This is a genomic window from Enterococcus sp. SB12, from assembly GCF_030910025.2.
GTDB lineage: Bacteria > Bacillota > Bacilli > Lactobacillales > Enterococcaceae > Enterococcus_B > Enterococcus_B faecium.
Window position 1 is genome coordinate 1,298,724 of the sequence record NZ_CP175675.1, and the last position, 57,671, is coordinate 1,356,394.

The following is a 57,671-nucleotide window of genomic DNA, read 5'->3' on the forward strand; positions in this document are numbered from 1 at the left end:
GGCATCCACTGCTTCTTTCCATGGGATTCCGCTGATGAAGGCAAGAGGGGCAAAGATGTAACCTAGGATCTCTTGGAAAGTGATGCCGAATATCCCGTGGAAGATAGCATTGATCATGGCAATCAAAGCAACAAAACCGATAAGCATAGCAGCAACCGTGATCGCCACATGGAAACCATCAAGAATGTATTCTCCCAACATTTGGAAAAATGTCTGTTCTTTGTTTTCTTCAATGATCAGCTCATCTTCTTTTTCTTCTAATACATAGGGATTTACAATTGAAGCCAGAATATAACCGCCAAATAAGTTCAAAACAAGGGCAGTGATCACATATTTAGAATCGATCAGTGCCATATAAGATCCGACGATCGACATAGAAACTGTAGACATAGCCGATACACTCATGGTGAACAAACGTTTCTCAGATAGGAAGGGTAATTCCTTTTTTATGGAAATAAAAACTTCCGATTGTCCTAAAATAGCAGAAGCTACTCCATTATAAGATTCCAATTTGCCCATCCCGTTGATTTTACTTAATCCTAGACCAACAGCTTTCATAAATAATGGAAGAATCTTGATATAGCGTAAAATCCCGATAATAGCAGAAATAAATACGATTGGCATCAATACGGAAAGAAAGAAAGGTGCACTTCCTTTATTTGCTACACCGGCAAAAACAAAGTCAACACCTTGCCCAGCAAAAGCAAGAAGATGATCAAACATTTTTGCCAATACAGAAACAACCGCTGTACCAAAAGTTGTACGTAATAATACGAAACCAAGAACAAGCTGTAAAACGAACATCACAATTAGTGGTTTCAATTTGATTGCTTTTTTGTTACTGCTGATCAAAAAAGCAAGCCCTAATGTGACAAATAAACCAATAATACCTAATAAATAACCCAAATAATCACTCCTATTCTAAATTCCGTTTTATTTTACCTGTTTTGCAAATAAAATACTAATCTTTAGTGAAATTTTCATTACTTTTTTAGAGTGAAACGCATTCATTTTCCATTAGAAAATAAAGCGAACAAAATAAAAGGTTCAAAAAGTGTAACGTCTTAGTAAAGTCTATAAAAAACGAAACTATTGATTAAGCTAATAGTTTCGTTTTCAACATTTATAAGTAAACTTTTTCTATTGGTAATATAGATTTTCGGAAGGGTAGACAGGTGCGCAGGTAATATCGATTCCTAGTTTTTTCAATGTTTGTTCATCATTTTTATTGACCATCACAGTAGAGTGGGCTTGTGCTCCCTCAAGTTCAGCTAGTTTATCATAAGCAACTTGAGCGATTGGATTCGTTACTGCACTGATTGATAAAGCGATCAAGACTTCATTGATGCTTAGTGCATCCAAAGAGGAATGAAGTGTCTTTGATTTCAATCCTTGTATTGTTTCAAGAACTAATGGTGACAATAAAGGAATGTCATCTGCGATATGGGCTAAATGTTTTACTGCATTTAAGATAACTGCCGCTGACGCATCCATCAATGAACTTGTACGCCCGGTAATGATGACTTCATCTGGTAATTCGATTGCAATCACAGCAGAAGGATATTTTGTAGGACTTTGCGCTTGAATCTTATCTGCATAGTCATGGGCAGGGACTACCACGTTTCGGTCTTCAGGACGTAAACCGACTTCTTCCATAATCAGTTTGATTCGATTAACTGCTTCTTCATCGATCAATCCTTTTTTGAAGTCGCATTCTGTTTGGAAATAACGACGGATGATTTCTTGTTTAGAGGCTTCTTGGACAACGGTATCATCCACGATCCCAAATCCTACACGATTCACACCCATGTCAGTAGGAGATTGATAAACAGATTCTTTACCAGTAATTTTTTCAATAATACGTTTGATTACAGGAAATGTCTCAACATCCCGATTATAGTTCACAGCTACTTTATTGTAGGCATCAAAGTGGAAGGAATCGATCATATTGACATCTTTTAGATCGACTGTGGCTGCTTCATAAGCAATGTTCAGCGGATGTTTCAACGGAACATTCCATACTGGGAAAGTTTCGAACTTGGAGTAACCAGCTGCATGTCCTTTTTGGCTTTCATGATACAGTTGGTTCAAGCAAGTAGCGAGCTTTCCACTTCCTGGGCCAGGAGCTGTCACTACAACGATTGGTTTAGTTGTTTCAATATACTCATTTTTTCCAAAACCATCTTCTGAGACGATTTTTTCTACGTTGACTGGATAGTCTTCGATTTCTGAGTGTTTATAGACCTTGATGTTTCGTCTTTCTAGTTTATTGATAAAGACTTTCGTGGCAGGCTGTCCACTATAGCGAGTGATAACGACACTGTTGATTAATAAGCCATAACCACGTAATTCATCGATTAACCGCAAGATATCCATATCATAAGTAATCCCATAATCACCACGGATCTTATTACGTTCAATATCTCCAGCATAGACGCAAATCAGTATTTCAGCTTGATCTTTCAATTTTTGCAGCAATTTGATTTTCGCATCTTCTTCAAATCCTGGAAGTACACGTTTCGCATGCTTGTCGTCAACTAGCTTCCCACCAAATTCTAAATATAATTTGTCATAGTGGTTCACTCGTTCCAAAATATACGCTGACTGCTCTTCAATATATTTTTCTGAATCAAAACCAATTTTTTTCACTAGGTTCCCTCCTTAAGTACTAAAGCATTTTTTCATTTTTTTGAGGATTCGTCAACTGGAAGAGCGAAATTCCTCAAAAAACAAAGAAAATGGTTTAAACCAACTTGTCTAGATAGTTATTCATTGGTATGATAGTTTTTGATAAGGAAGGTGCTACATGAAAAAAAGACAGAAAAAGAAAAACGCATATAAACACTATATCCGTTCGATTTTTACCGGTTATGAAAGAATGCTTGAAGATCCCGAATTGGAACAATTGACGTTTACTTATCTAAACGAAGAAACGCAGCTAACTCGTGATGAGCATCAGCGCATTCATTTCACAACAAGAGATCTGCCTAGTAAATAAAAAATAAGATAAAGGTCATTGGATTCGATTCTGTCCTATCAGATGGAAAGACTAGTTGATCGAAAAACAGGCTGTACCAAATTTTGGTGCAGCCTGTTTTATGGAGCATTGCCCGCTCTTTTTTATAACAATTTTTTACAGAAAATGGTACTATTGAAGTATTAATAAGTGAAAAACAGATGAGTAAGAGGAGGCAAGTAGTATGAAAGAGCCAGATACAAATGCAAATTATGAGCCAGACGAACTAGAGGAGACGAACGCGGATCAGGATACAGGACAAGAATCGTCTTCTTTTTACGATATCAAAGAAAAAGCAAGCATGAATCTTTCCCAATTATTAGAAGACTTACAGGCTTTTGAAAAAGCTGTCCGCGAAGAAGATATCCCTGAGATCTACCGTTTATACAATGGCCGATTGAATGAAGAATTAAAAAGAAGCTCAAATGAAAATCACGAGATCGATCAATTACTGATGCGTAAGATCCATGATCGTTTTTTACAGGAATTTCCTTTTATGGAACAAGTAGAAAGCATCTCGCCAACGATGAGCTATTACAAAATCGGCACTTATTACCATGATCGGCCCACGGTCGGTATTGATGCAAGTCTGCCAGAAATTTTTGTTTTGCCTAAGATCGATGAAGAGTGGGAGAAATATTCTCAACCGGAGTCAACGGACTATGACAAAAAAATCAATGAGCTAGACGCAAAGGTGATCACTGCTCAGACAGAAATTGAACGTTTAGATGAACAAATAAAAGAAATCAATCGACAAATGACTGATTTGAACGACAATAAAGGATTCTTGAATCGTAAAAAAATCGAGGAAGAAATTCAAGAATTAGAGAAGAAGAAGCAAGTACTATCTAATGAAAAATTAGGCTGGCTTCCTTATATTGAGACGCCTGAAACAATTCAGCAGCAAAAAGAAGCATTGCAGCAAGAAGCAAGAGCGGACCAGCTTCGTGCAGCCATCGTAGAAAAAGAACAAAGGCAAATCAGACGCTATTTCGGTAGCAAAGAGGGATTCGGTCAAGCAATCCATGAATTCTTGATGAATTATCTTGGCAATGAGAATCCTAATAATCAATCTAATGAAGGAGGTTCCGAGTATGAATGAACACGATGAAGCAGAATGGACAAAAAATGAAGAACAAACAGAAGATCATGAAGAAACGAACACTTCATTGGAAGAACAAACAAGTAATCCTCTGGATGACACAGAAGAAATCCCTATGCTAGAGGAAACAAAAATACACGAAAAAGAAAAAGTAACTCCGACGAATACGAATACTGCAGAAAACACCCATGCTTACGAAATAACTGAAAATCCCGGGTATTTAGAAGGAAAAGAGCAAGATCATCAAGATATCGTCAGTTTGATTGAAACAGCGGAAGCAGAATTAGCGGATTTACGTATGAGAAAAGATTTGATCGAATCAGATTTTCCACAATTATTAGAATCATATGATCGTTTTATATTGAATGAAGAACCAATCTCCACGATCGGAAAGACAAGCCTGATCGAATACTTCACGTATGAATTACTGAAACCGTTGAATGATATTGGTCTGGAACGGTCAAATTCAGCTTATGACACATGGAAAACAAGACATTTTTCGATCAATTATACGTTGAATGGACAAAACGAATTAGTCTTTTCCTTTGTATTACCGACCATCGATCAACGATACCAAGTGGAATCGATGAGTCTCCTAAACGTATCACCAGAGACAATGGAAATCAATGTCCAAGATGACCGGGTGCTTTCTTTGATCCGACACTGGTCAGTGGATCGAGTATTCTCTGCAGGGCAGATCACGATATTCAATCACAAATTGAATCAATTATTAGCCCATGCAAGAACACTTGGTTTTACCGTTAATCAGACATTACTAGACAATACGAAGCCACTTCGTTTGAATCTTCAGAGCGAATTTGAATTGACGAATGAAGTATTGGATGATATTTTTATCGTGGCAATGAAAAATCCATCCTACGATATGGAAAAGATCAACGAAACTACTTATCAAGTACGATTAGATAAAGGACAGTCTTTAACGATAACAACAAACGAAAAAGATCAAACAGTCTTGTCGATCTCATCTGGAGACTACCCACGATCTGTCATTGATTTCTTTATCAATTACGAATTCTTGGTCCCGTTAATGGTTAGAAAGTCCTGATTGGATAAGTTGGATTACCAGATGTCATTCAGATAATTCTGTTCCAAAGGACTTGCGGCAGTTATCCAGAATAATTGTCGCAAGTCTTTTCTGTATGTACTAAATGGACGTGAATAACTTGCTGATGAAGGAGGGATTTCATTAGGAATGTCCACAAATAAAATAGCACAGCTTAGCTTATTGTCTGCTGCTTGTGTAGCAGGTAGGATCGCTTTTCAATTTATTCCGAATTTCCAGCCAATGACTGCTATTTTTTTATTTATAGTACTTTACTTAAGCTTAAAAGATGCGTTAATTGTCATGAGTCTTTCTATTGCGATCAGCAGTTTTTATTTTGGTGTTGGACCATGGGTCATCGGCCAATGGATCAGCTATACTGTTGTTCTGAGTTTGTTTTCAATCGTTTGCTTGAGAAAAACAGTGCAAAGGAATCTATGGTTAAAGGGAGTCTGTTTTTTTCTGGCGGGCATGGTTTACGGAATAGGTATGACCGTTTTTGATACGCTGTTATATCGTTTACCTCAACCTTGGATCTATTACCTTCAAGGGGTGTCGTTTGATTTGATGCACAGTATAAGCAATGTTGTGTTCTTTCTTGTTTTTCTGCCAGTCGTCAAACGTTTTTACAATCATTCAGGAGGAAAAAATGAAAAAAATAATTTATAGTTTGCTTGCAATGAGTGTCAGTATACTCATTTTGACAAGTTGCAGTACAACCTATACACAATTGGCTTCCAACCAAAAGGAGGAAGTAAAAACATCGCAAAAAGCAACAATCACGTTACAAGAAAATGGTCAAAACTTTTCGGAAAAAGAAGTGGTCTTCAAAAAAGGCGATGATTTACTGAGTATTTTGAAACGAAATTTTGAAGTCGAAGAAGATAACGGCTTCATCACTTCGCTTGAAGGGCACTCACAGGATGAGAAAAATCAACTCTATTGGATGTTTACTGTGGACGGGAAAAGTGCTACTACTGGTGCCAAAGAGATCAAATTGAATGATGGACAATCGGTCATTTTCAATTTGTCTAAACTATAAGTTTCATGAAAAACTGTTAAAGGGCGAATATTGCCATAATTCAGTGAGTTCAGTTGATGAAAGAAGGAAAATAACATGGAAAATTTTAAAAAAAGCGGAATGTTTTCCGTAATTGCTGCTCTAGGGGCTAATATTCTAGTTGCTATCAGCAAATTTGTCGGCTATGCAATCAGTGGCAGTGCCGCCATGCTAAACGAAAGCATCCACAGTATCGTTGATTGCAGCAATCAGATTTTGCTGTTATTCGGTGATAAACAAGCCAATAAAGGACAGAGCGAGTTGCATCAATTTGGTGAAGGACGAGCAAAATACTTTTTCAGTACAATCGTCGCAATGATGCTTTTCTTCGGCGGTGGGGCACTTGGGGTGATGGAAGCTTTTGAAAAATTGACGCATCCATCCCATGAAGTGGGTAATCCGATCATTGTTATAGCAATACTGTTATTTGGTTTGGTAATCGAAGGTAGTTCGTTACGCGTGGCAATGAAAGAAATCAAAGAATTGAATACTGAAAAACTTTCCACGATGCGCTTTTTGCGCGAAAGTCGACACAGTGAAATACTGATTATTTTTACGGAAGACTTGTGTGCTGTAATCGGTTTGGTCTTGGCTTTAGCAGGAACAATATTGACTTATGCAACCGGGATTGCTGCATTTGATGCGATCAGCGGATTGCTGATCGGTTTCTTGCTGATGGGAGCCGCCATTTTCCTAGCAAAAGAATTTTATAGTCTGATCATCGGTGAAAGCGTGACAGCAAGCGATTTGTCAAAAATCAAGTTAGCCTTTGAACGACCTGAAATCAGTCGGCTAATTGATATCAAAACAGTTCATTTAAGTCCAACGGAGATTTTAGTTGCAGCAAAAGCAGATATCGTTGGTAACAAAGAGAATGAAGCTTACTCGGTCATCAACGATATTGAAAAAAATATGCGTCAGTCTCTTCCTGACAAGAAGATGTATATATACATTGAAACAGATAAATATGACCCAAATTATTCTCGTAAATAAAACGTTTATTCATGAATTGAAGCAAAAATGAGAAAAATATAATCTTGTTTTTAAATAAAACGGCTACAATTTAGCGAATTTATGTTACAATAAGTCCGCTGTTTATTTGTTGTAATTAAAGGAGAAATTTTAATGAACAAAAAGAAAAGTGCGCCATGGCTTCAAGCTTTGCATGCAGTGATGCCACTTTGTATAAGCTATATACCAGTAGGATTAGCTTGCGGAGTATTGTTGCAAAAAGTTGGATTTGATCCTCTCTTATCAGGACTGTTATCGATTCTGGTCTTTTCCGGTGGCGCGCAGTTTTTAGTTGCATCTATGCTTACGACGCAAGCATCATTTGCAACGACATTATTGATGGTTTTCTTTTTAGAATTACGCTATACATTATTAGGAGCAAGTCTTGCCGGTTTTATGAAAAAAGAAAAGCGGACGTTTTTGGCTGTCTTTTCTCAATCACTGAATGATGAAAACTATGCGGTGAACTACTTAAAGTTTTCAACTGACCCTTCCTGGAATAAAAGAAAGGCTTTATATGTCAATTGGTTCTCAATGACTGCATGGGCCGGTAGCAATATGATCGGTAATTTTTTCGGCTCGGTGATTCGAGTAGATGCTGACCTTGTCCATTTTGCTTTGACGGCCATGTTCATTTTCATGTTTATCATGCAGATGAAAAGCGCACTACTGATCTTTACAGGTTTATTCTCAGGCGTATTAGGGGTCGTATTCATGGTATTATTCCAAAATACTTTCGGATTGATTGCAGCAACAGTCATTGCTTCATTTGCCGGATTTATGCTGGAGAAGGCATTCAAAAAAGAAAAAGCTAAGAAACTAAGAGACCGCGGTAAAGATGTCAATGAGCCGCTCTTCAACTTCCCGGAACAGGAGGCCAATCACCATGACTAAATTATATTTGCTACTTTTAGTTGCTTGTCTGTTCATCGTGGCATATATCCCGCGCTTGTTCCCGATGCTTTATTTTACTCATCGAAAAGTGCCATCCTGGTTCAGTGACTGGATGAAATATGTACCGGTGGCATTATTTGCGGCGTTAGCTTTTAAAGATGTTTTCATTACTCATGAACATCTGGATATTGCTTGGAATATCAAAATAGCTGCAATGATTCTAGTAGCAGGCGTGGCTTACAAAACACGTTCGATGGCGTTGTCAGTTTTGACAGGACTTGCGTCTGTCTTTTTGCTGTCTATGCTTTAAACTGTTTTATTTTATTAAAAACAGAGATTGCGACATAAGTTGTTCAAACTGATCTATCCGAACTGCATTTGCAACAGTCAATTCTGGATGCAAGTTTATTCGTAGGGATAAAAAAGATTAGTGTTGGCTTATGATGCAAGCCCTTTTTTATTTTAGGAATTAGAGAGGGATTTGTCCTTCTATGATTTTTTGCTATAATAGGGAAGATGTTTATTTTATGAAAGAATAGTTGAGGGAATTTAAATGAATAAAAAATTGATGCAAGGAACATTTTGGCTAACCTTTGCTAATCTTCTATGTAAAGTTTTAGGGGTAGTCTATTTGATTCCCTGGCTAAGTATGATGGGGAACAATCAAGATGGTATGCTTGCTACGACATTGTATAATGTTGGCTATCTTCCTTATGGATTGTTCCTGATGCTTGGTACAGTCGGATTTCCAAATGCGATTGCAAAAAAAGTAGCTGTAGCCACAAAAGAAGGAGATAACGCTGCTTGTCGGCTGATTTTTAGAAGTACGATCAATATCATGTTTGTCATCGGTATCGCCTCTGCTGCACTGATGTATTTATTTGCTCCTTTACTAGCCGGAATCAGTCCGATTGCTAACGTTAATAATGGGATACTAGCTATCAGAAGTTTATGCCCATCTTTGATTGCTATCCCAATTCTTAGTGCAATGAGAGGATATTTCCAAGGAAAAAATGATCTGCGGCCTTATGGAACTTCTTTGATTATCGAACAGGCTGTGCGAGTGATCGTTATCTTGGCTGGTACTTATTACTTGCGCGTATTGACTGACGGAACCATATTAGAAGCTGTATTGATCAGTACAGTCGCTTCTTTCTTCGGTGGGTTAGCTGCGATTATCCATATGTATATCGTCGGACGCAGAAAAGACTTCTTCGAACTTAAAGATTTTTTGATTTCCAGCCGTTATTTCGAAAGAGAAAACCGATCTGCCTCTGTCTCTATCATTCGGGAAACACTACCGTTTATTTTTGTCGGCTCAGTCATTACTATCGTTCAAATGATCGACCAAGTAACGATGAAACCACTGCTTCACTTTTTCCGTCCAGAGATCGCAGATCAGCAACTGGAATTCTTATTCAGCCGTGCTTCTGTCAATCCAAATAAATTGACATTGATCCTGATCTCCATGGTAGGAACAGTAGCTATAAGCAGCTTGCCAATATTAAGCACGATGAAGAAAAAAGATCGGATACAAATCGAAAAAACAGCAGGAGATAGTTTTTCGATTGCGTTATTGATTCTTCTTCCTTCATTGACTGGAATGTCTTTATTAGCTGGACCACTATACACATTGTTTTTTGGCTATGATCCTGAAAGTGTCGGATATTTCCAAATGGCTTTGCTAGCTTCTTTGTTTTTCTCTTTATTCACGATCCAATCTACGATGCTTCAATCTTTGAATCACCATCGTTTTGCGATCCGATTAACTGTAGAAGCAATTATCCTGAAAGTCATCTTCGAAGTAATCGGATTAGGATTAGTTGGAGGATACGGGATGAGCTTATCAAATGGCTTAGCATTCGGTATTGTCTTTGTTCGCGGCTATCACTTTATGTGCAAAGAATACCGAATAGCACCTTTAGCAAAGATCAGCAATTTTTTCTTAAAAACTTTCCGCTCCACCCTGATTATGCTTGCAGTATGTTTTGCCGTTTTCTTTTTGCTGAATCAGCGATTGTCAATGGAATCAAAAAGCTATGCAATGATTTATTGTGTGGCTGTAGGAAGTATTGGCGGCTTAGTATTTTTATTTTCTCAATTCGGAAAAAATGGGTTTCGAATGTTGAAAAATGTTAAACATCATAGCAGAAGCAAAGAATAGGTTAACTAATCGTTTTTTGGGCTCTTTGTCAAATGATGTTGGTAAAGAGAAATCTTAGAATAATTGGAGATCAAGTGGATCAGTTCCTCTTGATCTTTTTTAGTTGAAAATCAATGCGTTGCCATGACGAATCATGATGCGCAATTTGAAATTATAAAAGCTACGAAAGCCATATGCATTTCGTTTTAACACTTTGATATGGTTGTTCAGACATTCAAGTGGGCCATTTGAATAACTTTGTTGTAAAGCATTTTTGATTTGTGGCAGAAATTTCTGGAACGTTCTCAAGGTCGTCTGATAGCCTTCGGGAAGCATGATATTATTGGTAAGTAGTTCTTCAAACGATACGTAGTCTCGTTCCTTTACAGCGTAAAGAAAGTCTTGATATAACTGATAGCCTACACGCAAAGCAGGGCTCCCTTTCAGTAAGCGATCCACAATATCGGTCTCTGTTAAATGAGCTTTGAAGCCAGGTCGCCAAAGGCGTCGAGTATAATCAAGCTTGCGTTCATCTTTTTGAAGAAGTTTCCAGTATCTTTTAATTGCTTACCTAATTGATAGTGTTTTTGTTCTTTGCTTTTTAATAGTTGGTTCGTTTCTTTGATTCGATGATTGCGAAAGGTACGACCAATATGTTGGACGATGTGAAACCGGTCAATAATCAGCTGTGCTTTTGGAAACAGCTTTTTAACGAGCGATACATAAGGAGCGTACATATCAATCACGATCCATTCGACCGCTTCACGAATTTCTCGTGAAAAATGACTAAAATAACGTTTTAAAAAGGCAGTTGTCGGTTCTCGACAATGTCCAATAAGCGCTGTGTTTGTCCATCCATCATGATGAAACTCATAGCACCTGAAACACCCCGAACTGATTTGAATTCATCAAAACAAAGTACCTTAGGTAACGGTGTCCGAAAAGGATTCAACGGACGATAAAATCGCTTCATAATACGGTAAACAGAAGAGACCGATAGATTTTTCTGAGCGGCGATCTCTGTCATTGAGGTATTTTTTTCAGACGAGTCACGACAGACCAGCGGACTTTCTCACTGATGAAACAATGTTTTTTCGCAACAGAAGTATCTGCGACAAAGGTCCGCTGACAAGCTTTGCATTTGAAGCGTTGCTTTTTCAATTCGAGGTAGGTACGGTATTCAGAAACATCGTTCATTAACAACCGGACGGTTGTTGTACCCCAACGCACAATATCTGAAGCAATCTGGTGTTTACAGTGGATGCATTCTTGGGCTGTATAAATCAAGTTTCCACGATAAATATGACAGATTTGCCCTTTGTATTTTTCTTTTGTGAGACAATTTTCGTTAAAAGTAACTGATAAGTCTAGAATATCTAATGTTTCTTTGATAAGGTGAGTGTAAGACATCTTGATTCCTCCTTTTGGGTTGGTTCGCCAAATTAATTCTAAAGGATTTCAAGGTGTCTTTTCTATATGTTTTGGAAAATAAAAAAGATGCTGGTGTCATCCACCAACATCAAAAAGTATAGAGCCTTTTTTTGCTGTCACTTGAAAAACGGCAACTCGTATGATTACGCTTGTCGTTTTTCTATTTTCCAATTTTAGTTTCATATCTAATCTTACTTATGATATAGTTATAAGGTCTGGAAAAATTCTTTGAAACGAGGAAATTAAACACATGAAACTTGCAGTAGTTACAGATAGTTCGGCATATCTGCCGGAACGTATCAAGAACCATCCCGACTTATTCGTTATTCCAATCCCTTTGATTATGGATGGGAAAATTTATAACGAAGGAATCGATATCGAAGCGGATGAATATTATGGACTTTTAAAAAACAGTAAAGATTTTCCTACTACTTCACAACCTGTCGTAGGGGAAGTTTTGGGTTTATATGAGGAATTGAAAGAGAAAGGGTATGACACGATTTTAAGTATCCATCTTTCTTCAGGGATTTCTGGCTTTGTCAACACATTATTTGCGATGAAAGATGACATCAGCGGAGTAACGGTCATTCCTTATGACTCTAAGATCACTAGTATGCCGATGGGACACATGGTAGAAGCTGCCTTAGACTTAAATGATGAAGGTCAGTCCCTTGATGAAATACTTGCACATGTCGATCGAATCCGAGATAATACCTACGCTTATCTGATTGTAGATGATTTGAACAATTTAGTACGAGGAGGACGTTTGACAAATGGTGCAGCGCTGATTGGCAGCTTATTAAAAATCAAACCGATCCTGACATTTTCTGAAGGGAAAATTGTTTTATTCGAAAAAATCCGTTCAAGTAAAAAAGCATTTGCTCGAGCTGAAGAAATTATTGGTAGAAGAAATAACGAAATACAACCGCCAGTCAAACTTTACGTTATACATGCAAATAATTTAGAAGTAGCGATTGCGGAGAAAGAGAAATTGCAGAAAAAATATCCAAATGCAGAAATCGAAATTGGTCATTTCGGACCAGTCATTGGTACACATTTAGGTGAAAAAGCCATCGGCATTGCCATTTCAGCGCAATAATTCCTTTTATTCAAAAAACATACCAAAAATATTCCAACATCATCTTGGACTTTCTACATGTTACTAATGAGCGTGTAAAAGAACGAGATGGTGTTTTTATTTCTATCAACGAAGCTCTTTTTCTTTGCAATCCACACTTCAATCCTCTATAATGTCGCATATAGTTTAGTAAATGAGTAAACTACTAATTTACTTATTTACTAAAAATAAAAGGATGAGGAGTTAAAATAATGGAAATACCAACAAATTTAAAACATAAACCAGTAATCGTTGTAGAAGACTATGATAAAGTTGATGGAAGAAATGCATTAAATACGGACGCAAAAGGGCTTTCTCTGGGCCTTGCTCAGTGGAATGATCGTGGAAAAGTCGATATCTCAGGCAAGGTATGGCGACATACTGGAGAAAAATGGTCACGACAGTCGGAAGAATTACCAATCACACGTATTTTAGATTTAGCGATCTTAGCTGCGCAAGGAAGTTTATACTTCCAAGATGCTTATCGCTATGAAAAATTTTATGATCCAGAAAATCCAGTCGTAGACATCATTGGATTGCAAGGGAACCGAATGACGGTAGAAGTAGATACCAAAAATCCAAAGATCGATGAAGACATCATTTTGTATTACGATACACTACAAAAAGACGGAGAACTGATTGGGGAACGATTCCGTATTTTAAAACGTCTTTTAGATGAGCTAGGATATTAATAGACAGAGATGATCAAAAGGGGAAGAGAAGCATGGAGAATTTCTCACTAACAGAAAACCGAACCTTTTCACGGCTAGAAAAGCAAATGATCTGGAAGAAACCGAAAAGCCATCGGACAAGTGCAGAAGAATGGCGGATCGCCTCCGAAATTAAAGGGAATTGGCAAGATCCTGAAATGAAAATCAGTAACGTACTTTTGGAAGGAGATGCCGGGTCGGGGAAGACACAATTAGCCAAAGCACTATCTGCTGATCTGCAACTTCCCTATACAAAAGTGACCTGTTTTGCAGATATGGACAAATCAGATGTTTTCGGAGCCTTATTACCTGTAGTAGATTCTAATAAGGAACAAGACCAAGAATTACTAGAAGCTATTTACCAAACAGATACACTTGAAGCTGTACTGACACTGATCCAGAACCATTACGGCATTGATCCTTTTTCTGCTAAAGAAAAATTAGCAGAGCTAGTTCAAAGGATCGAAGCTGATTATCCAGATGCAATCCATTACAGCTATTATCCTTCTGAAATCGTTCGAGCGATTGAAAAAGGATATTTATTAGAGATTCAAGAGCCGACTGTCATCCGAGATGCCTCTGTTCTTGTGGCACTTAACTCAGCGCTTGAACCAAATGGGATGTTGAATTTACCGACAGGAATCATTCGTCGCCATCCAGATTGCGTCATTGTGATCACTACAAATCGAAATTACCAAGGAAATCGTCCATTAAATGAATCTTTAAGAGATCGGATGCAACATGCGGAAAAAATGGATCTTCCTGCCTTAGAAGTCATGGCAGAACGTGCGATGGCGAAAACCATGATCCAAAAACAAGAACTTCTCTTAAAGATGGCAGAGATTATCCGTTTGTTGGATGAAACTGCAAAAGCTAACGCCATCAAAGGTGTAGCAGGAATGCGTTCTTATTTTTATTGGGCAAATACCTATAAGCAAGGACAAGATTTACTCCAGTCGATTTATCCAAAAGTTTTGTATAAATTATCCACTGATCCAGATGAATTGGCAATTCTTGAACAAGCTTTGTCTGACAGTGGATTGCTACTGGAACTTCAGGACATATTGAGAAAAGAAAAATGGGGTCATCCTCAATCTGAGCATACAAAAGGAAGAACCATTAGCGCCGAAGAAGCAAATGAACGAAACATCACTGAAAATGCTGAAGAAATTCTGCGCTTAGATGAAAAGAAATCGTTGTCTGCTGAAGAACCAAATGAGGGAGAAGAGAAACAAGAAGAAACAATAGAAAAAAACGAGTTTCCTCCTCAAATGCAAAAAGAACGCAGTAGCGATATCGAAGGAAAAAATCAAAAAGAACAACAAACAGGAGATGATTCTCAAGAAATGTCTGCTTCTGACATGGAAGCACATGATAAGGAAATCAAGAAGCAACTGAATAAAGAAGCGCGACAAATCATGAAGGAAACGATTCATGAAAAAGAAGGTCTCATCGTTCACCGACCATCTTTCCAAGGAAAAACGCCGGAAGTACGTGAGCTACACATGCAAGTAATGCCAATAGTAGAATCACTTAGCCGACAAATTTTAGAGTTACTGGATAATGAACAAACAGAGACGTACCAAAAAGGAAAATACGAAGGTCAGCGGTTCAATGCAAGCAAAGTAGCATATGGTGATTTGAGGAATTTTGACAAAAAGAACCCGCCACATGAGCAACCTTCTTTAGCGGTAGCTGTACGGATCGATGAATCTGGGTCAATGATACGGGATGATCGGATCGAAGCGGCAAAAAAAGCAGCGATTGCCATTGCCGAATTTTCTAAGAAAGTCGATATCCCATTGTTGATTTACGGAGATACAGCAGACCGTTCGTCAAGAGAAAAGACTTCTTTGTTTTCTTATAAAGAATTTGAAGACGGATTTCAATGGTTAAATGAAAAATTAGTCACTATGAAACCAAGGCAAAACAATCGTGATGGTGCGGCACTTCGTTTAGCAGCAGAAAAATTAAACAGACAATCCGCAACAACCAAACTGTTGCTTAATATTAGTGACGGTCAGCCAAAAGCGTTGCCGGATTATACAGGCAAAAAAGCAAAAGAAGATATCCAGTCTGTTTTGAAAGAATATGAGCGTCAAGGAATCCTATTTGTCTCCGCAGCTATTGGCCAAGACAAAGAAGAAATCAAGTCGATCTACGGTGAAAGTCGTTTTGTAGATATTACTGACTTGAATGAATTTCCCAAGCAAATGATTCAACTGATTGTCCGCTATCTATGATAAAATAAAGCTCAACGAACGCACTTAGCAGATTCATTGAGCTTTTCGTTTCTAGTTACCGGTAACAAGGATACTTCTAAAATAGAATCGGTTATAATCAAGAGGGACCGTTAAAGGAGTGAAACGATATGATACAAGAACAAAAATGGTGGAAAGAAGCAGTAGGCTATCAAATCTATCCTGCTAGTTTCAAAGATAGCAACGGCAATGGTCAAGGAGACATCAATGGGATCCGTGAAAAACTTAATTATTTGAAAGATCTTGGTATCGGCTTTATCTGGATCAATCCGATCTATCAATCTCCATTTGTCGATAATGGTTATGACGTAAGTGACTATCAAGATATAGAAGAGAGATTCGGAACGATGGAAGATTTTGATTTATTGCTAAAAGAAGCACATGAATTAGGGATCAAAGTGATTATGGATCTTGTCATCAATCATAGTTCGGATCAGCATCAATGGTTTGAAGAATCGAAAAAATCTAAAGAAAGCCCGTATCGCGATTATTACATTTGGGTCGACGGGGTAGATGGCAAAGAACCGAATAATTGGACATCGATTTTCGGCGGTTCTGCTTGGGAGTATTCTCATGAAACTGGACAGTATTATCTGCATGTTTTTGCAAAAGAACAACCAGACTTAAATTGGGAAAGCGAGAAATTGAAAGAAGAACTATTCAATATGATCCGATGGTGGTTGGATAAAGGGATAGATGGATTTCGTTTAGATGCGATTTCTCATGTAAAAAAAGATGAATATTCAGTAAAAGCCACAGAGAACCCTTTCTCACCCTTTCAAAATGTCTCAGGAATCGAAGAACATTTGACCGATTTGAAACATGTTTTTGAAGAGTACGATATCATGACTGTCGGAGAAGCAAGTGGTGTCACTGCAGAAGAAGGACCACAATGGGTAGGGAAAGACGGTTATTTCGATATGATATTCGAATTTGATCATATCCATATCTGGCAGCAAGAAAAAGAAGGGCAATTAGATGTCCTTAAATTGAAACATGCATTAAGCGCTTGGCAAACTTCATTGGATGGTATCGGATGGAACGCTTTATATATGGAAAACCATGATGTTCCTCGTGCCGTTTCAGTGTTTGGAGATACTCGTCCCGAGTTTTGGGCTATGTCTGCAAAAGCAATCGCTATGATGTATTTCTTTTTGCAAGGTACGCCATTTATTTATCAAGGACAGGAAATCGGAATGACGAATATGCCCTTTGAATCGATCGATCAAGTTGATGCAGTAGATTCGAAAAGACTTTATAAAAGGCTGCTTGCGGAAGGTAAGACAAGAGAAGAAGCATTGGATATCATTCGTGAAACAACGAGAGACAACAGCAGGACACCCATGCAATGGACTTCGGAACAATATGCTGGTTTTTCTACACATGAACCTTGGCTGATCACTAATCCAAATACCAAAACGATCAATGTAGAACAACAAGAATATGAACCAGAGTCGGTCCTGCAATTCTATAAGAACATGATCCGCATTAGACAAACCAATAAAGGTCTGATATACGGTTCTTATAAAGAATATCTTCATGAACATCCACAACTTTATGTCTATGAAAGATATTTAGAAGATGAACAATATCTTATTATGGTAAACTTAACAGAATCACTTGCTGACTATGAACTTCCAAAAGAAGCAGATCAGTCCTGGACATTACTCTTGTCAAATTCCTCTAGCGGAGAATTTGAAGCTAAAGGCATACTAGCACCTTATGAAGCTCGGTTATATAAAACAAACAAGTAAAACTTCCTCGTTAAAGTTCATTAGTTGGACTTTGCGAGGAAGTTTTTCAGATTGCTCTGTCAATTACTCATTTCAATAATTCGCTCTAGGACCACCGATATATTTAGGACGAGAGCGAAGGGCTGTCACGTGAGCTTGTCCAAGGGTTTTCAAACGAGGTCTGACAGGTACTTGGACATGTTTGATATGCATACCGATTGATGTGTCACCGATATCGATACCGGCTTGTCCAACTACGTGTTCCACTTCGACAGGATCATTGAACTGGTCAAAAGCAGCAACAGAACAAGCACCTCCAGCATGTAGTGCAGGAACAACAGAGACAATTTCGAAATTTTTTGCTTCTGCCACTGTTCGTTCTACTACTAATGCTCGGTTCAAATGTTCACAACCTTGGACAGCTAGCGCAATTTCTTTAGGATCCAACAACTCTTTTAACGTACGGATGATCCATTGACCAACTTCCGCACTGGAATTTTTTCCAATATGTCCTCCAACGACTTCGCTTGTGCTGCATCCTAAAACAAAAAGATCACCTTTTTTCAAGCGTGCCTCAGCCAATATGTCATTAACTATTTCAGTCAATTGGTCTTTTAATTCTTTTTCTGACAACTTCATTTTCTAAAACCTTCTTTTTCAATTAATATTGCTTCCGTGCTTGAATACGTTGAAGACTTGCAGTTATAGGAAAGGCAAGTCCCATTCCAATCAGATTTTGGAAGATGTTTCCTGGTATAGAAGCCACTCCAGCCGGCCAATCATATAAAATCCAACCGGCGATACCATAGCCGATGATCATAACTAAGCTTCCTAATAAAAGCCCTAATCCCCACATACGAGTAGAAGATTTGCTGAAAGAACCAGCAACATATCCTTGTAACCCGTGGATCACTAATGAAAAAACTGCCCACTGCGGATATCCTGAAATCAAATCGATCAATAGACCACTGGAAGCACCAACAACTAATCCACCCGTTGGACCATAAAGAAAAGCAGCGGTATAGATCCCGGCCTCGCATAATGTCACAAATCCATTCGTAGCCGGTACAGGGATCAAAATTGTTAATGAAAGGGCAACTGTCAACGCAATCAGCATAGCATAGATCGTTAATTGCTTAGTTTTCATTTCTCATTCCTCCTTTTTGAATACCGCCAGACCAGACGCTTCCGGTATGATCGTTCATCAGCACACCATTAGAAATACAATGGGCAACAAATTTTTTACTTTCTGCTACTGCTTTGGTAAAGTCTGCCCCTAACACAAGATTCGCTGTTATTGCAGAAGAAAAGGCACAACCGGCCCCGTTTACTGTTGTAGTGTCGATTTTTTTATGAGAAAATACCTCATAATGATCAATTGAATAGAGAAGATCCACAGCTTCATCTCCAGCCATCCTTGTGCCGCCTTTGATCACAATGTTTTTTGTTCCTGAAGCAGTGAGTTCTTTAGCGAGATGGATCATTTCTGTTAACGAAGAGGGAAGAGCTTGACCAGAAAGTAAAGCAGCTTCTGCCAAATTAGGCGTAATCATCGTAACAAGTGGAAAAAGTTCTTCGATGAGCTGCGAAATATACAATTGATTGATCACAGCTTCAGTTTCTTTGAATGCCAAAACAGGGTCTAAAATGATTGGGATATTTTGTTTTGTTTTTATGAAGTCTCGAACAACCATGATTGCTTCACTTGAGTTCAATAACCCAATTTTGATACCATCTAATGAAGTCATTTTATCAATCGAAACTAACTGTCGTTTAAGCAATTCCAAAGATATAGATTCCAGCATAAATCGCTCATTAATATCTAGTGCCCCTATAGAAGTCAAGGCGCTTAGTCCGAATAGACCAAAATTCTCAAAAGTTTTTAAATCTGTTTGGATTCCTCCGCCAGCAAATGGATCAGAACCGCCAATTGTCAAGATTCTTTTCATAACATTTTCCTCCATGAATAAGAGTATAACGAAATTTTCAAAAAAGAAAAACAGCCAATTGGCATATTTTTATCTCATCCAATTTAAAAAAAACAAAAAGAAAAGAAAGACCAAAATGGATCTTTCTTTCCTTAAATAGTTAGGACTTTTGTGATTTTAATTCTTTCTCGATTTGAAGCCGTTGCACTTTCATTGTAGCTGTTCGCGGGATTGCATCAAAATCACGGATGATAGGGACGTTCAAGCGAGGAAGTTCATGGACTTGCTCCCACCATCGATTCCAATCCATTTCTTTGTCAGGAGCTAAAGCAATAATCGGTTGTGGAGAATGATTTTTATCCCTTACAATCACTACTTCTGCCAAAAAATCTAACGAATCTAATAAAAAGTCTTCAATAGCTAATTTACTATTGATCGTTTCGATCAAATCCACTTGCCGATCTTTCAAAAATAGGTGGCCATGCTTATCCATAAAACCGTAATCTCCGCTATCCCACCAATCGCCATAAACATTTTCCTGGAACCGTGCATCTTCCTTGTAATAAGTCAAAGCCCGTCCTTTAGACAGTAATTGTATATGACCATCTGTGTTTTCAGGTAGGACATTCCCAACTGAATCTGTAATCCGAGCGCTTGTCATGTCTTCCAGTCCAACGCCCATATCTCTTGCATCACTTGTTTTCAAACTCTCTAGTGTATGAGCCTTAAGAATCATTGGTCCGCATTCACTTTGGCCATATACTTGAAGAAATACCGCATCCTGTGCCATCGACGTTCGCAAAAATGTCTTCATTGTCTGGTTGTTTATAGCATCAAAAGTGGAGTGATAGTATCGGATACCCGAAAAAGCTTCTGGATGCTCCTTAGCAGTAAAACGCCACTGAACAAAGTTATTCGGATGGGTCTCTAGTGCAATTGGCCGGTGAACTTCCAACATATGAACAACTTTTGAACTTTGTGCGTTTGCTAAAGGCATCATAGGAAATCCCATGGACATCAAAGAAGAGATACCAATATTGAATCTGGAATGCACTGGAGAGATGTGAAAAGCGATTAATTTCTTTTCCGAAATTTTTGTGAAAACTGTTTTTTGCCATTTCGTCCGCCATCCCATAGAATGAGCAGAATGACAAATAAGTTTAGGGATACCAGTTGTACCAGAAGTATGGGTCATATAAGAAATTTCATTTTTGTCTAAAAATGATTGAGAAACAGACAAATCAGGTTGTTCCATTAAATAAAGAATAGGAATCTGTTTTGATTTTGTTCCATTTGAAATTTCTCTCACTCGCTTTTTTGTCTCATCATCAAATAAAATGAAAGGGTCTTCTAAACGATCGATAAATACTTCCATTGTTGTTGGTAGATGATAAGAAGTCATGACAGGCACTGCACCAAGGTAAGACACAGAAACAGCTAGAAGGTATGTGTCAAAAGCGGAACTCTTATAAATAATAACTTTGTCTCCGGATTTCACTCCAAGATGAGCCAATTGACAAGCCCGTTTCAACACACTTTCGCAGCATTTTTTGTAAGTTGTTTCAAGTCCTAATTCTGGGAAAGCTGAAAGTGGCTCATCAAAGATAATCGGGGTCTCGGAAAAGTTAGCTGCAGCTTCTTGAAAATTCGTAAATAAGTTCAAAGGGGAATACGTTATGGTCTCCATCATTCACACTCCATTATCTTTTGTTAAGTAATACACAAATTCAAGATAATCGTAACATAATCCTTTATATAGTAACATAGTTTATTGTGAAAAAAAGATCATACATTTGTTTTATATGGAAGAAACCTGAACGAATGCCGCTAATTCGTGATAAGAAAAATCAACCATCTTTTCCCAGATATCTTGAAAAGAATGGGATGAGAGGTATCGATTACCACATAAATAATTTACCGCGTCAGCATCATCTAAATATAGTTCTGCATAATAACGATATGTTTTTCTGCATAGTTCTGGCGATACGTTTTTATATACTGTAATTTTGCTCAAAATTTGGCGAATAGTCCGAGGAGAAATTTGCTGATCATGTGAGGAACGAAAAACAAAAGAATTTTCGTCCGTATTTTGTGCTGTTAACTCAAAATAGTTCTCCAGAAACGGCATCGCTTCTTTTGGTATTGGTACTTTATTCAGTCTGTTTTCTTTTCTATTCAGATTAAGAATCTGCTTGGTCAAAGATACATCTTTACGTTTAAGTTCTACTACTTCATGGATCTTTAATCCGCAATACAGAAGAATGGCAGTAATTGCAAGGTTCCTCGGTCGATTCTTTTCTTCAAAGCTAGCTTCTCTGCTTGTTCGAAAGCCTTCAATCGGGATAAACAAATGCTCAAAATCTTTGAAAAGTTCTGCATCGATATATCGCGGAGCTGCTTTGGTTGTTTCCGGTAAACTTGTACCCAAAAGAGAAATCTCTTCTTCAATCAGTCCTTTTTGATACAAAAATCGTAAAAAATGATTTAATGAATATTGCTTCCTTGAAATCCCGTAATAGCTATTTTCAAACAATTGCTCCGTTTCTTGGTTCGCTGTAGTTTGGAACGAACGAGTATGTCGATAGATTTTAGCTAAGAAATTCTGATAATCTTGTTTTTCTAAATGGATAATCAGCTGATCATCCACTTCTTCAGAAAATACTTTTCTCAAATAATCAGTAAACAGATGAAAATCTTTTGCGTATTCATAGCGACTGCCTAATGAAAGGGAAGAACGATTTTCTTCTAAAAACTGTTGAAAGACGGAAGGGAGCAAGTGTGTACGTTGCTTTAACTTTTCTTGCAGTTGTTTTCTAGTTTTGCTGTCCATTACAAATTCCCTCCAATAGTGTTCATTTTCTATATTTTACCGCATTTCATCAAATGAAGATAGACAGTTTGTCTTGATCTTAGGAAGCAAATTTTTAACTGTCTTTTAAAAGTACTAGCTAAAAGATTTGAAGTAAGAAGATACATTTTTAGTTATTTTATTAGTGCAGTCATTCTTTTGATATTTTAATTGATTTATCCTCTTTTTAGCTATGTGGTTACTTCATGAGCAATGAAATGGATTTGGTTCGTTCTAATGGCAGGAGGCTTTTTCTTTTATTTCCGAAAAATTAGAAAACATTTTTTCAGAATCGATTGGCTCTCCATTTATTCAATAATGGTTTGTCTAACGATATTGTTGGGATAATTCTTAAATAAGTATTAGAAATAGTTGGTACTTCATTGGTTGCGTCAAGAATTATGTGTAAATGGAAAAGCCCATTCTGTTGATCAAGTTAAAACATTGATTCTAATGTATCATGTATTTCTTTAAAACCTTTATGAACTCGGCATAGAAACTTTTGATTATAGTTGTTGAATTGAGATACTAGAAATCTCTCCAGAGATTCTTCATTAGGAAATTGCTCTTTTCTTTTGGTATATTTCTTTAATTGTTTGTTAAAACCTCCAATCAAATTAGTTGAATAAATAGTTCTTCTGATTGACGGAGGGAAATTATAAAAGGTTAATATAGCAGGATTCATGAGCAATTTAACCACTCGTGGATACTGCTTTTTCCATTTATCTATCATAAACCTTATTTGATTATTTGCTTCTTCTTTTGAACTTGCTTGATAAACTAATTTGAAATCGCTACAGATTTCTTGTCGATCACTAACACGAACCTTATGAGCGATATTTCTAGATATATGGACACAACATTGTTGAAATTGAGCATTTGGATAAACACTATGAATACTATCGTTAATGCCACTTAAACCATCAGTTACGACTAATAAAACCTCTTTTAAACCACGGTCTTTTAGGTCTTGAAGAATCTCTTTCCAAACATAAGCAGATTCAGTTGGAGCAAGACTAAACCCAAGAACCTCTTTGGTTCCATCTAATCGAATGCCAATTACAATATAAACTGCTTCTTTTGAAACAGTTTGTCTTTTTAAAGGAATGTGAGTAGCATCCATAAAAATGACAGAGTATCTGGATTCTAAGGACCTTTCTTTAAAGGCAATAATATCTTCAGAAACTATTTTAGTCATATTTGAAATGGTTTGTGGCGTATAGTGATGCCCGTACATTTTTTCAATCAATTCAGAGATTTCAGACATAGTAATTCCTTTTTGAAATAGCTGAATAATAGTGGTTTCTAAAGAGTCATTGGTTCTTTTATAAGCAGGTAAAGTTTGTTGAGAAAACTTACCATTTCTATCTCTAGGAATCACCAAATTTAATTCTCCATACTCTGTTCTGAATGAACGTGAATAATTCCCATTACGGGAATTACCTGAATTGAACCCAGCACGATCATATTTTTCATAATCAAGAAAAGCTGTTAATTCAGCCTGCAATAATGAATTAACAGCTAATTCTAAATGACATCGAAATAATTCATCTAAATCACCTTTATTGATTAGTGTTTCCATAATTTCTGTAGTAAAATTGGGCATGAGAAAGTCCTCCTATAAAATTTCGGTTGTGGTAACTTTAATTTTACAGAATGGACTTTCTTTTTTTCTACCCTAAATATCTATTTACACAAAATATTTTACGCTATCACTTCATTACTTTACATGAAGATTTATTCTATGGTAGGAGCAATTATACTGAGAATTAATCCTTTTTTATATAAGTTGTTTGCTTATTGATGGATTGGATAAATTAAACCATCACAACGAGTGGAAATTATATGAAATTTTTCATAAAAATTCATATAGAAACAAATGACATTTTATTAGAATATGACTTTCATTAACATAAATGTTTTCAAATTTCAATTAAATTATTTTAATTAAATTCCAATCTAAATATTTGTAGAAAACAATCGTCTCCTATAGAATAAATTTATAAGTAACAATATACCAATCATAAATCTATTTGCTAGGAGGAATTTACATGGAAGAGAAAAATTTAACGGTCATCGGAAGCTATAGTACGAGGGAAGAAGCATTATCAGTAATTGAACGGTTGCGTAACGAAGGGTATGAACGAGATGATATCGTTATTTATACTACTGATGAAGCAGCATCTAGACTAGGATTTGACGGATTGTCTGGTATAGATGTTGAAACAGATGAAAATCGGATGGATGGTGAAGAAGACCGTTCTTTATGGGAAAAAATAAAAGATACTTTTTCTTTTGATACCTATGATTCTGAGACGGCTACACCAGAAAATGATCCTTTATATCAATATAGAGGAGATATTTCTGATGGAAAATTTGTCATCACAGTAAAAGGCTATCGTCAGCCAGAAACAACAGAAGATACAATGGATACACAAGATACTGTTAGCCCAGCAAGCACAATGGGGACTGGATTAGAAACTGGCACTGGAACAGATCCAATGGACGTAGGTGGCACGACAGGCTTTCAAAATACAACGGATCCATTGAATATGACACCAGGAACTGATCCGATGGACGTACCTGGCGAGACTGATACAATGGGTACAAGCAAGACTGAAGACATCGATCGCAAACCAAATCTAGATGATGATACAATTCAACTAAAAGAAGAAAAATTAGATGTAAATACACATGATGTGACAACTGGAGAAGTCGACATCCACAAACATGTGGTCAACGATACTGAAACGGTAGAAGTACCGGTCAAACGTGAAGAAATCGTCATCGAACGCAAACCAGTAACAGATCAATCTTCACAGGGAACAGACGAAAACTTGGAAGATGACACGATTACTATCCCAATCAAAGAAGAGCAAGTAGATGTAAGCAAACATACAGTTGTTCGTGAAGAAGTTGGGATTCATAAAGAAGAACATGAAGATGTTGAAAAAGTGACAGAAGATGTTAGCCGAGAAGAATTGGATATTGACACAAGCGGTGATGTACACATTGAAGACCGCAATAAAAAATCGTAAGCGTAAGCTAAAGAGGTTGTGACAGAAGTGGTCAGCTTAAAGAAATTTCGGCTTGTTTCCGAAGAAGCTACTTCTGGAACACCGTTTATTCGCAACAAAAAAGGGCTGTGACAAGATTTTTTGTAGTGACCCCCAAAAGTTAGACTTTTTTGGAGTGGAGAAATCCACTCCTTTTTTCATGCTCTAAAATGATATTTTTACACAACCGTTGCGGTTGTTTTACGAAATTGGATGGGACTTTGCCAGTTTAATTTCTGTTTTATCCGTTCATTATTGTAGTAATAGATATAGCTATCGATGGCTGATTTTAATTCCTCGAAACAGTTATAAACTTTCCCGTGAAAAATCTCTTGTTTTAATAAGCCAAAAAAATTCTCCATAAGTGAATTATCTAAGCAGTTCCCTTTCCGAGACATGCTTTGAAAGATTTTGTACTCCTTCAATTTGTTTCTATAAGCTTTCATTTGATACGCCCAACCTTGATCTGAGTGAAACGTACGACGATATCGTTTCTCCAACTCCTCGATGCGTTCACGTTCTTTAGACGTTGCTTTAGTTGTAGATTTTTTCTTATTTTTGGGTTCATTTTTCTTAGACAAGATAGGTGGACATCCTTTCGTTTTTGAGAGTCCATCGATCCCACCCTCACGGAATTGACGCATCCACCTAGCGATCAAATTAGGGTTGTTCATGTTAAGTGTGTTGGCAACTTCACGATAGGACAGCTCACTTGTTAGATATAACTCTATCGCATCCAGCTTAAATTGAACAGAATATTTTTTCTTTTGTCGCTTTCTTACTAGACCCTCTTCACCAAATTCTTGATAGGCATTGATCCAGCGCTTCACTTGTGATGGAGCCTTAATGGAATACTTCTTTGCCAGATAATCACTTCCGCCTTTACCATCCAAGTAATCATGAACGATCTTTAATTTAAGTTCAAAAGTATACTTAGCCATAAAAAATACCGACCTCCAAAAGTTAGATTTTTTGGTCTAACTTTTGGGGGTCGGTACATTTGTCACAGCCCTTTTTTAGGGATAAGCATTATTTTTTAGGCTTCAACGGCAATTGGACTTTAAAATCGACTCCTTGTGGAAGATAATTGGATACAGAAATTTGTCCATGATGCTGTTCGATTACCTGTTTTGCAATTGCCAAGCCAAGCCCGTATCCGCCAGTCTCTTTCGCCCTAGATTGATCTTCCCGATAAAATCGATCAAAAATCCTTGCTTGATCTTCTTCACTGATAGAAGGGCCAGTATTCTTTACGTGAATCAGCCATTCTTTATGGTTAACAGATGAGTCCAAAATGATCTTATCTTCTGGATTCGTATATTTTAATGCATTATCCAGCAAAATAACCAAAACTTGATGGATTTTTTTTTCGTCAATTGGTACTTCTAATGTTGCATCGTTATGGAGAATAAACTCTTTTCCATCTATGGTGGCCATCTCTTGAAATGGTTTAACAAGTTGTTCGATATATTCTTGTGTATTGATCATTTGCTTTGAAAGCAGCTGCTGATCAGAATCATTCCGAGCGATTGTCAGCAAATCCGAAGTCAATCCAGTGAGGCGCCTCGTCTCTGACAATGCTTGAGCGATGCTTTCGGATTCTTCAATAATAGTATGATTAGGCTTGGTAAAAAGATGTTCCAAACTATTTTGAATAATCGTTAACGGTGTGCGCAATTCATGAGAAGCATTCTCAACAAATTTTTTTTGTCTTCTCCAAGAAAGAATAATAGGGCGCATGCTTAGACTAGACAAGTAATAACTGATACCAATAGAGAGAATCCAAAAAACAATCATACACAAAATCATAATCGTGCGAAAAGTCGCTAATGAATTCTTGATTTGATTTGTATTTTCTAAAATTTGGATGTAGGCAACGCCATCTTGATTCGTCTCCGCTTTTTTCGTAATCGAACGGAAAGAGAGGGCAGATGAGCCACTGTCTTCATTTAATTCAATATTTTGGATGGTATTCAGATTTTTCGTATCCATTTTTAATTCTTTGATTTGGTTGAAACGCCCACCAATAGCTGCTTTATTCAATATCTCACCATTTTTAGACCACAAGATCACTTGAGTGTTAAAACGGTCATTTGATGGTTCCATTAATGGCTGTTCCATGTTTGTTCTGTTTTGTTCCGTTTGAGTCGGGTTTAAAAAGGGATCGCCTTGCTGATATCTTTGTATCTCTAATTGTACTGTTCGAGAATCAAAATTTATTTTCTCTAATGACAGATCTGTTTCTCTGTATGCAGATTGGTTTAATATCTGTAAAGTAATGAATCCCAAAAGAAAAAAGATAAAAGCAAATGCTGCTACATTTGTCGCAAAAAAGCGACTACGTTGCTTTCGTGTAATATCTCCATTCATTGCATCACACCCTTTGCAGTATATAACCGACATTACGTAAGGTTTTGATTTCTTTATCCAATCCAGTACTTCGCAGATGTTTTCGTAAGTTGCTCATATAAACTTCAATAACTGTAATCGTCGTATCAGAATCAAATCCCCAGATCCGGTCAAATATCTGCTCTTTTGTCAAAATGATTCCCTTATTTTGTAAAAAATAAACGAGCAATTCAAACTCTTTTCCTTGTATGGGCAAAACTTGTTCTTTATACAAGACTTCATTGCTTTTTAAATCATAACTGATATCCTTATACTTCAGAACATTTTCATCAAAGAGACCTAGCGAGCGTTTCAATAATGCTTTCACGCGCATGATCAGTTCTTCTCGATAGAAAGGTTTTGTTAGATAATCATCTGCACCTCGTTCAAATCCTTCAATCTTATCTTCCAAACTATCTTTTGCAGTCAAAATCAATACTGGAGTCTGTATTTTTTCTTTCCGTATTTTTGCTAACACTTCATATCCATTCATTTCCGGCATCATCAAATCCAAGATTGCAAGATCATAAACTCCACTTTCCAACTCGAACAATCCTTCACTACCATCATAAACTTGTGTTATCTCGCCGATTGCAGCGAGTATTTCTTTTATATTATTGGATAATACTTTATCGTCTTCTACTACTAATAGTTTAATCATTTTCCCACCTCATTGATTTGGTCACTTTAGTTTATCATGGAAAGCATAAATAAGGCTTAAATAAATTTTTTATGACTCATGTTAAGGTTTTATCGAAAGATGTCTTAGACAATTTATTGATAAGAAAAAAAACAACATAAGTGACAAAATGTCACTTTGGAGTTACACTATTCAACGAGTGACATTTTGTCACTATCAATCTATCATAGGGAGGAAAAACAAATGTTTCTAGCTATCAAAGAAATTCGCTATTCTAAATTACGATATGGCTTGATCGTCGGTATTATGTTCTTGATTGCGTATGTCGTATTCATGTTGTCAGGACTAGCGAATGGACTTTCAGAAGAGTTTAAAAAAGCAATCGATGATTGGGACGCACAAGAGATTGTTTTATCGGAGGATGCAAATCAAGTATTTGCAGCTTCACAATTAACAAGAGGAGATCTGAAATACATTGAAGAAGGAGAGAAAGCACCAATCGGATTGTACAGCGGAGCAATCAAAGGAAAAAACAAAGAAAATGTTACAGTTTTCGGCACAACGAAAGAAGCATTTTTATTACCAAAACTCACGAAAGGGCATGAATTTAAAACAAAGAATGAAATCATCATCTCTCAAAATCTGGCTGATTCAGGCTATAAAATTGGAGATACGATCAAAATTGGCAGTTACGACGATCCTTTGACGATTGTTGGTATCTTTCCTGAAACTTATTACACAGTTTCTCCCGTCATCTATGCGTCCCTAGATACGTGGACTTCTTTGAAGTATGGACAACAGCCGTTTGCTTCTGAAGAAGAACAGCCGATCAATGGGATCGTAATAAAGGATTCAGCTAAAATTTCGAAAGAAAAAGCATCGAAGGGTCTACAGTTATTAACTATTGGGACATTCATTGAAAGTATTCCTGGCTATTCTGCCCAAAATATGACCTTAAATGCGATGATATACTTTTTGTTCTTAGTGGTTGCTGCCGTGGTCGGTATTTTCATGTACGTGATGACACTTCAGAAGACTGCTATTTTTGGAGTAATGAAAGCACAAGGGATCAAAAATTTCTTCATCGCTAAATCTTTAGTAGCACAGTCCTTTATTGTTGGGGTGGTAGGCGTTCTGCTTGCTCTTTTGTTTGCTTATTTGACTAGTCTGATTTTACCAAGCGCGATGCCTTTTGCTGTTTTTTGGTCACAATGGTTGCTATATAGTGGGATTTTGATCATTGTTGCAATGCTAGGCGGATTGTTTTCGATACGTACGATAACCAAAGTAGACCCAATTACAGCAATAGGAGGTTAATAAAAATGAAAAAAATATTAACGATGAAAAAAGTTACCAAAACATTTGGTTCTGGTCATACAAAGGTCTCAGCTTTGAAAGCAATTGATTTTTATGTAAAGGAAGGAGAATTCGTCAGCATCATTGGTCCTTCTGGTTCAGGTAAAAGTACTTTCCTTACCATTTCAGGAGGATTGCAAACACCGACTTCCGGAGAAATAGTGATCAACGGTCACTCTCTAACTGAGCTTCCAGAAAAAAAACGAGCAGATTTACGCTTTAAAGAAATTGGATTTATTCTCCAAAGCTCTAATTTGATTCCTTTTTTAACGGTAAAGGAACAATTTGAACTAGTCGACCAAGTTACTTCAAAAAAAGAAGATTCAACAAAAATCGATTCCTTGCTGCAATCTTTAGATATCCAGTCACTTAAAAATAGTTATCCTAAAGACCTTTCTGGTGGAGAAAGACAGAGAGTGGCAATTGCTCGCGCTTTATATAATGAGCCAAGCTTGATCTTAGCAGACGAACCAACAGCTAGTTTGGATACAGATCATGCATATGAAGTCGTCAAATTACTAGTTAAAGAAGCTCATGAGAAACAAAAAGCGACTATTATGGTTACTCATGATGTCCGTATGATTCAATGGAGTGATCGCGTTTATCGAATGGAAGATGGGTACTTGACAGAAGAAGAGAAAAAGAAGGAATGAATCCTTCATGACAATGAAGGGCTATCCACGTATAATCAGAGATAAAGGAGAGATGTGGATGCCAAAAGAAACTTTTTTCAATTTATCGAACGCAAAGAAACAGAGAATCGATGACCTATTACTGGAGATATTTTGCTCACAGCACATCAGCCAAGTCAAAGTCTCAGAGATCGTTGACAAGATAGGGATGTCGCGCGGTGCTTTTTATAAATATTTTCAAGATTTGGAAGATGCTTATTTGTATACGATCAAAAGCAGTTCTCACATAGTCCATCAAGATATCTTAAAATTCATTAGCGAAAACAAACAACATTTCTTTTTGGGGATCGAAAAATATTTAGAGTGGTGCTGCGACTTAGATCACGAAAGTATCTATTGGCAAAGGTTATACTTGTTAACCCAGCGAAATGATCAGCAGACAACCAAACGTAGAGAACTATCGGCTGATTCTCCAATGAACAAAAAATGGCTGGAATTATTAAGAATCAATCATTTCTCCATTCAATCGTCGGAAGAAGCAGTTAGTTTCCTATACTTTTCCATGTCCCTCGTAATGAACACATTGACGGATCTCATTGCAAATAATTGGACAAAAGAAGAGTTGTTAAAAGACTTTCGCTATAAATCTCGTTGGATTGCTGAAGGAATACAATAAAAAGAAACAGCTATGTGTATTTGTCCTGAAATTTTTATCAGGGTGGTTTATACATAGCTGTTTTTTGATTATTCATAACTCGAATAAGCGGATGAGTTCTTCTTCATTTGCGAATGACACACTATCATCAATCAATATATGAGGAACATGGGCATTCAAAATGGGTTGATTCGTAACGATCAGATCATACTCGAGAAGATTGTATTTCGACAGCTGATCTTCAGTAATAGCAGTTGTCTCAGAGTGAATTTTATGCACAGCAAGAATATCACTGATATATTCTTCAATATATTGACTATGTCGAAGACTTAAGTCACTGATGATCAGTATTTTTTTATCAGAAGTATAATGGTGAATTTCAGGATTACCGATAAGCATCCAAAAGATATAGCTAGATAAATAATAAATCAGATTCTGATTCAGTAGAGTGGAATAAAATTGAAGTTCTGCACGAAATCCAGCATATAGACGTATCTGGCGGTGTTGCATCTGCTGTGCAAAGTAAGTTGCACAGATCGTCAAATGAGTCGTATCGTATGGGAAAATACGGGAGAAAAAATAAATTTGCGTTAATAATTGAACAACATATTCTTCGTTTTTTTCTTTGCAATCAGAGGATGAAAACGAACAGTAGGACATATTTTTTCGTATCTGCTCACTGATTTCATTTTTTTCTTTCTCCGAAAATTCTGAAAAAATCGTATTGACAAAATAGTTCACTACTTTTATATAGCTGCTGTACTTCAATTTTCCTAAGAGATTTTTCAAGATTAAGAAGTCTTTTTTATCGATATTTATCAACTGTACATAAGAGTCTCCAGCTTTCCATTCAAATGGAGTTCCTTGGGATTCTCTCATGAGATGCACAACAAAATACATAATAAAGAAAGATTGCTCATATGGGCTTTCTTCCTGAAACAAATTCAACTGACAATTATTCTTGACCATAATTTCTTTGATCTTCTTTTTTTCGATTGGAAATGGCAGCGTGCGTCTTCCGTATTATTGGAAGGAACGTCTTATCCTACGGGGGGAGAAAATACACATGCCGTTATTTCCAGCCATCGAGGACTGCCTCAAGCAAAGTTGTTCACAGACTTACCGAAACTGACTTTAGGTGATTCTTTCTATATCGAAATCAATGGACGGACACTCGCTTATCAAGTCGATCAGATCAAGACGGTAGAACCGACTGATACAAAAGATCTGAGAATCGAAAAAGGGCAGGATTTCGTGACACTCCTAACTTGTACACCTTATATGGTCAACAGTCATCGCTTACTTGTCAGAGGGCACCGGGTTCCTTATCATGCAAAAGAAGTTCAAAAAGAAGTACAGAAAGTATCCGAGAACAAACGATTTTTCCTGTATGGATTGTTAGCTGCATGTATACTGATTTTCCTCCTTCTTATATATCTTTTTCGTCAATCGTTCAAAATAAGAAACAGAAGTTAGCTATTCCTCATTTCTATAATATATCTATTCGAATCGTTCCGTAAACAAACAGGCTGAAGTTTGAAAAAGAAAACTTCAGCCTGTTTTTATGATGATATCAAAGAGAGCCTATCAAACACTATCTTCCTCATTACTAAATGAGGATCTTTTCTTAAGTTTTCCGATATTCTTTAAGAAGGCCTTTTTGCATCAATTCTTGTTTGTTTTTCAAGTTGCGGATATTCTCTTCAAAATTTTGAGAATATATCACTGAGAATAACGTATTTAATACGTAATCGAAGGCAATTTGAGAGGAGAAAGTTGCTACTTTAGCAAAATCATATTCCTCCTGCGATATAACAAGACACATATCAGCCTGTTTGTCCATTTCTGAATGCTGATTTCCGGTAATCAGCAAGGTAGGGGCCTCTACATGCTTCAAATAGGTCATTATTCGTTCATAATGATGGATGCGACCGCTGTAGCTAATAAAAATGGCGCAATCCTCGCTAATCAAATTGGCTGCATTCCAAGAAGAATCACTGTATTCTTCGGCCATGATCAAAAACTTATTCAACTTGACCATTTTATTCTGGAATTTCCTTTCCGTGATTTGAGAATCACCTTTTGCAAAAAGAAAGATTCGCTGTGCCTTGTTCAATACTTTACCGATTTGATCTAAATCTTCATGTTCAATCTGCAATTGTGCTTTTTTTATTGACTGGATCGATAAATCCGCCATTTTCTTTGCAATTTGCTGAGTGCTATCTTCACTTGAAAAAGGAAAATTAGGATCAATCGTTTGATTGAACTGAGCAATCAATTGATGAACTTCCCACCCTAACTCGAAACGGAATTCTTTAAATCCGCTGAATCCCATTTTTTTTGCATAAACGAATGATAGCTGAATGGGAAGTATACGTAGCTTTTGCTAATTCTTCAATCGTCATGTAGACTGCAGCTTCGATATTCCTACGGATGTAATCGGCAATCCGTTTCTCTGTCGTGGTAAACAACTCTTGTTTTGTTAGTTTTTCTTCAATAAGCATGATCTGACCTCCAAATTCTATCTTACTGATAAACACTTGGTTCCGCTACTATCTTTTTGATTTTTATCCTTACTTTGAACATTAATTTCATCAAACCGAATAATAACAAGTGTTTTTCTGAACTTTTTTACCAGAATAGCTATTATAAATACTTTCTGCGCTTTTCTAGGATATACTGAAAACATCAATAAAAGGAGGCACCACTCATGCTTACAATCGCTTATCTTGGCAATGGAAAGAGTACAAATCGCTATCATTTGCCTTTTTCAAGAAAACTTACGAACAAAATCAATATCAAAAAAATTTTTTCCCCATCTGAACCAGTGCGGAAAACATTCGAAGACATCGAATATACTGATCAGCTGTCTGATCTTTGGGATGATCCTGAGATCCAATTAGTTGTCATCACTACACCTAGTCAATTTCATTATGAATATGGAAAAATGGCACTCGAACATGGTAAGAATATACTAGTAGAGAAACCTTTTGCAGAAACGTCAAAGGAAGCAGAAGAGTTATTTGCATTAGCAAAAGAAAAAGGGCTATTTATCCAATGTTACCAAAACAGACGGTTCGATTCTGACTTCTTGACAGTCCAAAAAGTAATCGAAAGCGGAAAATTAGGGGATATTTTAGAAGTAGAAATGCATTATGATTATTTCAGACCGGAAGTACCAGAAAATACGCATGAATTTTCTACTGCGAACAGCTATTTATATGGACATGCTTGTAATACAGTAGATCAAGTTCTTTCTTATTTCGGCGAACCAGATGATATCAGCTATGATGTACGTCAACTTTTAGGGAAAGGACGAATGAATGATTACTTCGATCTGGATTTTTTCTATGGAAATATGAAAATTTCGATAAAATCCAGTTATTTCCGCATCAAAGAACGTCCAAGTTTCGTCGTTTACGGAAAAAAAGGGATGTTCGTGAAACAAACAAAAGATCGACAAGAAGAACATCTGAAAATGTTTTACATGCCTGATCACGAAGACTTTGGTATCGATTTGCCCGAACATTATGGTGTATTGACCTATATAGATGAACAAGGGAGTTATCATGAAGAAAAAGTAATTTCCGAGGTTGGTGATTACAGCCGTGTCTACGAAGGGATTTACGAGACATTAGTTAATGGCGCAGAAAAAGTCATCAAAGATGAAGAAACAATCTTACAAATGAAAATTTTGGAAGAAGGAATCAAAAGCATTCAAGAATCAGAAGGAAAAATATGACATATTTGTAAGAATCGGGTTTGTTTTTTGACGCATAAACTGTCTTATTGTACGATGAAAAAGTATAGAACTACTAGGAGGAACCAACATGACAAATTATGACGGTGAAAAACACAAACGATTAAGAGGTTCAATGGCCCCTAAAACAGAAGAAGAAGTGGCTTTAGCAGGAACTAATTCTGGTGAAACAGAAGACAAAGAAGAATCATTAGCTGGCACAAACTCTGGTGAAACAGAAAATAAAGAAATAGCTTTATCTGGTTCAAATTCTGTAGAAGAGGAAACAAAGCCTAATGAGCCCAATCACTTTGAAAAAGATATCGAAAAAGCGGTTGAAGATGTCAAAGAAAAATTTGAAGAACTGACCTCAAAAAATAAACATGATCATCATTGATCGGACGAAATCAATTCATAAAAGCAGGAGACATTTGGTCACCTGCTTTTTTTCTGTATCCATTCGATAGAAGTCGTTCGGTACAGTCGTAAAAAAAATCCAACTGTAAGTTGTACCAAACACCCCTCGATTTAAAAGCGCTACCATACTAGAATATAAGTAGGAGGTGAACAGCGCTGTGAACTACAAAATTAGTTATCTCCTGAAAACACCAAGAGAAATCAGTCTAGAAAAAGCAGCAGAGATCATCGAAGTAAATACAAGCGAGGCGATCAAACAATTAACTCCTTTTGCCGAATATGTGGATGATACCCATATCCGTATAAAGAAATTCCGAGCAATCGACTGGGCAGAAAAATTTTTGGATATTACTCGATTTGAAGCTGTGTATACCGAACAAGAGCGAAGAGATCTTCTTTATTTGATGGTTTATTCGACTGCAACGTCTGTTTCTGTTTTTCATTTTCAAGATTTTCTTCAGGTTTCTAAAGGGACAGTCCTGTCAGATATCAAAAAGATAAGAAATGAATTAGAAGTGGAAGATTGTCAGCTGTCGTATACTAGGAAAACTGGTTTTAGGCTGCTAGGGTCAGAAGCAATATTAAGAAGAGAAGCAAAAAATCGCACTGCTCGTTTGATGCAGTCACTTGCTGGAAGATTTGGGCTCACGTATTTAACCGCAACCCTTTCCATTGATTATTACGCCAAAGTTAGAGATTTGCTAGATAAAACGATTTCACTATCAGATCTTCGATTCGCACCAAATCGAATGGATGAATTAGCTTATTATTTGAGTTTGACAACCATTCGAATTGGAAAAACATCCATGGAACTGGTAAAAGATGCTGAACTGTTGGCTTCTCTTGCAGTCACTGACATTAGTCGACAAGTATTGACTGGCCTTGGCTATTCCGAACATCAAAATTCGGAGATTATATTTTTCTCTCTTTGCTTAGCATCGATCGTTGAAGGAGATGTCCAGGAGCCTGCACTTGATTTTTTGCTGGAATGTTCTTCAGAAGTCATCCATCGCATGGAATTCCTGATGGCCGTAGAATTTGATTCGTTTCGTGAATTATTGATGAATGTCTTTTATCACTTGGTCCCTGCCTATTTTCGTATTTCCTATTCTTTTTATTTACCTAATGTGATGATCGATCAAATTAAGCATCAATATGCTTCCATCTACGAAATGACAAGAAAAGCATTACTTCCGTTAGAAAGACGAATAGGGAAGAGCATCCCTGAAGAAGAGATTGGTTTTTTCACTATACTATTTGGCGGAGAGATCAGAAAAGCGGACGCAGAAGAAAGAAATAGAAAAATAAGAGCCGTGATCGTCTGTCCAAGTGGCATTAGCTCTTCATTGATCTTAAAAAGTGAACTTCAGCAATTATTCCCGATGATCTTTTTTACAGAGACTAATTCAGCTGACCGCTTACACGAGGTTGACGAAACTTCTTACGATATTATTTTTTCTACTGTACCTCTCACACTTACTGATAAGAAAAAGTCTCTCTATGTTCTGCATCCAATCATGACTGACTTGGAAAAAAATCAGCTGATCAATCAAGTACAAAGAGATTGGCTGATACCAGGATTTTCAATGCCTTCTGCCCAAGAATTGTTGTCGGCGCTACTGCCTTATATCGAATTAAAAGAAGGCGTAGACGAAGAAAAGCTCTATCAAGTATTAAATCGTAAAATGAACAAACTTTTAGAAAAGAAGGAGGATCAACGTCCTATGCTATCTGAATTATTAACAGAAGAAATGATCCAATTATCGGATCAACCAAAAAACTGGCAAGAAGCAATCACATTTGCCGCACAGCCGCTATTATCAGAAAATAAAATAGAAGAAAGTTATATCAAAGCTATGATTGAGCGCGTGGAGCAGTATGGTGCGTTTATCCATATTGGCGACCACATTGCATTACCTCATGCTCGTCCAGAAGATGGCGTAAATGAAGTAGGGATGTCTTTGCTGAAACTTCAACAACCTGTGGATCTGCTTGATGATCCTGCCCATCCCATTAGTTTGTTTATCTGTTTAGCTGCTATCGATAATGAGGCGCATCTTCGGGCGTTGGCAAATTTAACAAAGCTACTTTCTAATAAACAAAATCTTCAAGATTTATTACACGCATCAACAAAAGAAGAAATATTAGCGATCATAAGAAAAGGAGACGAATGATATGAAAATTTTTGCAGTATGTCAAAGTGGATTAGGAACAAGTTTTATGGTAGAGATGAACATCAAACAAGCACTTGCAGATCTTGGAGCAGATGTGGACGAGTTTGAAGTAAGTCATACGGATGTTGGAAGTGTATCTAGCGATATGGCTGATTATTTCTTCATTGAGCATTCTTTGAAAGATACGCTAACTTCTATACCTGATGAAAAGCTCGTACCTTTGCAATCGATCATTGACAGCGAAGAAGTAAAAGAAAAAGTAACGAAGATCTTGTCAAAAGAATAAAAATGATTCAAGGGAGGAACTATCAATGGATAAATTGTTGAATTTGTTTGTGTCAATCGTCAGTCAGCCCTCCATCCTCGTTTCTTTGATTGCACTGCTTGGTCTCGTTCTTCAGAAGAAGAAATTTTCAGAAGTGATCCAAGGAACTATCAAAACATTTGTCGGATTCCTAGTACTGATCGGCGGTGCTGGTCTAATCAGTAATTCACTAACCCCTTTTGCTTCGATGTTCCAAACAGCTCTGCATACTCAAGGAGTAGTTCCTAGCAATGAAGCAGTAGTGGCGATTGCTTTGCAACAATACGGTACACCTACTGCTTTGATCATGCTAGTAGGGATGATCGTGAATATTTTACTTGCTCGGTTCACAAGATATAAATTCATTTTTCTTACAGGTCAAGCAATGCTTTATGTTTCTTGTCTAACAGCAGTCATTTTAGTAAGCGCGGGGTTTACTGCAAATTTGTGGATGATCTTATTAGGCGGGGTCTTCGAAGGAACACTATTAACTATTACGCCTGCTCTTTGTCAACCGTTTATGAAGAACATCACTGGAAACAATCAAGTTGCGTTAGGGCATACCGGAAATATCGGTTATGCTTCTAGTGGATGGATCGGAAAGTTTTTTGGAAACAAAGACCGTTCTACAGAGGACATAAAGATTCCTAAAAGTTTCAGCTTTTTGCGAGATTCTACTGTATCGATCATGCTCTTGATGTCAATCGTATATGTCGCACTTGCTTTGTTAGCTGGTCCTGGATTTGTTGAAAGAGAACTAAGCAATGGAGACAACGCTGTAATCTTTGCACTGATCCAAGCTGGAACATTCACAGCTGGGTTTGTTATCGTCCTTCAAGGGGTTCGAATGGTATTGGCAGAAATCGTTCCAGCATTCCAAGGGATTGCTAAAAAACTCGTACCCGATTCTAAACCAGCATTAGATGTTCCTATCGTTTTTCCATATGCACCTAATGCTGTATTAATTGGCTTTTTTGTTAGCTTCTTTGTAGGAACACTATCCATGTTTGCTATGATAGGCTTGCAAACTACAGTTATCATTCCTGGGGTAGTAGGACATTTCTTCTGCGGAGCTGCTTCTGGTGTCTTCGGCAACTCGACTGGCGGTAGAAGAGGGGCGGTATTAGGTTCTGCTTTCAATAGCTTATTGATTAGTTGGCTGCCATTATTTATCCTTCCAGTATTAGGAGATCTTAAAATCGCTTCTTCTACATTTGCCGATACTGATTATCTAGTACCAGGACTTGTACTTGGGAAACTAGGAGAATACGGTCAAATGGCCTTGACAGTTGGAATCATCGCTTTCTTTTTACTTGTCGTATTATCTAGCTTTCTTTTTGCCGGAAAAAGAACAAACATTGTTTCTAAAGAACAGAATTAAGTAAACTTCAAAATAAAAATTGCTTGGACAATATCAGAAGAAGATTTAAAGTATTCTGATATGTCGCAAGCAATTTTTTGTTTTATGCATTTATTTTTGAATAGCTTGTTAAGACAAGTGGCTGTTTTGCTAGAAGAGGATAACTTTTACCATTCATTTTCACTGTTCCGCCTGTTCTATCAGAAGTAATCACGATCTTATCTTTTGTTTTTTCAAGCGAAATCTTTCCATCTTTGATAGGTAGCGTACAATTCAGTGTTTCAAATGAATCTAGATTAGGTTGTATCATAAATTCTTCATAACCTGGCTTTGTTGGATACAAACCGATAAAATAGCGTCCTAAAAGATAGATTGGGCTTGCTCCCCATGCATGGCATAAGCTTTTTCCATAAGGATCTCCATACATACTGTACTTTTCATTTCCTGTTTGAGTAGGGTCGTATTCTTCCCAGAAAGTTACCGCATCATGAGATAACATCCCTCCCCAATAATCAAGAATCGTTTGGTAGACGATATTCGTCTGTCCGAGTTTGCATAAAGCATCTTGTTCATAGAATTTGAAATATGGAGTAGTAATCTGTGTGATAGTGTCATTCAATAAGACATTCTTTAAGATCGATTGCTGTTGGTCTTTGTTAGCAAAATCGAATAAAACAGCGAAAATATTCGCATGACGCGTCACATTTCTTCTCCCAGATTCATAGCAATCGATAAAAGCGCCAAGTTCTTCATCCCAAAAGTAGTCAAATAGGTTTTGTTTCAATAGTTGATATTTTTCTTGATAGAGATGAGTATGATAATTTTCGTTCTCTCCATATGTTTCAGCTAAGATATCTCCGCAAGTGATCATGGAATGATAGGCTTTCAGTAATAAGACTTGTTCTGCAGCAAGCGTTCCTTCTTTATCCATTTCAGACCAATCAATAAATATCCAATCTTTTGCTCTCCCATAAATAAACCCTAATTCATTCGTTTGCTCCATCAAGTATCTCATTAATGATTGCATCTTAGGGTAGACGATGCGTAAAAATTCATAGTCTTTCGTCATCATATAGTGGTTTTCGATACCAATCAACCACAAGATCGAATAGTCAACGATAGTATTCATATGCTGCTTGATTTCATTTTGTCCTCTTAATGCTAATATCGTTCGTTTATTGATTTCCTCGTCAAAAAAAAGATATTGATTGATCATGAATGATTGATACGCATCTCCAGACCAAATCCAGCGATCTCGTTTGATACCGTCGATAAAAAACAAATCACTACATAACTTGAAGGTTTCTTCTGATACTGACCAGATCTGATTCAGTAAAGAAGAATCGCTTGAAAAAGCAACTTGTTTCGAAAGAGATAAAAATTCATGAAAAACTTGAAGTTGAACCATTCCAGTAGAAACCTCTGGTATAAACAAATAGCGAAAAGCGCGTTTACGAGCTTTCATTTTTCTTGTCATTCCTATTTGCTTATAGTAGCAATAATCGATATCCATAGCTTCTACATCGGACTCTCCATAACATAGAGTGATAGATTCGATGTGGTCATCCAGAGATATTAGTTCTACACAGCCATTCACTGCTCGCCCAAAATCGAATAAGATTCCTCCGCCAGTCTCCGTTTCAGTGACTGGATGGACGCATTCTTTTTGATAATAGATTTGATTTGGGTCTTTTGCGATATCGACATAAAGCGGACTCCAGCCAGCTGGATATTCTTCAATAAAATTACTTGCTGTCCAGCCAATATCTGATTTTACTTCGTCTCCCTCGATAAACATCGCTGGTAGCCCTGATGTATGTCCTACAAAGATACGAATTTTTGCTTTACCAGCTGGACAAGTCAGCCATTTTCCACATGGATGTTTTTGTCCATTAATTTCTACATACCCAACTCCTTGGATCGTCACTTTAAACATGGAAGGTTGATCAAGAAAGTAATATCTCTTAAACTTGACGTTCCGATGGCAATCATCCATGTACCAGTACGCTGGCCAGTCAAAACCTCGTTCTTCCCGTTGGAAATTTTGTAGCAGTCCATGGCGGATCTCAAAGTCTCCAGGATACCAAAGCCATCTATCTTTATGTTTTTCATTTGTCATTTTACACGACCTCCATCAAATTTATTTTGTTGTCAATTGTTCTTTTATTTCTTCATCTACTCTTATCACTGTCTTTCTATTCGTCCTGTGTACTACTAGAAGGCTAATAAGCGCGCTAATCAACAGCAAGATACTGCCATTGACGAAAACAGCAAGTGTTTTACTCCCAAGAGAAGCAAAAGAGAGAAAGAGCAAACCATATGGTGCAATGAAAGTACCTAAATTAGCGCCAACCAATAAGATTGAAGTATTGAAACTCTCCGCGTGCTTGGGCGCTTGGATACTTACTTGGTTGAATAAGTAAGGAATGAATAACGAAAAAGAAATTCCTGTTAGGATCGCACCAAACCCAATCACATACAGGTTTATCACAGTGGCAATCAATACAAAGCCGATTCCCATCAGTAGTAAAGAAAGTGTAAGCATATAGCGATGTGCTTTTGTCTGAAGCCAGCCAAAACAAACTCCGGCAGCCATACTTGCCAATTGCATGATTGTTAAGATATTCGCTGCATTAGTTTCGTTTCCTAGAGAATAAGTCGTCAGGACTGTGGCTAATTTAATCGATACAGCATTATATACCACGATGACCAGCAAGAGAAAAATACCATAACTAATCATTTTAGGATTCGTTTTGATTACTTGTCTTGTTGGGGCTTTGCCATGTGATTGAAGTTCAGTTGTTTCAGGTGTAGGAACAAACAAAACAAACAAGACAAGAATAGGTAAGCTGATGGCGTAGATTAAAAAGGTATATTGCCAACCTAACTGTACTAGCTGTCCTGCAACAAATGTCATTAAAGCTGCACCAAATCCTTGAAATGCACTTTGAAAACCAATCATAGAGGCTCGTTCATCTCCGTGATAAAAGGCAGCAATCATGCTGACTGCCAAAGAATTGATCAATCCAAAGCCAATACCTAGTCCAGCTCTTGAAGCTAAGACAATACTGTAACTTTGTGAGAAGAGGGGGAGGATACCACAAATCGATGCAATCACTAATCCGATGATCACAGTTTGTTTTTGTCCGATTTTCCTAGCAATAAAACTACTAATCAAAACAAAAATAGTGACCATAAAGGAGGGAGCAGTCGTTAATAATTCAACAGCAGATAAAGAACGCGTGACATAAGTAGCTGACATACTGGGAATTGCAGACGTGACTGCACCAGCAGAAGTCAGAATAAGAGAGACTGACAGCAGAGAAAATTTCATCATCTTTTTATTCATAAGCATGTTCCTTTCATTTTTGTAAGCGCTTATCAAAAATATAGTATGAAGTGGTTATTCTCTCAATAGCGGAATCACAGGAAGTTCATGTCCCAACCATAGAAAGTCTTTATGAAACCAAAAATAGCTTTGCATATAATAGCAGTACAGCGTAAACTAATAAGCGAAAGAAACCACTTACAAAAAGGAGGGAGTCAATTGGAACTAGCTGAATTAGACACTTTTTTGCGTAACGAAGAATCAATCGAAACTCTGCAGCGTGAACAAGGAATGAATATCAATGATTTAAACTTAGCTTACCATCTTCAGACACCGCCAAAAATCCACCGAGGAGATCTATTTCAACAGGGAAATATTCATATCAGTAAACACCGTCGATATGCGGAAGTTCCCGAGCATACACATGATTTTGTTGAAATCAATTATATGTATAACGGTACATGTTTACAAATTATCAATGGAGAAAGGATAGAGATGGAAGAAAGTGACGTGGTGATCATTGATAAAGAAGCTACTCAAAGAATCGAATACACAGGGCAAGAGGATATTTTAATCAACATCTTATTAAAAGAAGAAACCTTATCTACAGAGATATTGAATCATTTGGCAAGCACAAATAATCTACTTTCTTCTTTTTTGATCAATGCATCAAAAGAAAAAGGGGAACATACACAATTCATTCATTTTCGCGGCGGAAAAACAAGTCGTTTGACGCATTTGATTGAAAATATGCTGTTGATTTATTTTGATACATACAGTCATAAGATCCGTTCGTTAAATCTCTATACATCACTATTACTGATCGAATTGACTCATTTATTAGAACAACAAAGCTTTTCATCAGCAGATGGATGCGCAGAAAATGAGATGCTTAGAGTATTAGATTATATCGATAAGCATTTTACTTCTTGTACGTTAAAAGAAACAGCAGCTCATTTTGGCTACAATCCGGTCTATCTTAGTAATAAATTGAAAATGTATTTTGATGCTTCCTTTCAAGAACTGGTTCTAAAGAAAAAATTCGACTTTGCGTTGGAACTGATTCAAGAAACGAGTTTTTCGTTGGAAGAAATCGCTAATCGTATCGGATATAAACAAACGACTTCTTTATTCAAATTATTCAAGAAGTATTCAACATGTACTCCCAATGAATGGAGAAATAAACATTAAGAAGAAAATCTTTCACTAAAGCATATGAAGGAAAATTGTTTTAGGTGCGGTTGCTGTCTTATTATATCGTTGCAGCGAATTTTTTTTGGATTTATTTTCAGTTCTAAACTTTTGGTTGTATTATCAGGGGATATAGGTGTAAACATTTGTCATTTATCTGTTATGCGTATTCAGGAATTCGTTTCCATCAAAAATTATAATAACAACTATTATAATTAACATGTTGATAAAATGAATAAACAAGACTATACTTTTCATGAAAGTAACAAATAGTTATGAAAAGGAGCTGTTTATTCATGAAAAAAACAAGTCGTAAAGTAGTAATCGTCGGTACAGGTTTTGTTGGAACAAGTATCGCTTATGCAATGATCAACCAAGGAATCTCTAATGAATTAGTATTGATCGATGTGAATCAAGAAAAAGCAGAAGGGGAAGCATTGGACCTTTTAGATGGTATGGCTTGGGGCGATGAAAATGTGGCTGTATGGTCAGGTGGCTATGAAGAGTGTAAAGATGCTGATATCGTTGTTATCACAGCTGGTATCAACCAAAAACCTGGTCAATCTCGTTTAGATTTAGTTAAAACAAATGCGTCAATCATGCGCCAAATCGTAAAAGAAATCATGGGATCAGGATTCGACGGTATTATCGTTGTTGCTTCAAACCCAGTAGATATTTTGACATATATCGCTTGGAACGAATCTGGTCTGCCAACATCACGTGTTATCGGTACTGGAACAACATTGGATACAACTCGTTTCCGTAAAGAAATCGCATTGAAATTAAAAGTTGACCCACGCAGCGTCCACGGCTATATCTTAGGTGAACATGGTGATTCAGAAGTTGCTGCATGGTCACATACAACTGTCGGTGGTAAACCAGTGTTTGAAATTGTAGAAAAAGACCATCGTATTGCCCAAGATGAATTAGATGTGATTGCTGATAAAGTCCGTAATGCTGCTTATGAGATCATTGATCGTAAAAAAGCAACTTACTATGGTATTGGTATGAGTACTGCACGTATCGTAAAAGCTATCTTGAATAACGAACAAGCTGTATTGCCTGTATCTGCTTATTTAACTGGTGAATACGACGAAAAAGATATCTTTACAGGTGTGCCATCAATCGTTGACGAAAATGGTGTTCGTGAAGTTGTTGAATTATCAATCAACGAAGAAGAAAAAGCAATGTTCAGCAAATCAACAAGTGCTTTAAGAGAAGTATTGAACACTGTATTATAAGAAACAATGAATATGAACTAAAAATCCTAAAACTGCTTAACAGCTGAAATAGCTGTTAAGCAGTTTTTTATTGATATCTAATAGGTAAGCAAATAAACAGAATGGTTAAAATTAATCGGTCCAAAAATGTATCCGTACATATGAACATATGAAATTTAATCTGTTGATTACAATAAGCGAATCGTTATCAATGTTTATCTGTGGTTAATTAAAAAATCCTTCTGCAACGGCAAATATCTAATTCGTTCATATTTGATTAACTGAATAAAGAAACTGGTTTTTATCATTCAATTAAACGACAAAAAAAGTAAGAAAAACTGCAAAATTTTTTTATAATTTTGCATAAGCAGATTTTGATGGAAAAATGACGATTTTTGATAAAAAACCGTTCGAGAGAGGTTTATCATTTTTTGAATCTACTTTGTATAATATATATTATGTTAACTAAAATATATAAAAAATCAGCCCACTAGTTCTAAATTACTATTTCCTACTATTCACTCTTTTGTATTCCTTTTAAATCAATTATTTCAAAATTAATCCATATTTTCCATATTTTTATGAAAAAACTATTTTGTATGATTAACCATAAAAAAATCAGCATATTCCTTAATGACATGCTGATCTAATTGAGAAATAAAGTTTTTAATTCGTTCATTTTATTGCGGTTTGTCGTAAATAATTGGTTATCTTGGACTTTAGTGAATCGAAATCCAATGAACTAGTGGTAATCATCATGATAAAATCAACAGCTTCTTGACGAGAAAAAGCAACTGGACAATTATTCAATTGAAGAAACAACAACATGGCAACAAGAGCAGTTCGTTTATTGCCATTATGAAAAGGATGTTTTTTAGCTAAATTAATTGCTAAAATCGCCGCTTTTTCATAGACTTCGGGATAGAGTTCTTGATTAAATACTACTTGTGAAGGCTGTTTGACGGCCATATCTAATGCATTTGCATCTTTTACACCGATCATTTCGCCTGGCGAGTGACGTAAAATAACTTTCGCGTTGATTTTGATAATTTCTTTAGTCGAAAGATACCTCATAAATCAACCAAATAAATCTTTTAACGCGTCTTCATATTGATTCATGATCGAATCAACTAATGAATCAATATCAGGTTCTTCTTGTGCTTTGATCATTCGTACAGAACCATCAGATTGAAAAACATAACTGATTGCGTCACCTGTCTGCACACCTATAAATTCTTTTACTTCTGGTGGGATAGTTGTCACATCGCTATTGCCAGATTTTCTAATTTTATACTTTTTCATTTTTTTCATATTTCGCCACCCTCTATACCATTCTCATTCTATAGTAAGTACATTATATCCAAGTATATACATTTAATCAATGTATATACTTTTATTTTTCTTTTTCTTACGAAAAAATGACAAAGAAAAAAGTTTGTGACATGACTTTTGTCACAAACTCTCGTATTCTTAACCAAAATATTGATGAAATACTTGTGTAATAACTGGTAGAAAATAAATAATGATCATAGCCGCTACCACCATCAACAATTGTTTTCGCTGTTTCTTTCGCTTTAGCATGCTTGTCGTTTTATGAAAAAAATAAGTAGCGCTTTTAGCTCCTGCAGTCAAAGTCGATAAAATCAACGTTGGTGAATATGCTGTTTGATTGTGCGTCAATGACAACAACTTCGTCCCGTAATCAGGATACTTTAGAAATGCTTGGTACACAGCCACAATCGTAATTGCTCCCATAAGATAATTTAAAAATGAATGCACTTTTTTCAAATAAAAAAACTCCTTGCTATCTATATAAAATCAGCCTACCCCAACATTTTTGCTTGATTGACTGATATTTTTTAGTTTTATTGGTATTTATATTCTCACTTTTCGGAATAAATATTTTGCTATTTCATTGTTTTCATTTACTCTACTTCGTTTTCATTATTTTTTCTTGATGTTTCTTTGTTTCCATCTACTGCTTTTGTTCCACTGTTTTCGATCCAAGGAAAAGAAAAACCGATTGTCATATCTTCTTTTAATACTAAAACTGCATCGAATTTCCCTTTTTTACCAGTAAAACCTTTGACAACTTTACTTGTCTTTCCTTTTGAAAGCAAATCTCTGAGATTCGTTTTAGTCAGCTTCTTTTTAGCTACTGTTGGCCACAATTTGAAGTCGCATTCCGGATTCAAGCATGTAGCGATTTTAGGATAAAGCATGACTATCCCCTTTTTACATTTTGGACATCTTCCTAATTGATCGTTTTTCTTCTCCATCGCTTTTATCTGTCGTGTCCCGCTAATCTCATCTGAAAAGTCTACCTTGTCGATTTGATTAGGAACTTCTGCTAATAAATGTAGGATGAATTTTTTGATATTCTCTAAAAAAACAGATGGTGTCCCCTCTTGTTTACCAATTTTTCTCAAGTACCCTTCCCAGTGCGCAGTCATTTCTGCGCTCGTCAGTAATGGTTCATTGGCTACTGCCTTACAAAGAGTGATTCCTTTTGGCGTAACAGTTATTTCGTTTTTATTGACTTCGATGTAATGCTTCTGCTTAAGATTTTCAATGATATTGGCTCGTGTAGCTTCTGTCCCTATTCCTTCTACTTCTTTGAGAATTTCTTGCGCTTCATCATTATCCAGCGTTTTTCCCGCAGTTTTCATTGCTGTGATCAACGTTCCTTCGGTATAGGGTTTTGGAGGTTGTGTTTCTTTCTCCATGCTTTTCAGTTCTACTTCTGCTTCTTCATTTTCTACGATAGGAGGAAGAGTCTGAGCTTCTTTCTTTTTTGACTTGATGCGTAAGATTTCCTGCCAACCTTGCTGTAATGGGATCTTTCCGATGCTTTTTAGCTTTAATTGCTGTACGCCCGTCATTACGGTCGTCTCTTCGTAGATATAATCTGCAGCAAACATAGCCACAGTAGTGCGCAAAACTTGCAAATAGATTGCTTGCTGTAATTTGGAAAGCTTCGCAAAGCGTGCAGGAGTCGGAATCGTCTTTGTCGGAATAATTGCATGATGTTCTTGAACTTTTTTCGCATCGACATATCGTTTCTTTGCTTTGATCTCAGTTGTCTGTACTTCTTCTATTCCTAAAAATTTTTTATAATTTTGCAGATGTTTAACCAGATACTGATGCTCATTTTCTGTAATGTAAAAGGAATCCGTTCTTGGATAGCTTAGAAACTTGCTTTCGTACAATCCTTGAGCAGCATCAAGTGTAGCTTTGGCACTTGCTTTCATTAGCTGATTCATCTTTGTCTGCAAACTAGATAGCGAAAATAAACGTGGACTATGCAACCTCTTTTCCTTTTTCGTAACTTCAAGAATCCGTCCGTTTTGCTTACCTAAATGCGCTCCAAGTTTTTCTATTTCCTTCGTTAACTCTTCTTGGGTTTTAAATGCTTTTTTTTGTACGACTTTTCCAGAAAACTGCCCTTTGTTTGTCGTAATTAAACCTTCTCCTTCAAAGTACGTTTCTTTTTTGAAGTGTTTGATTTCTTCTTGCAGCTGATAAATCATATAGAGTGTCGGTGTTTGTACACGACCAAGAGAAAAACTGCCATCAATCCCTTTTCGTTGAAGTAGCAAGCTATATAATGGACTTCCATTCATTCCAATCAGCCAATCAGCGTTCTGCCTTGCTTGCGCTTCTTTATATTTTGGAAAATAGTTCTTCCCAGGTTGAAGATTCTTAAAACCATCATAGATTGCTTCTTTTTCAAGAGAATTGATCCACAAACGTAAATAGTTCTTTTCCTTAGAAAATGCGTTTGCTTGTCGAATAATCGACCACGCGATGGCTTCACCTTCTCGATCACCATCTGTTGCAATAATGATGGTATCAGCTGACTGTAACTCTCGTTTTACGATCGAAAATTGTGTACGTTTGTCCCTTGGAACTTCGTAACGGAAGGTTTCTGGGAAAATAGGCAAATTTTCTAACGACCATTTTGCCCAACGCTCTTCATAAGCTCCTGGAGCAACCATATCTACCAAATGTCCAAAACCATAAGTGATGGTTACTTCACCAGCAAACAATGGATCGCTGATTTCATAATACCCTTCATGTCGCTTTCGCTGTTGGAAGGTTTCGGCATAGGCTTTTGCTTGTGAAGGTTTTTCAGCTAGTATCACCGTCTTCATCTTCTGACCTCCGTTACTTGATTTTTGCGGACTTCTCTATTATGGAACATATTTTCGCATCTGGCAATAAAAAAAAGATACCGTATAGTCGAAATAGGCACAAAAAACATCAAGCAAACAAGGCTCTATACTTTTTGATGTTGGTGGATGACACCAGCATCTTTTTTATTTTCCAAAACATATAGAAAAGACACCTTGAAATCCTTTAGAATTAATTTGGCGAACCAACCCAAAAGGAGGAATCAAGATGTCTTACACTCACCTTATCAAAGAAACATTAGATATTCTAGACTTATCAGTTACTTTTAACGAAAATTGTCTCACAAAAGAAAAATACAAAGGGCAAATCTGTCATATTTATCGTGGAAACTTGATTTATACAGCCCAAGAATGCATCCACTGTAAACACCAGATTGCTTCAGATATTGTGCGTTGGGGTACAACAACCGTCCGGTTGTTAATGAACGATGTTTCTGAATACCGTACCTACCTCGAATTGAAAAAGCAACGCTTCAAATGCAAAGCTTGTCAGCGGACCTTTGTCGCAGATACTTCTGTTGCGAAAAAACATTGTTTCATCAGTGAGAAAGTCCGCTGGTCTGTCGTGACTCGTCTGAAAAAATACCTCAATGACAGAGATCGCCGCTCAGAAAAATCTATCGGTCTCTTCTGTTTACCGTATTATGAAGCGATTTTATCGTCCGTTGAATCCTTTTCGGACACCGTTACCTAAGGTACTTTGTTTTGATGAATTCAAATCAGTTCGGGGTGTTTCAGGTGCTATGAGTTTCATCATGATGGATGGACAAACACAGCGCTTATTGGACATTGTCGAGAACCGACAACTGCCTTTTTTAAAACGTTATTTTAGTCATTTTTCACGAGAAATTCGTGAAGCGGTCGAATGGATCGTGATTGATATGTACGCTCCTTATGTATCGCTCGTTAAAAAGCTGTTTCCAAAAGCACAGCTGATTATTGACCGGTTTCACATCGTCCAACATATTGGTCGTACCTTTCGCAATCATCGAATCAAAGAAACGAACCAACTATTAAAAAGCAAAGAACAAAAACACTATCAATTAGGTAAGCAATTAAAAAGATACTGGAAACTTCTTCAAAAAGATGAACGCAAGCTTGATTATACTCGACGCCTTTGGCGACCTGGCTTCAAAGCTCATTTAACAGAGACCGATATTGTGGATCGCTTACTGAAAGGGAGCCCTGCTTTGCGTGTAGGCTATCAGTTATATCAAGACTTTCTTTACGCTGTAAAGGAACGAGACTACGTATCGTTTGAAGAACTACTTACCAATAATATCATGCTTCCCGAAGGCTATCAGACGACCTTGAGAACGTTCCAGAAATTTCTGCCACAAATCAAAAATGCTTTACAACAAAGTTATTCAAATGGCCCACTTGAATGTCTGAACAACCATATCAAAGTGTTAAAACGAAATGCATATGGCTTTCGTAGCTTTTATAATTTCAAATTGCGCATCATGATTCGTCATGGCAACGCATTGATTTTCAACTAAAAAAGATCAAGAGGAACTGATCCACTTGATCTCCAATTATTCTAAGATTTCTCTTTACCAACATCATTTGACAAAGAGCCGCAAACAATCGATGTTCCGTTTGCTGCATGATGTTTCCAAAAAATATTCATCTTTAGCTGTCACTCTTGGTTGATCTGCCAGTTGATGCCAAATCGATCAGTTACCATCCCATACAATTGAGCCCACGGAACAGCATCCAGTGGCATCTCAATCTTACCACCCTCAGCTAAGCTTTCAAATAGGCGCTTCGTTTCTTCTTCATTTCTTGTCTGGATGACTAAAGAAACATTATTTCCCACAACTAATTCAGGACCAATTCCTTCTGGCGTATCTGCAAACATAACTAATGTATCATAAATGTTCAGCCGTGCATTCGTGATTAGATTTTTTGCTTCTTCTGGCAAGTTCATTTGTTCTATTCCAGGCATTTCACCGTATGTGGTGATACCTGATGCTTCAGTCTCAAAAACTTTTTCATAAAAAGCGATGGCTTCACGCGACTCATTTTTGAAGTTCAGATAGATATCCAATGTAAACAGCTCCTCTCTTGGTTAAATCTACCATAAGAAAGCGTTTTTTACGAGTGAATCGTTTGATTGATTCATGACAAAAGCCTTGCGCAGCTTCTTCTTGATCTTTTTTATGATCATTTATTCAAAAAATCTGTAATAGCAGATTGATTCATTTGATTATCAATTTCAAGAATACTGCCAGCATAATCACTTTGCCCATAATTCCACGAACCGTCTACTGGCACACTTATTCGATCAATGCCACCAGCTCCTCGTGCAATCGAAAAGAGGTTTTTCGTCAAGAACCAAGCAGTGACATCTGTGGATGTATACCCTAAAGCTTTACCAGCTGCATAAGGTGCACGGATCAGATTCAACGGATTCTTCAATTGGCTGAAAATAGCGTTCATTACTTGCTGTTGGCGTCTGACACGGCCAAAGTCTCCTTGTTCATCCATTCGGAAACGTGCATACTGCAAAAGAACATGTCCATCCATCTTCTGGACCCCTTTTTTAATATCTACACCATCCAGATTCAGATCTTTTTCTGCATCGATCTTCACTCCGTTCATGAATAAGGCATCGATCACTTTTTCAAACGATTTGAAATCGACTTTCGCATAGTATTGACAATCGATTCCAAAATTTTCTACTAAAGTTTGACGCACTAGATCGGCTCCTCCGTATGCATAAGCTGAATTGATCTTATTTTGTCCTACCCCTGGGATCGTAACGAAGCTGTCACGCATAAAAGAAATCAGTTTCGGCTTATGGGAAGGGCCATCCAACTGTAAGACCATGATCGTATCGGCTCGCCCGGCATCTTCTCCGCGTGTATCACTTCCAAGGATCAAAATATTATGCGCACCATTCGTCGCTTTTTGCCCATGAAAGGTTTCTGAAGTCGCTGCCTCTAAGCTTGTGTCATGTTCAGCTACATATTTACCAATAAAAAATGAGATACCTGAATAAAGGATCAAAACAAGCAAAATCGATAGAATGATTTTTTTCCACGATCGCTTTCTTCGAGGTTTTAACGGTTTGTTCTTCTTTTGCCGATTGAAAAATTTTTTATTTTTTTGTTGTTCTTCTGCTCTTGGTGCATCTCTGTATATCTGTTGCTCGTATTGGTTCAAATGTTCAAATGAATGCTGCTCTCTTTCATAAATACGGGTAGCATCTTCCTCATTTTCCATACGCGTTCGTTTTCGTTCTCTTCTAGCAAAAATACTCCCCGTATCCCGCTTCAGAGGTTTCGCCTTCTTATGGATGTCCTTATAGCGATCCATCCGACTCATTGTGGTTCCTCCTCGTTTCTTACTGATAAATAAAGGATACGATAACCAATCGACAAAAGCCTATCATTTTTTGATAATTTAATAAAAAATAACGAAATAAATGCTTCGATACATAAAGGATTACTTTTCTTGAGACCGTTTATGCGAGAATAAAAGATCTTTATCTATTATCCTTTTTTAATCAAACAGCTTTTCAATCACATGGATCGGCATCTTTTCCTTTGTCAATAATTCAAACGCGATTGCTCCTTGGTAGATCAACATGCCAAGTCCATCGTATCCTTTTGCTCCTACTTTTTTTGCTTCTTTTAATAAACGTGTTTCTCTAGGTGCATAAATCAAATCAAAAACCGCTAGATTCTCATGCATCATGCTTATATCTAAGAGCGGTGACTGATTGATTTTCTTTCCCATCCCGATATCTGTCGCATTGACTAGAAGACAGCTTTCTTTCAAGTCTTTTCTTAATTGATGCGTATCGGCAAAGTCACGAACTTTTATCTTACAAGAAGTTCGATAGCTGAGTTGTTCGAATGTTTCTTTTATTTGAGCGAATGTTTGGTTGTTTCGTTTATAAACTACGATTTCCTCAGCGCCGTCTAACGCTGCTTGAACAGTGACTGCCTTTGCTGCACCTCCAGCGCCCAGTAGAGTCATTTTTTTCTTTTTGATCGAAATCCCAGCTTCTTGCACGGATTGCATGAAGCCCGCACCATCGGTATTATAGCCAATCAAACGACCCTTTTCGTGCACGATTGTATTCACTGCTCCGATCAATTGCGCTTCCTGGCTTACCTCATCCAGATAAGGAATAACCGCTGTTTTATTCGGCATCGAAAGGTTTACACCTAACATATCAAAAGTTCGAATACTTTCGACTGCTTGCTTCAAATTCATTGGATTTACTTTGAAAGCTAAATACACCGCATCGATGTTGTTTGCTTCAAAAGCAGTATTGTGCATCAATGGAGATAAACTGTGAGAAGCTGGATCAGCAAAGAGCCCAGCTAATTTGGTTTGTCCAGAAATCATCTTATTCCTCCTTTGTTCTTGCTTCAATAAAAAAAGCCACTTAGCGTTTGATACGAAAAAGTACGAAACGTCTAGGTGGCAAAGTAGCAAATTCTTTTCTCATCGTTTACTTGTCAGAGCAAAGAATATTCTATTTAATTGTTAAAATCATTGACTACGTGATCCTACAAAACACCCAAATATGTTTAATTGTTTATTGTTTTAAGTATAGGATGAATCAAAGGAAGATGTCAATGAGTTTTCAAGTCCTTCTACTGAAAGGAATTTTTCTGTCGAAATCAATCCACTACTTCTTCAAAGAACTGCAAAAGGTCGCCCATTGTCAAATGTTGCTTTTCTTTTTCAGAAATATCTTGAACGATTTTCCCTTTTTGGAGTACGATCAGACGATTTCCGTATTTCAAGGCGTCTTCCATTCGATGCGTGATCATGAGACAAGTCAATTTTTGTTCATTGATCCGCTGATTTGTTAATCGCATTAATGCTTTAGCTGTTTTAGGATCTAAAGCTGCAGTATGTTCATCTAATAATAGTAACTCAGGAGCTGTGATCGTCGCCATCAGCAAGCTTAATGCTTGGCGTTGACCACCAGATAATTCACCCGCTGGAGTATCCAAGTGTTGCTCTAGGCCATTACCGACTTCTTTACATAGTCTGAAAAAATCTTCTTTTTGATTTTTCAAGTTACGTAAACGGAATTTCCGTTTTTGACCTCTTTTTTGTGCAAGTAGCAAATTTTCTGCTACTGTCATCCGAGGAGCCGTTCCCATCTTGGGGTCTTGGAAAACTCGAGAAAGGAATCGTGCTCTTTTTTCTTCTGAATCTTTTGTGATCAGCTGATCTTTAAAAGAGATCGATCCTTGACTGAGTTGAAGCGTACCAGCGATCGTATTGAACAGTGTGCTTTTTCCAGCACCATTCCCGCCAAGGACAGTGATGAAGTCCCCTTCTCTGATTGTAAGGTTAATTTCATCCAATAGTACTTTCTCTTCATTCATTCCATTGTTTACGACTTTTCTGCCATTTTTGATTGTCAATATATCAGTCATTACTATGCCTCCTTCTCAAAACCCGTTTTTAAGTTCAGTGCTTTCTTCAATTGCGGGATCATCAGACAAATAGCTAAGATGATAGCGGAGAACAACTTCAGATAAGTCGTGTCAAACCCTAGTTTGATTACTACTAAAATCAATAGCTGATAAATGATACTGCCGACAACAATAGCAATCAATCTTTCTGCTAGCGTCAATTCTTGGAAGATCACTTCACCGATGATGATGGAAGCAAGACCGATGACGATTACGCCAATCCCTTTATTTACATCTGCATATCCGTCGTTCTGGGCAATCAGCGCACCGGATAATGCAATGACACCGTTCGACAAAGTTAAACCTAAAATTTTCATACGATCGGTTTTTATCCCTAACGACCGAGCCATCGTTTCGTTGTCTCCTGTCGCAATATAGCCTTGGCCCAAATCTGTATTGAAGAAGAATAGCAGTACAGCAATCAAGATGCCCAAAGAGATGAAGCCAAGAAGGACTGTGTCAAAGTAATCAGGTAACCCAAAGCGATGGAAGCTGTCTTGTAGAATCGGATGATTCAATAAAGAAAGATTTGGTGTTCGCATCACAAACAAAATAACTGAGTTCAATCCTGACATCACTAAAATCCCTGCTAAAATAACCGGTATCTTTCCTTTTGTATAAAGTAACCCCGTAACGAGTCCTGCTATCATGCCAGCACCTACGCCTAATAATGTAGCTACAATCGGCGCTACCCCATGAGTAATAGCTGTCACACAGACAGCAGCACCTAATGGGAAGGACCCTTCTGTCGTCATATCAGGAAAGTCTAAGATCCGATAAGTCATGAAAATCCCTAATCCTAATATTGCCCAAAGCATGCCTTGTGAAATAGCTGATACGATCATTTGTCATCCTCCTTAGATGTTTCTTGCTGCGAGTCATCTGTAATGATTTTGGCTTTTTCCTTCATCGATTGGGGAACAATGATTCCTAAGCGATCAGCTTGAGATTGATTGATCACTGTATCCCCTTGATCAAATGTATAAACAGGCGTCGTTTCCGGTTTTTCTTTTCCACTCGCAAGTTCTGCCGCCATCTTACCACTTTGAAGCCCTAATTGATATTGATTGATCCCGATTGTTGCTAGTCCACCTTGTTCCACCATTGTATCCACAGATGGAATGACGGGGATATTTGCTTTGTTTGCTTCTTTTACCACTGTTTGCATCGCATTGGCAATGGTATTATCTAATGGAACATAGATAAAATCGACTTGTCGGCTCATCACTTGAACCGTTTGTGCAATCTCATTAGTGGAAGGCACCGCATATTTTACTGATTCTAACCCTTCTTTTTTTGCAGCTTCTTCTGCTTGTGCTACTTGGTATTTTGAATTATCCTCTGAAGAAGCATACAAGATTCCGACTTTTTTTGCATTTGGCAACAAATCAGAAGCAAGCTTGATTTGTGAAGCAACAGGCGGCTGATCAGAAACACCTGTTACATTACCACCAGGTTTCTCTAAAGAAGCGACTAATCCAGCCCCCACAGGATCCGTTACAGCACCTAACACAACTGGGATCGATGAAGTCGTGTTTGCTAATGATTGAGCGGCAGGTGTTGCGATTCCAATCAAGACATCTGGATCAGATTGTACTAGCTGTTGACTCATTGTGGCTAGCTTGCTCTGATCGGCTTGTCCATTTTGAAATTTGATCTCAAGATTTTCTCCTTCTTTTAATCCTTCTTCTTTCAGACCATCTTTGATTCCTCGATAAATCTCATCTAATGCCGGATGGCTCACGTATTGCAATACCCCAACGACTGTTGTTTTTTTTGTCTGGTTCGTCGAGGTACTTTCTTTTTCGCCTGAGGCTTTTCCATAAATAAATGCACCTGCTAAATAAACTAAAATAATTACTACAACTGTTATTAATCGTTTGTTTTTCATTTTTTTCCTCCTGCAAAGTCAATCTTTTTATTTATTATAATCAGGCAAGTATCCAGTCTACAAAAAAAGACAATGGCCAAAGCGGTCATTGTCTTTACACAAAAAACCGCATAGATTCTAATCTATGCGGCAGTCAATGTTCATGTCTAGCATAGATACAAGCTTTAGAAATGCACTCTAAAAAGTTGTATCTATGGGAAAGTCTCACCATTAATACAACTTATCTACGCCAGCTGCGCCAATTTTTTTTGTTTTCTGCTGAAATACGTTTTGATAAGTTCATTACAGGTCACCCTTTCCTTAAGAATTGATTTAAGTCTAATCGAATTTTTGAATTTCGTCAACTATATTTTTTAATTTTTTATTTGTTATTTTGAAGATCAAACATCACTTGTTCTGATAATTAAAAATAGCGCTATATAGACCCACCGTTTCATCGCGCCAATGTCTCAATTAGCAATCTCGGAATTTTGGGAAGTTACTCCCGTTCTATCCAATTCTTCTTCTAATTGTTTGATATTGGCTAACGGAAGTCGATTCAGTTCAGGGATCAACTCCTTATCAAAATCAGTTATTCCTCCCTTACCCGCAGTTATCCGATTTGCTTCTTTTCCTCCATCAAAGAAAATAAATGTCACTTCATCCGTTCGTATGTTATATTTTTGTTCCAGTTCATGTACATCATAAACGATCGGATAATAAAAGATCGGTCGATTCAATTCTTCCATAAGATCAGGATCATTAAAAACATCAAGCATGTCCTGATAGGTTTTCCCGTTCGGTTTGCTGAACATCACCGATATCGCCCGGCTTTGTTTGATTTTCTGATCAGCTTTGCTGTAATCAAAAGGTTTCAATTTGCTGGTTGGTATGGACGAATAAACGAGACTATTTACTTGCTCTTCTCGGATTTTTTCCGGCAATAAAAACATTGCAACTGTTAACAGCAATGATAAGATGAGCAGAAAAACAAGACGTCGAAAATACTTACTTGGATTTTCTGCGAATGACACTGAGAAATGTTCATTCATTTCTTGTACTCTCGATTTAACTACTTCCCAAATAACAAACACCTTCTTTTCTACTTTTTCTCCTATTTTTTATTATACCTAAAAATTTGGATTTCAACGATAGAAACACTGTTTTTTATGTAATTAGTCCAAGATTTTTCTAGACTTTTGCTTTACTATTCGGCCAAATTGGTTTTTCTTCTTTTTTTCGTTATAATGAATATACTTATGAAAAGAAATGAGGAATGAACCATGTCCTTTGATGGTGTATTTACCCACGCGATGGTCAACGAATTGCGTGAAACGTTACTATCTGGCCGGATCTCGAAAATCCATCAGCCTTATGAAAA

50 protein-coding genes and 4 pseudogenes (2 of these 54 cut by a window edge) are annotated in these 57,671 nt (G+C 37.1%); 27 read left to right on the top strand and 27 right to left on the bottom strand.

Annotated elements, in window-relative coordinates; translation table 11 throughout:
* Nucleotides 1-906: the 5' portion of a NupC/NupG family nucleoside CNT transporter gene (locus tag RBL01_RS06435; protein WP_002302011.1), read on the bottom strand. Its footprint begins 276 nt before the window's first position; only the first 906 of its 1,182 coding nucleotides appear in the window; the start codon lies at nt 904-906; the stop codon falls past the left edge of the window.
* A 234-nt stretch (nt 907-1,140) separates the two neighbouring features.
* The gene (locus RBL01_RS06440) at nt 1,141-2,649 is read right to left on the bottom strand and encodes a DUF1846 domain-containing protein (protein WP_307780917.1); all 1,509 of its coding nucleotides are present in this window, start codon (nt 2,647-2,649) and stop codon (nt 1,141-1,143) included.
* Between the two features lie 157 nt (nt 2,650-2,806).
* On the opposite strand from RBL01_RS06440, the gene RBL01_RS06445 reads away from it, so the two are divergent.
* From RBL01_RS06445 to RBL01_RS06485, 9 genes are all read left to right on the top strand, one after another.
* Nucleotides 2,807-2,998: a hypothetical protein gene (locus RBL01_RS06445; RefSeq protein WP_002295907.1), complete on the top strand. Its 192-nt coding sequence runs from the start codon at nt 2,807-2,809 to the stop codon at nt 2,996-2,998.
* A 202-nt stretch (nt 2,999-3,200) separates the two neighbouring features.
* On the top strand, nt 3,201-4,118 hold the full coding sequence (locus tag RBL01_RS06450; RefSeq protein ID WP_002302013.1) for a coiled-coil domain-containing protein: 918 nt from the start codon (nt 3,201-3,203) through the stop codon (nt 4,116-4,118).
* The gene (locus RBL01_RS06455) at nt 4,111-5,184 is read left to right on the top strand and encodes a hypothetical protein (RefSeq protein WP_002295905.1); all 1,074 of its coding nucleotides are present in this window, start codon (nt 4,111-4,113) and stop codon (nt 5,182-5,184) included. The genes RBL01_RS06450 and RBL01_RS06455 overlap by 8 nt, the downstream gene beginning before the upstream one ends.
* A gap of 147 nt (nt 5,185-5,331) precedes the next feature.
* On the top strand, nt 5,332-5,850 hold the full coding sequence (locus RBL01_RS06460) for a membrane protein (RefSeq protein ID WP_038809380.1): 519 nt from the start codon (nt 5,332-5,334) through the stop codon (nt 5,848-5,850).
* Nucleotides 5,831-6,223 (top strand): DUF4430 domain-containing protein, encoded by a 393-nt coding sequence (locus RBL01_RS06465; protein WP_002302017.1) that lies wholly within the window; start codon nt 5,831-5,833, stop codon nt 6,221-6,223. Before RBL01_RS06460 ends, RBL01_RS06465 begins: the two co-directional genes overlap by 20 nt.
* Nucleotides 6,224-6,298: 75 nt before the next feature.
* On the top strand, nt 6,299-7,234 hold the full coding sequence (locus RBL01_RS06470) for a cation diffusion facilitator family transporter (protein WP_002295900.1): 936 nt from the start codon (nt 6,299-6,301) through the stop codon (nt 7,232-7,234).
* Nucleotides 7,235-7,366: 132 nt separating this feature from the next.
* Nucleotides 7,367-8,146: an AzlC family ABC transporter permease gene (locus tag RBL01_RS06475; protein ID WP_002295898.1), complete on the top strand. Its 780-nt coding sequence runs from the start codon at nt 7,367-7,369 to the stop codon at nt 8,144-8,146.
* Nucleotides 8,139-8,456, top strand: coding sequence for an AzlD domain-containing protein (locus RBL01_RS06480; protein ID WP_002295896.1), 318 nt, complete (start codon nt 8,139-8,141; stop codon nt 8,454-8,456). Before RBL01_RS06475 ends, RBL01_RS06480 begins: the two co-directional genes overlap by 8 nt.
* Nucleotides 8,457-8,699: 243 nt before the next feature.
* Nucleotides 8,700-10,310 (top strand): polysaccharide biosynthesis protein, encoded by a 1,611-nt coding sequence (locus RBL01_RS06485; RefSeq protein WP_307780916.1) that lies wholly within the window; start codon nt 8,700-8,702, stop codon nt 10,308-10,310.
* A gap of 99 nt (nt 10,311-10,409) precedes the next feature.
* On the opposite strand, the pseudogene RBL01_RS06490 reads toward RBL01_RS06485, so the two are convergent.
* Nucleotides 10,410-11,699: pseudogene (locus RBL01_RS06490) on the bottom strand (ISL3 family transposase).
* A gap of 271 nt (nt 11,700-11,970) precedes the next feature.
* Between RBL01_RS06490 and RBL01_RS06495 the strand changes: the two are divergent.
* From RBL01_RS06495 to RBL01_RS06510, 4 genes are all read left to right on the top strand, one after another.
* Nucleotides 11,971-12,819 (top strand): DegV family protein, encoded by an 849-nt coding sequence (locus RBL01_RS06495; protein WP_002298432.1) that lies wholly within the window; start codon nt 11,971-11,973, stop codon nt 12,817-12,819.
* Nucleotides 12,820-13,049: 230 nt separating this feature from the next.
* Nucleotides 13,050-13,529, top strand: a complete 480-nt coding sequence (locus RBL01_RS06500) for a DUF6530 family protein (protein ID WP_002286073.1) — start codon at nt 13,050-13,052, stop codon at nt 13,527-13,529.
* Nucleotides 13,530-13,561: 32 nt separating this feature from the next.
* Nucleotides 13,562-15,790: an AAA family ATPase gene (locus tag RBL01_RS06505; RefSeq protein ID WP_002318675.1), complete on the top strand. Its 2,229-nt coding sequence runs from the start codon at nt 13,562-13,564 to the stop codon at nt 15,788-15,790.
* A gap of 128 nt (nt 15,791-15,918) precedes the next feature.
* Complete coding sequence (locus RBL01_RS06510; RefSeq protein WP_002302020.1) at nt 15,919-17,562, top strand: glycoside hydrolase family 13 protein; 1,644 nt, start codon at nt 15,919-15,921, stop codon at nt 17,560-17,562.
* A gap of 72 nt (nt 17,563-17,634) precedes the next feature.
* On the opposite strand, the gene RBL01_RS06515 is transcribed toward RBL01_RS06510, so the two are convergent.
* The 6 genes from RBL01_RS06515 to RBL01_RS06540 form a co-directional block, all read right to left on the bottom strand.
* Nucleotides 17,635-18,180 carry a TIGR01440 family protein gene (locus tag RBL01_RS06515; RefSeq protein WP_002302021.1) on the bottom strand — a complete coding sequence of 182 codons (546 nt, stop codon included), beginning with the start codon at nt 18,178-18,180 and terminating at the stop codon, nt 17,635-17,637.
* A gap of 22 nt (nt 18,181-18,202) precedes the next feature.
* Nucleotides 18,203-18,688, bottom strand: a complete 486-nt coding sequence (locus RBL01_RS06520) for an ECF transporter S component (protein WP_002286069.1) — start codon at nt 18,686-18,688, stop codon at nt 18,203-18,205.
* Nucleotides 18,678-19,490, bottom strand: a complete 813-nt coding sequence (locus tag RBL01_RS06525) for a hydroxymethylpyrimidine/phosphomethylpyrimidine kinase (RefSeq protein WP_002286068.1) — start codon at nt 19,488-19,490, stop codon at nt 18,678-18,680. The genes RBL01_RS06520 and RBL01_RS06525 overlap by 11 nt, the downstream gene beginning before the upstream one ends.
* A 139-nt stretch (nt 19,491-19,629) precedes the next feature.
* Nucleotides 19,630-21,159, bottom strand: coding sequence for an AMP-binding protein (locus RBL01_RS06530; protein ID WP_002318677.1), 1,530 nt, complete (start codon nt 21,157-21,159; stop codon nt 19,630-19,632).
* A gap of 108 nt (nt 21,160-21,267) precedes the next feature.
* Nucleotides 21,268-22,299 (bottom strand): tyrosine-type recombinase/integrase, encoded by a 1,032-nt coding sequence (locus RBL01_RS06535; RefSeq protein ID WP_002302025.1) that lies wholly within the window; start codon nt 22,297-22,299, stop codon nt 21,268-21,270.
* A gap of 454 nt (nt 22,300-22,753) precedes the next feature.
* Nucleotides 22,754-23,923, bottom strand: coding sequence for an IS256 family transposase (locus RBL01_RS06540; protein ID WP_410779626.1), 1,170 nt, complete (start codon nt 23,921-23,923; stop codon nt 22,754-22,756).
* A 445-nt stretch (nt 23,924-24,368) separates the two neighbouring features.
* Between RBL01_RS06540 and RBL01_RS06545 the strand changes: the two genes are divergently transcribed.
* On the top strand, nt 24,369-25,355 hold the full coding sequence (locus tag RBL01_RS06545) for a DUF2382 domain-containing protein (protein WP_002318678.1): 987 nt from the start codon (nt 24,369-24,371) through the stop codon (nt 25,353-25,355).
* A 197-nt stretch (nt 25,356-25,552) separates the two neighbouring features.
* On the opposite strand, the gene RBL01_RS06550 is transcribed toward RBL01_RS06545, so the two are convergent.
* The 3 genes from RBL01_RS06550 to RBL01_RS06560 all read right to left on the bottom strand — a co-directional run bounded on the left by RBL01_RS06550 (nt 25,553) and on the right by RBL01_RS06560 (nt 28,422).
* Complete coding sequence (locus tag RBL01_RS06550; protein WP_410779627.1) at nt 25,553-26,314, bottom strand: IS3 family transposase; 762 nt, start codon at nt 26,312-26,314, stop codon at nt 25,553-25,555.
* An 88-nt stretch (nt 26,315-26,402) separates the two neighbouring features.
* Nucleotides 26,403-27,743 (bottom strand): HAMP domain-containing sensor histidine kinase, encoded by a 1,341-nt coding sequence (locus RBL01_RS06555; RefSeq protein WP_307781017.1) that lies wholly within the window; start codon nt 27,741-27,743, stop codon nt 26,403-26,405.
* Between the two features lie 4 nt (nt 27,744-27,747).
* On the bottom strand, nt 27,748-28,422 hold the full coding sequence (locus tag RBL01_RS06560; RefSeq protein ID WP_002318783.1) for a response regulator transcription factor: 675 nt from the start codon (nt 28,420-28,422) through the stop codon (nt 27,748-27,750).
* Between the two features lie 222 nt (nt 28,423-28,644).
* Here RBL01_RS06560 and RBL01_RS06565 point away from each other — a divergent pair, with 222 nt between their 5' ends.
* The 3 genes from RBL01_RS06565 to RBL01_RS06575 are packed head-to-tail and all read left to right on the top strand — an operon-like array spanning nt 28,645 to nt 31,065.
* Entirely contained in the window at nt 28,645-29,718 is a 1,074-nt protein-coding gene (locus RBL01_RS06565; protein WP_002318782.1) for an ABC transporter permease, read from the top strand.
* A gap of 5 nt (nt 29,719-29,723) precedes the next feature.
* A complete protein-coding gene (locus RBL01_RS06570) occupies nt 29,724-30,410 on the top strand; it encodes an ABC transporter ATP-binding protein (RefSeq protein WP_002286060.1) in 687 nt (228 codons plus the stop codon).
* A 7-nt stretch (nt 30,411-30,417) separates the two neighbouring features.
* The gene (locus RBL01_RS06575) at nt 30,418-31,065 is read left to right on the top strand and encodes a TetR/AcrR family transcriptional regulator (protein WP_002324090.1); all 648 of its coding nucleotides are present in this window, start codon (nt 30,418-30,420) and stop codon (nt 31,063-31,065) included.
* A 72-nt stretch (nt 31,066-31,137) separates the two neighbouring features.
* Here RBL01_RS06575 and RBL01_RS06580 read toward each other — a convergent pair whose 3' ends face one another.
* Complete coding sequence (locus RBL01_RS06580; protein WP_002325707.1) at nt 31,138-31,923, bottom strand: hypothetical protein; 786 nt, start codon at nt 31,921-31,923, stop codon at nt 31,138-31,140.
* A gap of 144 nt (nt 31,924-32,067) precedes the next feature.
* On the opposite strand from RBL01_RS06580, the pseudogene RBL01_RS06585 reads away from it, so the two are divergent.
* A pseudogene (locus tag RBL01_RS06585) lies at nt 32,068-32,520 on the top strand (class C sortase); the annotation flags it as partial.
* Nucleotides 32,521-32,671: 151 nt separating this feature from the next.
* Here RBL01_RS06585 and RBL01_RS06590 read toward each other — a convergent pair.
* Nucleotides 32,672-33,548 (bottom strand): annotated as a pseudogene (locus RBL01_RS06590) (MurR/RpiR family transcriptional regulator).
* A gap of 206 nt (nt 33,549-33,754) precedes the next feature.
* On the opposite strand from RBL01_RS06590, the gene RBL01_RS06595 reads away from it, so the two are divergent.
* From RBL01_RS06595 to RBL01_RS06615, 5 genes are all read left to right on the top strand, one after another.
* Nucleotides 33,755-34,786: a Gfo/Idh/MocA family oxidoreductase gene (locus RBL01_RS06595; RefSeq protein WP_038809608.1), complete on the top strand. Its 1,032-nt coding sequence runs from the start codon at nt 33,755-33,757 to the stop codon at nt 34,784-34,786.
* Between the two features lie 88 nt (nt 34,787-34,874).
* Nucleotides 34,875-35,180 carry a hypothetical protein gene (locus tag RBL01_RS06600; protein WP_002318775.1) on the top strand — a complete coding sequence of 102 codons (306 nt, stop codon included), beginning with the start codon at nt 34,875-34,877 and terminating at the stop codon, nt 35,178-35,180.
* 178 nt (nt 35,181-35,358) lie between these two features.
* Nucleotides 35,359-37,374: a BglG family transcription antiterminator gene (locus RBL01_RS06605; protein WP_002324095.1), complete on the top strand. Its 2,016-nt coding sequence runs from the start codon at nt 35,359-35,361 to the stop codon at nt 37,372-37,374.
* A gap of 1 nt (nt 37,375) precedes the next feature.
* Nucleotides 37,376-37,660: a PTS sugar transporter subunit IIB gene (locus tag RBL01_RS06610; protein ID WP_002286047.1), complete on the top strand. Its 285-nt coding sequence runs from the start codon at nt 37,376-37,378 to the stop codon at nt 37,658-37,660.
* A gap of 25 nt (nt 37,661-37,685) precedes the next feature.
* Nucleotides 37,686-39,059 (top strand): PTS ascorbate transporter subunit IIC, encoded by a 1,374-nt coding sequence (locus tag RBL01_RS06615; protein WP_002306740.1) that lies wholly within the window; start codon nt 37,686-37,688, stop codon nt 39,057-39,059.
* An 82-nt stretch (nt 39,060-39,141) separates the two neighbouring features.
* On the opposite strand, the gene RBL01_RS06620 is transcribed toward RBL01_RS06615, so the two are convergent.
* Together RBL01_RS06620 and RBL01_RS06625 are read right to left on the bottom strand one after the other, a co-directional pair.
* Entirely contained in the window at nt 39,142-41,157 is a 2,016-nt protein-coding gene (locus RBL01_RS06620) for a family 78 glycoside hydrolase catalytic domain (RefSeq protein WP_002318773.1), read from the bottom strand.
* A 21-nt stretch (nt 41,158-41,178) separates the two neighbouring features.
* Nucleotides 41,179-42,420, bottom strand: coding sequence for an MFS transporter (locus tag RBL01_RS06625; protein WP_258410477.1), 1,242 nt, complete (start codon nt 42,418-42,420; stop codon nt 41,179-41,181).
* Between the two features lie 192 nt (nt 42,421-42,612).
* Between RBL01_RS06625 and RBL01_RS06630 the strand changes: the two genes are divergently transcribed.
* Both RBL01_RS06630 and RBL01_RS06635 read left to right on the top strand, forming a co-directional pair.
* Nucleotides 42,613-43,557, top strand: a complete 945-nt coding sequence (locus tag RBL01_RS06630; RefSeq protein ID WP_025477785.1) for an AraC family transcriptional regulator — start codon at nt 42,613-42,615, stop codon at nt 43,555-43,557.
* A gap of 296 nt (nt 43,558-43,853) precedes the next feature.
* Complete coding sequence (locus RBL01_RS06635; RefSeq protein WP_002289717.1) at nt 43,854-44,798, top strand: L-lactate dehydrogenase; 945 nt, start codon at nt 43,854-43,856, stop codon at nt 44,796-44,798.
* 654 nt (nt 44,799-45,452) lie between these two features.
* Here the strand turns inward: RBL01_RS06635 and RBL01_RS06640 are convergent.
* From RBL01_RS06640 to topB, 4 genes are all read right to left on the bottom strand, one after another.
* Nucleotides 45,453-45,851, bottom strand: coding sequence for a type II toxin-antitoxin system death-on-curing family toxin (locus RBL01_RS06640; protein ID WP_002327039.1), 399 nt, complete (start codon nt 45,849-45,851; stop codon nt 45,453-45,455).
* A 3-nt stretch (nt 45,852-45,854) separates the two neighbouring features.
* Nucleotides 45,855-46,088: an AbrB/MazE/SpoVT family DNA-binding domain-containing protein gene (locus tag RBL01_RS06645; protein WP_072538460.1), complete on the bottom strand. Its 234-nt coding sequence runs from the start codon at nt 46,086-46,088 to the stop codon at nt 45,855-45,857.
* Between the two features lie 159 nt (nt 46,089-46,247).
* Nucleotides 46,248-46,532: a hypothetical protein gene (locus RBL01_RS06650; protein ID WP_002317704.1), complete on the bottom strand. Its 285-nt coding sequence runs from the start codon at nt 46,530-46,532 to the stop codon at nt 46,248-46,250.
* Between the two features lie 170 nt (nt 46,533-46,702).
* Nucleotides 46,703-48,931, bottom strand: coding sequence for a type IA DNA topoisomerase (gene topB, locus RBL01_RS06655; RefSeq protein ID WP_002327915.1), 2,229 nt, complete (start codon nt 48,929-48,931; stop codon nt 46,703-46,705).
* 247 nt (nt 48,932-49,178) lie between these two features.
* On the opposite strand from topB, the pseudogene RBL01_RS06660 reads away from it, so the two are divergent.
* A pseudogene (locus RBL01_RS06660) lies at nt 49,179-50,469 on the top strand (ISL3-like element IS1251 family transposase).
* A 140-nt stretch (nt 50,470-50,609) separates the two neighbouring features.
* Here RBL01_RS06660 and RBL01_RS06665 read toward each other — a convergent pair.
* The 7 genes from RBL01_RS06665 to RBL01_RS06695 all read right to left on the bottom strand — a co-directional run bounded on the left by RBL01_RS06665 (nt 50,610) and on the right by RBL01_RS06695 (nt 57,384).
* Nucleotides 50,610-51,020: a VOC family protein gene (locus RBL01_RS06665; protein WP_002299733.1), complete on the bottom strand. Its 411-nt coding sequence runs from the start codon at nt 51,018-51,020 to the stop codon at nt 50,610-50,612.
* 116 nt (nt 51,021-51,136) lie between these two features.
* Entirely contained in the window at nt 51,137-52,300 is a 1,164-nt protein-coding gene (locus RBL01_RS06670; RefSeq protein ID WP_002295866.1) for an LCP family protein, read from the bottom strand.
* Between the two features lie 177 nt (nt 52,301-52,477).
* On the bottom strand, nt 52,478-53,332 hold the full coding sequence (gene aroE / locus RBL01_RS06675) for a shikimate dehydrogenase (RefSeq protein WP_307780890.1): 855 nt from the start codon (nt 53,330-53,332) through the stop codon (nt 52,478-52,480).
* Between the two features lie 278 nt (nt 53,333-53,610).
* Nucleotides 53,611-54,381, bottom strand: coding sequence for an ABC transporter ATP-binding protein (locus tag RBL01_RS06680; protein WP_002300968.1), 771 nt, complete (start codon nt 54,379-54,381; stop codon nt 53,611-53,613).
* Nucleotides 54,382-54,383: 2 nt separating this feature from the next.
* Nucleotides 54,384-55,265, bottom strand: a complete 882-nt coding sequence (locus tag RBL01_RS06685; RefSeq protein ID WP_002289631.1) for an ABC transporter permease — start codon at nt 55,263-55,265, stop codon at nt 54,384-54,386.
* Entirely contained in the window at nt 55,262-56,311 is a 1,050-nt protein-coding gene (gene trpX, locus RBL01_RS06690) for a tryptophan ABC transporter substrate-binding protein (protein WP_002299729.1), read from the bottom strand. The genes RBL01_RS06685 and trpX overlap by 4 nt, the downstream gene beginning before the upstream one ends.
* Before the next feature lie 449 nt (nt 56,312-56,760).
* On the bottom strand, nt 56,761-57,384 hold the full coding sequence (locus RBL01_RS06695; RefSeq protein ID WP_002327917.1) for a hypothetical protein: 624 nt from the start codon (nt 57,382-57,384) through the stop codon (nt 56,761-56,763).
* A 189-nt stretch (nt 57,385-57,573) separates the two neighbouring features.
* Between RBL01_RS06695 and efbA the strand changes: the two genes are divergently transcribed.
* A protein-coding gene (gene efbA / locus RBL01_RS06700) for a fibronectin-binding protein EfbA (protein ID WP_307780889.1) crosses the window boundary here: on the top strand, nt 57,574-57,671 show its beginning. 1,594 nt of this gene lie beyond the right edge of the window; the window shows 98 of its 1,692 coding nt (coding positions 1-98); it begins with the start codon at nt 57,574-57,576; its stop codon lies beyond the right edge, outside the window.

Excerpts from the sequence above, each read along its gene's own strand:
- RBL01_RS06445 (WP_002295907.1), top strand. The coding sequence starts at position 2,807 with ATGAAAAAAAGACAGAAAAAGAAAAACGCATATAAACACTATATCCGT.
- RBL01_RS06450 (WP_002302013.1), top strand. The coding sequence starts at position 3,201 with ATGAAAGAGCCAGATACAAATGCAAATTATGAGCCAGACGAACTAGAG.
- RBL01_RS06455 (WP_002295905.1), top strand. The coding sequence starts at position 4,111 with ATGAATGAACACGATGAAGCAGAATGGACAAAAAATGAAGAACAAACA.
- RBL01_RS06460 (WP_038809380.1), top strand. The coding sequence starts at position 5,332 with ATGTCCACAAATAAAATAGCACAGCTTAGCTTATTGTCTGCTGCTTGT.
- RBL01_RS06465 (WP_002302017.1), top strand. The coding sequence starts at position 5,831 with ATGAAAAAAATAATTTATAGTTTGCTTGCAATGAGTGTCAGTATACTC.
- RBL01_RS06470 (WP_002295900.1), top strand. The coding sequence starts at position 6,299 with ATGGAAAATTTTAAAAAAAGCGGAATGTTTTCCGTAATTGCTGCTCTA.
- RBL01_RS06475 (WP_002295898.1), top strand. The coding sequence starts at position 7,367 with ATGAACAAAAAGAAAAGTGCGCCATGGCTTCAAGCTTTGCATGCAGTG.
- RBL01_RS06480 (WP_002295896.1), top strand. The coding sequence starts at position 8,139 with ATGACTAAATTATATTTGCTACTTTTAGTTGCTTGTCTGTTCATCGTG.
- RBL01_RS06485 (WP_307780916.1), top strand. The coding sequence starts at position 8,700 with ATGAATAAAAAATTGATGCAAGGAACATTTTGGCTAACCTTTGCTAAT.
- RBL01_RS06495 (WP_002298432.1), top strand. The coding sequence starts at position 11,971 with ATGAAACTTGCAGTAGTTACAGATAGTTCGGCATATCTGCCGGAACGT.
- RBL01_RS06500 (WP_002286073.1), top strand. The coding sequence starts at position 13,050 with ATGGAAATACCAACAAATTTAAAACATAAACCAGTAATCGTTGTAGAA.
- RBL01_RS06505 (WP_002318675.1), top strand. The coding sequence starts at position 13,562 with ATGGAGAATTTCTCACTAACAGAAAACCGAACCTTTTCACGGCTAGAA.
- RBL01_RS06510 (WP_002302020.1), top strand. The coding sequence starts at position 15,919 with ATGATACAAGAACAAAAATGGTGGAAAGAAGCAGTAGGCTATCAAATC.
- RBL01_RS06515 (WP_002302021.1), bottom strand. The coding sequence starts at position 18,180 with ATGAAGTTGTCAGAAAAAGAATTAAAAGACCAATTGACTGAAATAGTT.
- RBL01_RS06520 (WP_002286069.1), bottom strand. The coding sequence starts at position 18,688 with ATGAAAACTAAGCAATTAACGATCTATGCTATGCTGATTGCGTTGACA.
- RBL01_RS06525 (WP_002286068.1), bottom strand. The coding sequence starts at position 19,490 with ATGAAAAGAATCTTGACAATTGGCGGTTCTGATCCATTTGCTGGCGGA.
- RBL01_RS06530 (WP_002318677.1), bottom strand. The coding sequence starts at position 21,159 with ATGATGGAGACCATAACGTATTCCCCTTTGAACTTATTTACGAATTTT.
- RBL01_RS06535 (WP_002302025.1), bottom strand. The coding sequence starts at position 22,299 with ATGGACAGCAAAACTAGAAAACAACTGCAAGAAAAGTTAAAGCAACGT.
- RBL01_RS06540 (WP_410779626.1), bottom strand. The coding sequence starts at position 23,923 with ATGCCCAATTTTACTACAGAAATTATGGAAACACTAATCAATAAAGGT.
- RBL01_RS06545 (WP_002318678.1), top strand. The coding sequence starts at position 24,369 with ATGGAAGAGAAAAATTTAACGGTCATCGGAAGCTATAGTACGAGGGAA.
- RBL01_RS06550 (WP_410779627.1), bottom strand. The coding sequence starts at position 26,314 with ATGGCTAAGTATACTTTTGAACTTAAATTAAAGATCGTTCATGATTAC.
- RBL01_RS06555 (WP_307781017.1), bottom strand. The coding sequence starts at position 27,743 with ATGAATGGAGATATTACACGAAAGCAACGTAGTCGCTTTTTTGCGACA.
- RBL01_RS06560 (WP_002318783.1), bottom strand. The coding sequence starts at position 28,422 with ATGATTAAACTATTAGTAGTAGAAGACGATAAAGTATTATCCAATAAT.
- RBL01_RS06565 (WP_002318782.1), top strand. The coding sequence starts at position 28,645 with ATGTTTCTAGCTATCAAAGAAATTCGCTATTCTAAATTACGATATGGC.
- RBL01_RS06570 (WP_002286060.1), top strand. The coding sequence starts at position 29,724 with ATGAAAAAAATATTAACGATGAAAAAAGTTACCAAAACATTTGGTTCT.
- RBL01_RS06575 (WP_002324090.1), top strand. The coding sequence starts at position 30,418 with ATGACAATGAAGGGCTATCCACGTATAATCAGAGATAAAGGAGAGATG.
- RBL01_RS06580 (WP_002325707.1), bottom strand. The coding sequence starts at position 31,923 with ATGAGAGAATCCCAAGGAACTCCATTTGAATGGAAAGCTGGAGACTCT.
- RBL01_RS06595 (WP_038809608.1), top strand. The coding sequence starts at position 33,755 with ATGCTTACAATCGCTTATCTTGGCAATGGAAAGAGTACAAATCGCTAT.
- RBL01_RS06600 (WP_002318775.1), top strand. The coding sequence starts at position 34,875 with ATGACAAATTATGACGGTGAAAAACACAAACGATTAAGAGGTTCAATG.
- RBL01_RS06610 (WP_002286047.1), top strand. The coding sequence starts at position 37,376 with ATGAAAATTTTTGCAGTATGTCAAAGTGGATTAGGAACAAGTTTTATG.
- RBL01_RS06615 (WP_002306740.1), top strand. The coding sequence starts at position 37,686 with ATGGATAAATTGTTGAATTTGTTTGTGTCAATCGTCAGTCAGCCCTCC.
- RBL01_RS06620 (WP_002318773.1), bottom strand. The coding sequence starts at position 41,157 with ATGACAAATGAAAAACATAAAGATAGATGGCTTTGGTATCCTGGAGAC.
- RBL01_RS06635 (WP_002289717.1), top strand. The coding sequence starts at position 43,854 with ATGAAAAAAACAAGTCGTAAAGTAGTAATCGTCGGTACAGGTTTTGTT.
- RBL01_RS06640 (WP_002327039.1), bottom strand. The coding sequence starts at position 45,851 with ATGAGGTATCTTTCGACTAAAGAAATTATCAAAATCAACGCGAAAGTT.
- RBL01_RS06645 (WP_072538460.1), bottom strand. The coding sequence starts at position 46,088 with ATGAAAAAAATGAAAAAGTATAAAATTAGAAAATCTGGCAATAGCGAT.
- RBL01_RS06650 (WP_002317704.1), bottom strand. The coding sequence starts at position 46,532 with ATGGGAGCAATTACGATTGTGGCTGTGTACCAAGCATTTCTAAAGTAT.
- topB (WP_002327915.1), bottom strand. The coding sequence starts at position 48,931 with ATGAAGACGGTGATACTAGCTGAAAAACCTTCACAAGCAAAAGCCTAT.
- RBL01_RS06670 (WP_002295866.1), bottom strand. The coding sequence starts at position 52,300 with ATGAGTCGGATGGATCGCTATAAGGACATCCATAAGAAGGCGAAACCT.
- aroE (WP_307780890.1), bottom strand. The coding sequence starts at position 53,332 with ATGATTTCTGGACAAACCAAATTAGCTGGGCTCTTTGCTGATCCAGCT.
- RBL01_RS06680 (WP_002300968.1), bottom strand. The coding sequence starts at position 54,381 with ATGACTGATATATTGACAATCAAAAATGGCAGAAAAGTCGTAAACAAT.
- RBL01_RS06685 (WP_002289631.1), bottom strand. The coding sequence starts at position 55,265 with ATGATCGTATCAGCTATTTCACAAGGCATGCTTTGGGCAATATTAGGA.
- trpX (WP_002299729.1), bottom strand. The coding sequence starts at position 56,311 with ATGAAAAACAAACGATTAATAACAGTTGTAGTAATTATTTTAGTTTAT.